Source organism: Kitasatospora sp. GP82 (assembly GCF_029892105.1).
Classification (GTDB): Bacteria; Actinomycetota; Actinomycetes; order Streptomycetales; family Streptomycetaceae; genus Kitasatospora.
Genome location: NZ_JARZAJ010000030.1, coordinates 1 through 57,671 on the forward strand (window position 1 = coordinate 1; position 57,671 = coordinate 57,671).

39 protein-coding genes and 4 pseudogenes (1 of these 43 running past the window's edge) are annotated in these 57,671 nt (G+C 69.8%); 20 read left to right on the forward strand and 23 right to left on the reverse strand.

The genetic code is table 11. The features are described from left to right. Positions 1 to 280: 280 nt before the first annotated feature. The 3 genes and pseudogenes from P3T39_RS26615 to P3T39_RS26625 form a co-directional block, all read right to left on the reverse strand. Complete coding sequence (locus P3T39_RS26615; protein ID WP_280701489.1) at positions 281 to 1,657, reverse strand: IS1380 family transposase; 1,377 nt, start codon at positions 1,655 to 1,657, stop codon at positions 281 to 283. A gap of 174 nt (positions 1,658 to 1,831) precedes the next feature. After that, positions 1,832 to 2,581 carry a transposase gene (locus P3T39_RS26620; RefSeq protein WP_280701490.1) on the reverse strand — a complete coding sequence of 250 codons (750 nt, stop codon included), beginning with the start codon at positions 2,579 to 2,581 and terminating at the stop codon, positions 1,832 to 1,834. 628 nt (positions 2,582 to 3,209) lie between these two features. After that, positions 3,210 to 3,524: pseudogene (locus tag P3T39_RS26625) on the reverse strand (transposase); the annotation flags it as partial. A gap of 120 nt (positions 3,525 to 3,644) precedes the next feature. On the opposite strand from P3T39_RS26625, the pseudogene P3T39_RS26630 reads away from it, so the two are divergent. Further along, positions 3,645 to 4,051 (forward strand): annotated as a pseudogene (locus tag P3T39_RS26630) (tyrosine-type recombinase/integrase); the annotation flags it as partial. A 160-nt stretch (positions 4,052 to 4,211) separates the two neighbouring features. Here the strand turns inward: P3T39_RS26630 and P3T39_RS26635 are convergent. The 4 genes from P3T39_RS26635 to P3T39_RS26650 all read right to left on the reverse strand — a co-directional run bounded on the left by P3T39_RS26635 (position 4,212) and on the right by P3T39_RS26650 (position 5,780). Next, positions 4,212 to 4,604, reverse strand: a complete 393-nt coding sequence (locus tag P3T39_RS26635; protein ID WP_280701491.1) for a hypothetical protein — start codon at positions 4,602 to 4,604, stop codon at positions 4,212 to 4,214. Continuing rightward, complete coding sequence (locus tag P3T39_RS26640; protein ID WP_280701492.1) at positions 4,604 to 4,978, reverse strand: hypothetical protein; 375 nt, start codon at positions 4,976 to 4,978, stop codon at positions 4,604 to 4,606. The genes P3T39_RS26635 and P3T39_RS26640 overlap by 1 nt, the downstream gene beginning before the upstream one ends. A gap of 168 nt (positions 4,979 to 5,146) precedes the next feature. Next, a complete protein-coding gene (locus P3T39_RS26645; protein ID WP_097238191.1) occupies positions 5,147 to 5,398 on the reverse strand; it encodes a hypothetical protein in 252 nt (83 codons plus the stop codon). 76 nt (positions 5,399 to 5,474) lie between these two features. Beyond that, positions 5,475 to 5,780, reverse strand: a complete 306-nt coding sequence (locus P3T39_RS26650) for a hypothetical protein (protein ID WP_348534386.1) — start codon at positions 5,778 to 5,780, stop codon at positions 5,475 to 5,477. 181 nt (positions 5,781 to 5,961) lie between these two features. On the opposite strand from P3T39_RS26650, the gene P3T39_RS26655 reads away from it, so the two are divergent. Beyond that, complete coding sequence (locus tag P3T39_RS26655) at positions 5,962 to 7,164, forward strand: helix-turn-helix transcriptional regulator (RefSeq protein WP_280701494.1); 1,203 nt, start codon at positions 5,962 to 5,964, stop codon at positions 7,162 to 7,164. A gap of 522 nt (positions 7,165 to 7,686) precedes the next feature. Here the strand turns inward: P3T39_RS26655 and P3T39_RS26660 are convergent. Next, positions 7,687 to 8,067, reverse strand: a complete 381-nt coding sequence (locus P3T39_RS26660; protein ID WP_280701495.1) for a winged helix-turn-helix domain-containing protein — start codon at positions 8,065 to 8,067, stop codon at positions 7,687 to 7,689. Between the two features lie 445 nt (positions 8,068 to 8,512). Between P3T39_RS26660 and P3T39_RS26665 the strand changes: the two genes are divergently transcribed. From P3T39_RS26665 to P3T39_RS26675, 3 genes are read left to right on the forward strand one after another with little or no spacing between them, the layout of a single operon-like run. Next, positions 8,513 to 10,150 (forward strand): replication initiator, encoded by a 1,638-nt coding sequence (locus P3T39_RS26665; RefSeq protein ID WP_280701545.1) that lies wholly within the window; start codon positions 8,513 to 8,515, stop codon positions 10,148 to 10,150. After that, positions 10,147 to 10,332, forward strand: coding sequence for a helix-turn-helix domain-containing protein (locus P3T39_RS26670; RefSeq protein WP_280701496.1), 186 nt, complete (start codon positions 10,147 to 10,149; stop codon positions 10,330 to 10,332). The genes P3T39_RS26665 and P3T39_RS26670 overlap by 4 nt, the downstream gene beginning before the upstream one ends. Further along, a complete protein-coding gene (locus P3T39_RS26675; RefSeq protein WP_280701497.1) occupies positions 10,332 to 11,642 on the forward strand; it encodes a site-specific integrase in 1,311 nt (436 codons plus the stop codon). Before P3T39_RS26670 ends, P3T39_RS26675 begins: the two co-directional genes overlap by 1 nt. Before the next feature lie 634 nt (positions 11,643 to 12,276). On the opposite strand, the gene P3T39_RS26680 is transcribed toward P3T39_RS26675, so the two are convergent. Then, positions 12,277 to 18,810, reverse strand: coding sequence for an RHS repeat-associated core domain-containing protein (locus P3T39_RS26680; RefSeq protein ID WP_280701498.1), 6,534 nt, complete (start codon positions 18,808 to 18,810; stop codon positions 12,277 to 12,279). Positions 18,811 to 19,837: 1,027 nt separating this feature from the next. Here P3T39_RS26680 and P3T39_RS26685 point away from each other — a divergent pair. Then, positions 19,838 to 23,704 carry a LamG-like jellyroll fold domain-containing protein gene (locus tag P3T39_RS26685; protein WP_280701499.1) on the forward strand — a complete coding sequence of 1,289 codons (3,867 nt, stop codon included), beginning with the start codon at positions 19,838 to 19,840 and terminating at the stop codon, positions 23,702 to 23,704. A gap of 241 nt (positions 23,705 to 23,945) precedes the next feature. Here the strand turns inward: P3T39_RS26685 and P3T39_RS26690 are convergent. Beyond that, positions 23,946 to 24,542, reverse strand: a pseudogene (locus tag P3T39_RS26690) (SWIM zinc finger family protein); the annotation flags it as partial. Positions 24,543 to 24,670: 128 nt separating this feature from the next. Between P3T39_RS26690 and P3T39_RS26695 the strand changes: the two are divergent. Together P3T39_RS26695 and P3T39_RS26700 are read left to right on the forward strand one after the other, a co-directional pair. Beyond that, positions 24,671 to 25,564 carry an acyl-CoA thioesterase II gene (locus P3T39_RS26695; protein WP_280701546.1) on the forward strand — a complete coding sequence of 298 codons (894 nt, stop codon included), beginning with the start codon at positions 24,671 to 24,673 and terminating at the stop codon, positions 25,562 to 25,564. A gap of 190 nt (positions 25,565 to 25,754) precedes the next feature. Beyond that, positions 25,755 to 26,372 (forward strand): TetR/AcrR family transcriptional regulator, encoded by a 618-nt coding sequence (locus P3T39_RS26700; protein ID WP_280701500.1) that lies wholly within the window; start codon positions 25,755 to 25,757, stop codon positions 26,370 to 26,372. A 142-nt stretch (positions 26,373 to 26,514) separates the two neighbouring features. Here the strand turns inward: P3T39_RS26700 and P3T39_RS26705 are convergent, their stop codons facing one another. Together P3T39_RS26705 and P3T39_RS26710 are read right to left on the reverse strand one after the other, a co-directional pair. After that, on the reverse strand, positions 26,515 to 30,477 hold the full coding sequence (locus P3T39_RS26705; protein WP_280701547.1) for a Pls/PosA family non-ribosomal peptide synthetase: 3,963 nt from the start codon (positions 30,475 to 30,477) through the stop codon (positions 26,515 to 26,517). 301 nt (positions 30,478 to 30,778) lie between these two features. After that, positions 30,779 to 32,077, reverse strand: a complete 1,299-nt coding sequence (locus P3T39_RS26710; RefSeq protein ID WP_280701501.1) for a sulfite oxidase — start codon at positions 32,075 to 32,077, stop codon at positions 30,779 to 30,781. A 316-nt stretch (positions 32,078 to 32,393) separates the two neighbouring features. Between P3T39_RS26710 and P3T39_RS26715 the strand changes: the two genes are divergently transcribed. From P3T39_RS26715 to P3T39_RS26730, 4 genes and pseudogenes are all read left to right on the forward strand, one after another. Beyond that, positions 32,394 to 32,522 (forward strand): hypothetical protein, encoded by a 129-nt coding sequence (locus P3T39_RS26715; protein WP_280701502.1) that lies wholly within the window; start codon positions 32,394 to 32,396, stop codon positions 32,520 to 32,522. 95 nt (positions 32,523 to 32,617) lie between these two features. Further along, positions 32,618 to 32,821 (forward strand): annotated as a pseudogene (locus P3T39_RS26720) (BCCT family transporter); the annotation flags it as partial. A gap of 226 nt (positions 32,822 to 33,047) precedes the next feature. Continuing rightward, positions 33,048 to 34,364: a hypothetical protein gene (locus P3T39_RS26725; RefSeq protein ID WP_280701503.1), complete on the forward strand. Its 1,317-nt coding sequence runs from the start codon at positions 33,048 to 33,050 to the stop codon at positions 34,362 to 34,364. Positions 34,365 to 34,399: 35 nt separating this feature from the next. After that, a complete protein-coding gene (locus P3T39_RS26730; protein ID WP_280701504.1) occupies positions 34,400 to 34,585 on the forward strand; it encodes a hypothetical protein in 186 nt (61 codons plus the stop codon). A 62-nt stretch (positions 34,586 to 34,647) separates the two neighbouring features. Here P3T39_RS26730 and P3T39_RS26735 read toward each other — a convergent pair whose 3' ends face one another. Next, entirely contained in the window at positions 34,648 to 36,135 is a 1,488-nt protein-coding gene (locus P3T39_RS26735; protein ID WP_280701505.1) for a DUF2398 family protein, read from the reverse strand. Positions 36,136 to 36,306: 171 nt separating this feature from the next. Here P3T39_RS26735 and P3T39_RS26740 point away from each other — a divergent pair, with 171 nt between their 5' ends. Beyond that, on the forward strand, positions 36,307 to 37,167 hold the full coding sequence (locus tag P3T39_RS26740) for a sterol desaturase family protein (RefSeq protein WP_280701506.1): 861 nt from the start codon (positions 36,307 to 36,309) through the stop codon (positions 37,165 to 37,167). Beyond that, on the forward strand, positions 37,164 to 37,901 hold the full coding sequence (locus P3T39_RS26745) for a lysoplasmalogenase (RefSeq protein ID WP_280701507.1): 738 nt from the start codon (positions 37,164 to 37,166) through the stop codon (positions 37,899 to 37,901). The genes P3T39_RS26740 and P3T39_RS26745 overlap by 4 nt, the downstream gene beginning before the upstream one ends. Before the next feature lie 24 nt (positions 37,902 to 37,925). Here the strand turns inward: P3T39_RS26745 and P3T39_RS26750 are convergent, their stop codons facing one another. The 7 genes from P3T39_RS26750 to P3T39_RS26780 all read right to left on the reverse strand — a co-directional run bounded on the left by P3T39_RS26750 (position 37,926) and on the right by P3T39_RS26780 (position 46,038). Continuing rightward, entirely contained in the window at positions 37,926 to 38,849 is a 924-nt protein-coding gene (locus P3T39_RS26750; RefSeq protein ID WP_280701508.1) for a hypothetical protein, read from the reverse strand. Positions 38,850 to 39,016: 167 nt separating this feature from the next. Next, on the reverse strand, positions 39,017 to 39,820 hold the full coding sequence (locus tag P3T39_RS26755) for an exodeoxyribonuclease III (RefSeq protein ID WP_280701509.1): 804 nt from the start codon (positions 39,818 to 39,820) through the stop codon (positions 39,017 to 39,019). A 156-nt stretch (positions 39,821 to 39,976) separates the two neighbouring features. Beyond that, positions 39,977 to 41,767 carry a gamma-glutamyltransferase gene (ggt, locus tag P3T39_RS26760; protein ID WP_280701510.1) on the reverse strand — a complete coding sequence of 597 codons (1,791 nt, stop codon included), beginning with the start codon at positions 41,765 to 41,767 and terminating at the stop codon, positions 39,977 to 39,979. 362 nt (positions 41,768 to 42,129) lie between these two features. Beyond that, positions 42,130 to 43,245, reverse strand: a complete 1,116-nt coding sequence (locus P3T39_RS26765; protein ID WP_280701511.1) for an ROK family glucokinase — start codon at positions 43,243 to 43,245, stop codon at positions 42,130 to 42,132. Further along, positions 43,242 to 44,021: an ATP-binding cassette domain-containing protein gene (locus tag P3T39_RS26770; RefSeq protein ID WP_280701512.1), complete on the reverse strand. Its 780-nt coding sequence runs from the start codon at positions 44,019 to 44,021 to the stop codon at positions 43,242 to 43,244. The genes P3T39_RS26765 and P3T39_RS26770 overlap by 4 nt, the downstream gene beginning before the upstream one ends. After that, positions 44,018 to 45,052, reverse strand: coding sequence for an ABC transporter permease (locus P3T39_RS26775; RefSeq protein ID WP_280701513.1), 1,035 nt, complete (start codon positions 45,050 to 45,052; stop codon positions 44,018 to 44,020). Before P3T39_RS26775 ends, P3T39_RS26770 begins: the two co-directional genes overlap by 4 nt. Beyond that, positions 45,049 to 46,038, reverse strand: a complete 990-nt coding sequence (locus P3T39_RS26780; RefSeq protein ID WP_280701514.1) for a substrate-binding domain-containing protein — start codon at positions 46,036 to 46,038, stop codon at positions 45,049 to 45,051. The genes P3T39_RS26775 and P3T39_RS26780 overlap by 4 nt, the downstream gene beginning before the upstream one ends. A gap of 317 nt (positions 46,039 to 46,355) precedes the next feature. On the opposite strand from P3T39_RS26780, the gene P3T39_RS26785 reads away from it, so the two are divergent. Next, a complete protein-coding gene (locus tag P3T39_RS26785; protein ID WP_280701515.1) occupies positions 46,356 to 47,477 on the forward strand; it encodes an alpha/beta hydrolase-fold protein in 1,122 nt (373 codons plus the stop codon). A gap of 107 nt (positions 47,478 to 47,584) precedes the next feature. On the opposite strand, the gene P3T39_RS26790 is transcribed toward P3T39_RS26785, so the two are convergent. Continuing rightward, on the reverse strand, positions 47,585 to 48,418 hold the full coding sequence (locus P3T39_RS26790; protein ID WP_280701516.1) for an acyltransferase family protein: 834 nt from the start codon (positions 48,416 to 48,418) through the stop codon (positions 47,585 to 47,587). Positions 48,419 to 48,700: 282 nt separating this feature from the next. After that, positions 48,701 to 50,293: a PucR family transcriptional regulator gene (locus P3T39_RS26795; protein WP_280701517.1), complete on the reverse strand. Its 1,593-nt coding sequence runs from the start codon at positions 50,291 to 50,293 to the stop codon at positions 48,701 to 48,703. 399 nt (positions 50,294 to 50,692) lie between these two features. Between P3T39_RS26795 and P3T39_RS26800 the strand changes: the two genes are divergently transcribed. From P3T39_RS26800 to P3T39_RS26820, 5 genes are all read left to right on the forward strand, one after another. Further along, complete coding sequence (locus P3T39_RS26800) at positions 50,693 to 51,580, forward strand: FAD binding domain-containing protein (RefSeq protein ID WP_280701518.1); 888 nt, start codon at positions 50,693 to 50,695, stop codon at positions 51,578 to 51,580. Beyond that, complete coding sequence (locus P3T39_RS26805; RefSeq protein WP_280701519.1) at positions 51,577 to 52,062, forward strand: 2Fe-2S iron-sulfur cluster-binding protein; 486 nt, start codon at positions 51,577 to 51,579, stop codon at positions 52,060 to 52,062. Before P3T39_RS26800 ends, P3T39_RS26805 begins: the two co-directional genes overlap by 4 nt. Continuing rightward, positions 52,059 to 54,419 carry a xanthine dehydrogenase subunit D gene (gene pucD, locus P3T39_RS26810; RefSeq protein ID WP_280701520.1) on the forward strand — a complete coding sequence of 787 codons (2,361 nt, stop codon included), beginning with the start codon at positions 52,059 to 52,061 and terminating at the stop codon, positions 54,417 to 54,419. Before P3T39_RS26805 ends, pucD begins: the two co-directional genes overlap by 4 nt. A 254-nt stretch (positions 54,420 to 54,673) precedes the next feature. Continuing rightward, the gene (locus tag P3T39_RS26815; RefSeq protein WP_280701521.1) at positions 54,674 to 56,179 is read left to right on the forward strand and encodes an NCS2 family permease; all 1,506 of its coding nucleotides are present in this window, start codon (positions 54,674 to 54,676) and stop codon (positions 56,177 to 56,179) included. An 83-nt stretch (positions 56,180 to 56,262) separates the two neighbouring features. Continuing rightward, positions 56,263 to 57,447, forward strand: a complete 1,185-nt coding sequence (locus P3T39_RS26820; protein WP_280701522.1) for an XdhC family protein — start codon at positions 56,263 to 56,265, stop codon at positions 57,445 to 57,447. Positions 57,448 to 57,532: 85 nt separating this feature from the next. On the opposite strand, the gene P3T39_RS26825 is transcribed toward P3T39_RS26820, so the two are convergent. After that, positions 57,533 to 57,671, reverse strand: partial view of an SDR family oxidoreductase gene (locus tag P3T39_RS26825; protein ID WP_280701523.1) — the 3' end only. The gene runs 1,658 nt beyond the window's last position; 139 of the gene's 1,797 nt are visible here — the last part of the coding sequence; its start codon lies beyond the right edge, outside the window; it ends in the stop codon at positions 57,533 to 57,535.

Below are 57,671 nucleotides of genomic sequence, written 5' to 3' on the forward strand. Positions count from 1 at the left end.
CGAAGCAGTCACCATCGCGCCACACCACAAGACCGCCCCGATCAACCCACCCGTCACGGTCAGGCGAGCCCGGGACTACTAAGTCACTGGTATTGCGGCTAGCCTCGTTGTTTCACAGCGGCTGGCGGGTTGAGTGTGTGCCCGTGATGTCGCTTTCGCCGGTTCCCGGGGGCGGTGTCGGGTAGGGCTGCGCGTCGGCTGTCGTGCCGGGGACGCCGGGTTCCACGGGCCCGGGGACTGCCGGGTCCTCCTCTCGGTGCTCGGCGGGGTGGTTTGCAGGTCAAGTAGGCCTGGGCAGGGCCTGGATCCGCTGAAAGGCCTGGACGATGGCGTCGGCCCAGGGCCAGGAATGAGGGATCTTCAGGCGTCGACGGCGCTGACCGCGCACCAGCCGGGCCGGGACGTGCAGGATGCGGTAGCGCAGGGTCTTGGGGGTGGCTTTGGCCAGGTCGCCGTCAAGGGCGAGCAGTTGGAGCCAGGCGCGTAGGTCGCAGGCGATCGCGGTGGCGGTCAGCCAGGCGGCGTTGACCGGCATCTCGCGTGAGGGCAGCAGCCGCATCCCGGAGGCCTTCTGGTCGCGGATCTTCGGCTCCACCCGGGCGTGCTTGCGGTGCCGGGCGTCCAGGAACTGCGCTTGTCCGCGGCGGGTGTTGGTGGCGAACGTCTGGTAGCGCATCCCCTTGGCGATCTCGTAGGACGAGGCGTCCTTGGTGTAGCGCGGGTGCAGCGGCTCCTTACGGGCGATCACCTTATGGTTCGCGGGCCGGGCGGACAGGTCGCCGAGCAGGCCGGTCAGGTCGGCGACGAAGGCGTCCTCGCATGCCTGACCGTCCGCGTCGGTAGCCGGCTGCCACAGACCCAGCCGGTCCGCCTTGGCCACGGCGGCCTGCTCGCGGGCGGTGAACGCCCAGCCGATCGAGTACTCCCAGCGGAACGTGGGGCTGCGGCGCCCGCCGGCCGAGGCGATCCACTGCAGCAGCTCGCGCGAGAACCCGGCCCCGTCCACCCGGATCAGGACCTTCTGCCTTCGCCACCAAGGAAGTTGGGCCACCGCCCGCACGAGCAGATCGATGTTGACGCCGGTGTCGTTGGCGGTGACGTTCCCCGGGTGCAGCAGCTGCGCGAGTTCCTCACCGGTGTTGTCGCACACCGCCACGAACACATGGTGGCCGAAGGAGCCCTTGTATGTGCCGCACGCGCCGTCCTTGTCCGAGGGCGCGAGGATCAGGGAGCCGTCGGTGTCGATGACCGTCCATCCGGTCAGCTCCACCCCGTCCACGGCCACTTCAGGGAAGCCTTCGGGCCGGTCGGCCAGGATCCGCCACACGTGGCGGCGCACCGCGGCGCGGGCCCGCTCGATCCTGCGCAGCCCGGTCTCGTCGACCTCTTTGAGGGCCCGCCACGCCGTGGGGAACGAGGCGACCGGCCCGATCACCGCCCGCTGGTGCTCCAACAGGTGGATGTCGCGGATGCACGTCGCCCTCAGGGTGATGGCCACGGCCAGGTCGACCGGCACCTGGCCCCGGTCGTGCAGCGGATGAAAGCCCCGCCGCCTCAGCGCGCCCGACAACGTGCCGGTCAACCCGGTCCGCTCGGCCAGCAGTCGCAGATGCACCCCGCCGACGTGCCCGACCTGACCCCTGCCGTCGGCGGACATGGCAAGACCCCGACCCCACTCGCTATCCTGCACGTGAAAGGTGCCTTCCGCCCCGCCCCGATACGACCCTCAGCAAGTCGCATCCAAGCAGGTCAGAAGGCACCTCTTCTTCTTGTCTCACACTCCGTCAACAACGCCTCCTTGACTCTGTCGGGGATCTTGGTCGCTGCGGCGTCAGCTGACGGCTCGCCAGGAACGTAGGCGCTTGATGCCTTGCTGGTCGAGGTGGTCCTGGAAGGCAGTCGGTGGTCGTGGGGGCGTGCTCTCACCCGGAGACTGCCGACTGAGGCGTTCGATGTTGACGGCGATGGCGGTGAGCACGTGCTGCAGGTGGGCCTTGGCCTGCCCGCGGTATCGGCAACGGCGCATGCCGTGGCCGTGGGCAAACTCGCAGATCGTGCCCTCGATGCCGGACCGCACCGCGTAGCGCTTGTGCCAGGCCGGTTCCTGCTGCTCGGCACGGTTGCGTATCTGCAGTTCGTGCAGCTCGCGCGGAGGGAAGCCCACATTGCGGGCGCCGTCGCGGGAGGTGGTGCACTTGGCCCGGACCGGGCAGGGCTGGCACTGGCTCTTGGTGAAGCGGGCCACGATCAGCGGGGCGGCGGTCGGCGAGGATGTCGGGTAGGGGCCGTGCCAGCCTTTGCTGACCTGGCCCTGCGGGCAGGTGACCTCCTGGCGGTCGAAGTCGATGCGGAAGTCGTCACGGGCGAGGCCCTCGCCCCGGCGGTGTTGGTGGGTGGGGTTGCCCGGCAGCGGTCCGACGACGGTGATCCGGTGCTCGCGCTCGGCCTGCTCCAGGTGGACCAGGGAGGTGTAGCCGCCGTCGACCAGGTGCTGGTCGGGCCGCAGTCCCCGGTGTTCCAGCCGGGTGTGGATGCCGGGCAGGACTTCGGTGTCGGCGCTGGTGGCCGGTATGGTGGCCACGTCCGTGATCACACGCGCCGTCGTTGGAGCAGGTCTCGGTCACGTGCGCGAGGAATCCCGTCCAGCGGGTGACCTGCCCCCGGCGGGCGTATCGGGCTGTCGGATCATAGGGCGAGACGATCCGGTGTGCGGAGGGCGGCAGGCCGCTGTCGGCGTCATCCTCGCGCCAGCGCAGGCGGCCGACGGTGTCCCAGTAGTAGTTCTGAACAAGGATCTGCCGCAGGGCCCGCGCCTGGGGGCCGTCCAGCAGGCCGGGATGGTTCCGGGCCAGGTGTTCGAGCAGTCGGCGGGCGTCCGCGCCGGTGGTGTTGATCCTGGTCTTGGGCCGGGTGGGATTCTTACCCAGGCGCACCGGCCGACCATAGCGGCGGCCCCAGTCCTCCTCGACCAGGCCGGCCAGCGCATGGCCGGCGGTGCGGGCGAGTTCCTCCAGGGCCGCCCGCATGGCTTCGGTGACCAGCTCCAGGCGGGTTAGGTTGCGCACGGCGGCCAGGACGTGGGTGGAGTCGGTGCGCTGGGTGGTGCGCTCGCGGACCAGTCCGGCGTCTTTCAGACGGGCCAGGGCGAGGTCGAGGAGACGATCCGCCCGGCCGTCCTCCAGCAGGCGGTCGCGGAAGTCGGTGAGCACGCTGTGATGGAAACCGGGGTCGTCGAGGTCGAGGCCGAGCGCGTACTTGAGGTCGATGCGGCAGCGCACGGCCTCGGCGGCGTCGCGGTCGGAGAGCCCGAGCAGGAACTGCAGCACGCTCACCGTGGCCAGCTGGGCGGGCGACAGCCCAGGACGCCCATCACGCGGGTACCAGTCGGCGAAGTCCTCGTCGCTCCACAGGCCGTCGAGGCGGTCCCGCACCCACATCGCCGTCGTGCCACCAGGGTTGCTGGCACGCGCCATCCTCGCGGTCAGCGCCGGTACCTCGGCGCCCGGACGGGGACGTACCGACATCTCTCACTCCTCGCCAGTCTCACGGGCCTCGTACACCCGCAGACTGACGCACCACCATGATCCCAGGAAGCCGAATACCAAGATCCCCGACAGAGTCAAGCCCTCGTGAAACACTGAGGCCACCGCGAGCAGCAGGCCGAGGAGCGGGAGAAGGCCGCCGAGAACTGGAAGGAGAGCGGTCACGTCTTCACCCGGCCCGACGGCCACCCGATCGAACCCGCCACCCTCACCCGGCACTTCAAGGCACTCCTGCGCCGCGCCTACCTCCGTCAGATCCGCTTCCACGACCTCCGCCACTCGACCGCGACTCTCCTCCTTGAACAGGGCGTCGAACTCGTCGTCATCAAAAGGAACTCCTCGGACACGCCCACGTCGGCGTCACCGCGACGGTGTATGCCCACGTCCGGCTCCGCCTCCAACGCGACGCTATAGACCTCCTCGGCCACGCCCTCCGCGATCCCGCCGAGACCACCGGCCTGCCCGATGACGGCGACGACGCGCCACTTTGTGCAGCACCCGTCCGCTGACGTTGCCGTCAACTACTGCCGTCAAGATGTACGAGGGGCCTCACCAGCAACGAATCTGGTGAGGCCCCTCGCCATTTCTAGCTGCACCCAAATTGAGTTCTCACAGCCCGAATATCTACTTGTCAGCCTCGAAGCCCTGACACATCAATCAGGCGCTACGCTACCGGCCCGCAGGGGGCGTTGGAGGAGAATCTTGTCCACGAAGCATATCGATGGCCAAGGCACCGCCAGGCACAACGGTTCCATAGTTGGTATCCACGAGCACTTCGAACCGTCCAGTCAGAGATTCGACAATCCCAAGGACGATATCTGGATCTCGATAGTCAAGACTGAACGCCGCCACCGGAGAGACCGGACAAAGCGTGGTCGGCCACTCATCGAACAGCCCTTCAGCCTCTGGATCAGAGACGGAAACCAGATAGCCTCGCGAGCCGCTGATAGATACCGAAACTAGGTTTTCTTCGCTGGCCACCGCCCCCAGATGCGCAAGTAGCTCCGCAATCCGGCCTAGAGTCACAGTTGAATCCTGAAACACAAGGACCACTGTCTCCATTACTGTCTCCCTACCCAAGCAGCCACATCATCCATCGTCCGAAATACTGGCACCCCGAGCTCCTCGATCCTTGCGGCAGGCCCAGGTCGAAGGTTTGGACCATAGACCGCTAGCGGCTTACCGCCCGTATTGGGGAGAAGTCGATCCTGCACCTGCCCGACCTTGCCTCCACCCTTACCACAGGTGACCTCGCAGATGAAATTGTCGCCGAAGACATCGTGATCAGTCGCAACCTTGCCATCTGGACCATAAATGAGCTTCCCCTGCCCAATGGTTTTTCCGGGGAATGCCTTCTGCAGGAAGGACTGCATTTCCTTCTCAGCAGTAGCCGGATCGTAGTTGTGTACCAGCACCGGCGTGGCCCCCGCCAGCACATAGTACGTGTGCTACGCGACCCCTCTCCACCTGCCTTTTCGCAGGTCAACGGTGGTTTGACGGTCCGTTGATGTCCGTGGATGTGCGCCGAAGTCCGTGGCTGTTGCCGTCGCTACTGCCGTCAGAGGTGTAGACCAGTTGTACTGTCATCGGCTGCGCGCGTGATCCTACTGCCACGCTCCGGGCTCGGCACGGACGATGGTGTGGGTGGTCTGCCGATAGGACTGGTGGCCGGTCTGCGCGCAGTGTCCGGCGATCCAGCGCGTCAGGTCATCGGGGGTGTGCATCTCGCCGGACGCGGCAGCGCAGTCCTGTTCTTCGCCGGTGACGCAGAGCGCCTCGAAGGTCGGCAGCGCCAAGGGGTCCGGGTCGGTGGTCACGTTGTACTCGCGGAACCGGTAGCGGGTGGTCGTCCCCATCAGTGTGGTCCTTTGCCTCTGTCGCGTCATCGGGTCTCGAAGGTCTACCGCCGTGGTGGTGTCGCGGACTTGGCCGTCAGTTGTGCTCGTCAGGTCGGGCATCCTCGGTCGCCTCCTGCGGGGCGGGGATGCGCTGCCCGCGTGAGTCCGCGATTCTGAGGGCATCCGACAGGGCCTCGGTCAGCCGACAGGCCAGCCAGCGGTATTCGACGGCTGGCCGCGCGAGCGTTCCAGGTGCCAGGAAGCCTCGGGCGTACTCCAACAGTTCCTCGCCCATGCCGATCTGCACCGTTTCGATGTCGTCGGCGAGGGTCGAGAGGTAGCCCCTGCCATCGGTGCTCAGGTAGCAGGGGTTCCCGTCCGGGGTGGTCCAAGGGAGCAACCGAGGCCCCTCCCCTGCGGACTCCGCACTCCGATGAGGCAGGCGTTCCGCTTGGCTGCTGTTCTGGTTCATCGTGCCCGCCCGTGGTCGGCTCCGCTGTGGCTGTTGATCAGGGTCCCCTTTGGCGCGAACCTTGCGGAGTAGCCAGCGTGTCTGCCTCCGTGTCTGCCAAGCTGGCTTGGTGCGGGAGACGGTCGGGGAACTGGTCAGGCGGCTGCGCCTGGCGCGCGGTTGGAGTCAGCGGCGGCTGGCCGAGGCGCTGGCCGATGCTGCTCCTGAGCGCGTTCCTCCGACGCGCAACGACGTGTCCCGCTGGGAGATCGGCACGCGGTCCCCGCGCGAGTGGCTGCCCTTCCTCGCCCTGGTGCTGGAGGTGCCGCGCGAGCTGCTGGAAGCGGCGAAGGCAGTCCAGCCCCCCGAGTCCGCGCCGCGTGTGCTGACCGTGGCCGACTTCCTGCCCGAGGGCGACCCGCTGTCCCTGCTGAGCGCCCGTATGGGCCGTCGGATCGGGGCTGGGCAGGTGGCCGACTTGGCTCAGCGGGTGCACGGCCTGCGGCTGGCCGACGACGTGGTGTACGGCAAGGACCTGATCGGCCCGGCCCTGCGGGAACTGCGGGCGGCGGTCACGCTCTACCGCGAGGGCACCCACACCGAGCAGGTGGGGCGCGAACTGCTACGGACGATTGGCGAGTTGGCGCAGATCGCCGGTTGGGTCGCCTCCGATGCGGGCGAACATGCCGAGGCGGAGCGGATCTACCGGCTCGGGATCAGTGCCGCCCGTGCTGCCGGGGACGGGGTGTTGTCGGGGAACGTGGCGGGCTCGCTGGCCTACCAGTGGAGCAACACCGGACGCCCCCTCGACGCCGTCGACCTGGCTACCGCCGCCGTCGTGGAGGCCGGTCCGAACGCTCCGGCGAAGGCCCGCGCGCTGTACCTGGATCGGGTGGCCTGGGCGCACACCCGCGCCGGCCAGGACCGCCCTGCGATGAATGCCCTCGGGGAAGCCAGCGAAGCCCTGGCCCAGGACTCGGCCGGCACCGAGTCACCGTCTTACCTGTACTGGATGGACGCCGGGGAACTCCAGATCATGGAGGCCCGCGTCTATACCGAGCTGCACCGGCCGCTTCGCGCGGTGCCGCTACTGACGGATGTGCTGGGGCGGTACGACGCCAGTCACGCGAGGGAGTTGGCACTGTACCTGTCCTGGCTGGCCGTCGCCTACGCCGACGCGAACGAGCCCGAGGCCGCAGCCGGGACCGCTGGCCGGATGCTCTCCCTGGGGCAGAGCGGCAGCGAACGCACCACCGAGCGCGCACGGATCGTGCTGGGCCGGTTGCGAGCGTTCCGCGACGTCCCCGAAGTCGCCGAGCTGCTGGCGTCCTGATCGTGCGGGGGCGAGTTCGGACTGCTACCTGCAGGCGTCCCAGCACTCGGCGGGCTTGCGCACGGTCTGGTCGCTCGGCACAGGAGCGGTCGGCGGGTCGGCGGGGAGCCTGCGCTGCTGAGCCGGGGCGGCGTCGGACACCGCCCACGGCGAGCCCGGCGATGGAAACGGAGGGTCGGACCCCTGGCCGACCCTGTGCCCGCGATCCGACCGTAGGACGGTCGCAGGCGACAACTTGCTCCGCAAGGCGCAAGGAGTCCTTACCCCATAACTTGCTCCGCCCCTGGGCGGTGCTCGGGTAAGCAGCGCTTACCCCACAACTTGCTCCCACCGGGCACCGGTCGCCCTCCGCTCATGACCTGGTGGACCACTGATCGACGACACCCGTGAAGACCTCGGGGCCGGTCAGCCCTGGGTCGGTCGGCGACGTCGGCCAGCTCCAACGGGCGGAGCCCGCCTTGAACCTCGTAGAGAAAATCTGGACGCACAGCTCCAGCCCCTGGCCGTCCAGCGGCCGACTGGTCAGCAACCTTGCTCGGTGCCGCCCGCTTCAAGGGCTTCGACGCGGGCACGCAGGGCGGTGAGCTGATCAAGCGTCTCGGCCAGTGCCAGCTCCAGCGCCCCGACGCGCGCCGCCGTCCCGCCGACGGGCATGTTCCCCGCCTCCCCGTCACCTGAGTCACCGTCGGCGTCGGGGTGGGCGACGAAGGCTCCCTTGCCGGGGCGGGAGATCGCGTAGCCGTCCTGCTTCAGCAGGGCCATGGCCTTCTGCACGGACAGGCTGGAGGCCCCGTACTCCGCCATCAACACGGCCTGCGTCGGCAGCGCGTCCCCGGGCTTCAGCTCCCCGGAGCGGATCCGCTCCCGCAGGGCCTCGGCGATGACCTCGAACGTCAGCAGCACCGTGCCGCCCGCCGGTCTACGTCCCCGCCGCCCCACCGTCACTGCAGGTCACCCCGCTTTCTCTGCGCCTCTACCACCGAAATCCGGCCCGTCCAAAACGGAAGACCGGGGCCACAGTACTCGCGTCCCCACCGGCCACCGAAACAGATGAGGAGGGATGCACTTGAATGCGCGCTTGAAGCGATGCTACCTTCACGCACCGCTGGTGAACACCGCCGCTGACCAGGCCAGACGTCCCCGGCCCACCATCCGCGCCCGCCGTCACGCGCACCGTGCCCACGTGCGCCGATCACCCGGGTCGCCCCTCAATCGCCTCTCCTCTTCTCCCGACTCCTGCCGGAGGTCTGTCCCCATGCCCACGCAGCTCCAAATCCCCGCCCCCGCAACCACCTCCACTCCCGCGAACGGGCCGTTCGCCGCGTCCACGCACGCCGGGAAGGCCGACATGTCCGCGCACAGGGGCTCAGCGCTGGAACGCCGGGCGCGGCTGACGGCCAGGCTGGCCAAGCTCGCCGCCGCCGGATACCTCGCGCCCCTGGCCCGGCAGATCGGCTCCCTGGGCGGCTGCGCCCGCCCGATCCGCATGACCGGACACCGCACCCGCCTGGACACCGCCACCGGCCAGATCCTCGACCACCTCGACACCCGCCACCTGCCCGCCGGCGAACTCCTGGTGCGGTGCGGCAACCGCCGCGCCACCCGCTGCCCCGCCTGCTCCACTCTCTACCGCTACGACACCTACCAGCTCATCGCCGCCGGACTACGCGGCGGCAAGACCGTCCCCACCAGCGTCGCCACCCACCCCCGCGTCTTCGCCACCCTCACCGCCCCCGGCTTCGGCCCCGTCCACAACCAACCCGGCACCGCCCCCTGCACCTGCGGCACCCGGCACGCCGACGGCGACCCCCTCCTCGGCACCCCGCTGAACCCGCAGCGGTACGACTACACCGGCGCGGTGCTGTGGAACGCCCACGCCCCCGCCCTGTGGGCCCGCTTCACCACCCACCTGCGCCGCGAGATCGCCAAGGCCGCAGGACTGACCCAGCGCACCCTGCGCCACCACGCCACGCTCTCCTACGCCAAGGTCGCCGAATACCAAAAGCGCGGCCAGATCCACTTCCACACCGTCATCCGCATCGACGGACCCACCGGCCCCGCCAGCACCCCGCCTGCCTGGGCCACCATCGGGCTCCTCGACCACGCCGTCCGCGCCGCCGCCAACCGCACTCGCGTCCAGCACCAACACCCCTCCCGGGCCGGGGAGGCCGACCCGGCACAGTCGGCGGGGCCCACGGCGTTCCGGTTCGGGCGGCAGATCGACGTCCGCGCGATACGCAGCACCGACTTCACCGGCGACGGCCCCGTCACCGACCGGCACGTCGCCGCCTACATCGCCAAGTACGCCACCAAGGGCGCCGAAACCACCACCGGCACCCTCGACCGCCGACTCCGCTTCCTCGCCGAACTCGCCCAACACGACCTCACCGACCACGCCCGCCGCATGATCCACACTGCCTGGCACCTCGGAGCTCAGCACCAGCACACCCACCTCCGCCTGCGCCAGTGGGCCCACATGCTCGGCTTCCGAGGCCACTTCTCCACCCGCACCCGCCACTACTCCACCACCCTCACCCACCTCCGAGCCGAACGCACCACCTGGCGCGGCCGCCAAGATGACGCCACCTCTGCCTCGACGCCGCTCGACCCGGCCACTGTTGGCCTACACGCCGGTCAGGAACCGACCAGTGAGGGCCAGCCGCTCACTGACCGGCACAGTGACCGCGAGGACCGCGCTGACCTGACCGCCGGTCACACCGACCCCGGCCCCGGTCACCGCGCAGGTCACCGCGCGAAGGATGGGCGATCTGGCGGCGCGGACACGACTCTAGTGATCTCGCACTGGCAGTACGCGGGAACCGGCCTCCTGCCCGAACTCGCCCACCTCGCTGAACTCCTGTCCACCAAACCGCGCCCCCGGACCGAGCAACCGAGCCGTCCCCGGCAGGCGCGGCGCGCCGGTGACCCGGCCGGTCACACCACCGACCCGCTGACCGCCGCCGTCCAGACGGGGGCGATCGCGTGACCGCCGAGGCCGAACTCCTCACCGTTCCCGAGGTCATGGCACGCCTAAAGATCAGCCGCTCCACCGTCTACGACCTCATCCGCACCCGGCGACTGGCCTCGATCACCATCGGCCGCGCCCGCCGCATCCCCGCCCACGCTCTGACCACCCTCGTCCACCACCAACTCGCAGAGGCAGCCTGATGACCAGCTCCGAAACCAACCCCAGCACCAGCACCAGTTCTCGCAGGGTCCGCGCCAACGGTGACGGCACCGTCTACCAGCGCAAGGACGGCCGCTGGGAAGCCGCTGGATACGTCCTGGCCATCGGCGACACCCGCAAGCGCGTCCGCGTCTACGGCACGACCCGCAAGGAGGCATTGGCCCAGCTGACCGAGAAGATCGCCGCCAGCAACCGTGGCATACCCGCCCCCACCGCCCAGGGCACCGTTGGTGCGTTCCTCACCTACTGGCTGGAGACCGTCGCCGTCCACCGGCTCCGCGAGAACACCCACACCCGCTACACCGCCTGCACCCGCCTCTATCTCATCCCCGGCCTCGGCAAGAAGAAGCTCTCCAAGCTCACCGCTAAGGACGTCCGCACCTGGCTCGACCAACTCCGTACCACCTGCCAGTGCTGCGCACGCGGCCTCGACACCGCCCGCGACCAGCCCCAGTGCTGTGCCATCGGAAAGTGCTGCGGCAAGCGGCTCTCCCCACTCACGCTCGCCTACGTCCACTCCGTGCTCAAGTCCGCCCTGGAGCATGCCGTCCGCGAAGAGGAGATCCCCCGCAACGTCGCCCGCAACGTCCGGATGGGCACACCCCGACCCCGCCGCTTCGAACCCCTCACCACCCAGGAAGCCCGCGCATTCCTCGCCGCCACCCACGGCCACCGGGTGCACGCACTGTTTGAACTCGCCCTCCGCACCGGACTCCGCAAGGGCGAACTCCTCGGCCTGCGCTGGGAAGACCTCGACCTGGCCGGCGGAACCGCCAGCATCCGCCGCACCCTCCAGCGCACCAACACCGGCGGCCTGACCGCCCTGCCAACCAAGACCCAGAGTTCCGAGCGCCGCATTGCCCTGCCCACTCCATGCCTGCGCTCCCTCGAACAGCACCGCGACCGGCAGCGCCAGGAACGCCAAGCGGCGGGGGCGACCTGGAAGGACAGCGGCTACGTCTTCACTCGGCCCAACGGCGCCCCGATCGAGGGAGCCACGCTCACCCGGCACTTCACCGCCCTGCTCCGCCAGGCCAGGCTCCGCCGCATCCGCTTCCACGACCTCCGGCACTCGGCGGCGACCCTCCTCCTGGAACAGGGCGTCGAACTCGTCGTCATCAAGGAACTGTTGGGCCATGCCCACATCGGGGTGACCGCGACGGTGTACGCCCACGTCCGACTCCGCCTCCAGCGCCAAGCCATCGACACGCTCGGCAACGCCCTCCGCGACCCCGCCACCCAGCCCGACGACGGCGACGAACCGCCACTTTGTGCAGCATCCGTCCGCTGACGTTGCCGTCAACTACTGCCGTCAAGACTGCCAGAGGCCCCGCTGAGGTCGCATTCAGCGGGGCTTTTCGCTCAGCAAGAACCAACTGACGAAAATCGCCGGGTGAGCGTTATTCCAGCCGCCACTAAGCACACCCTCGATCCCCTGCATCACGTCGCAAAGCTACTGCGATGCAGCAGGGGGCACCCAGGGCATACCGGCCGAATCGAGGCTCTCAAGAATCCACTTCCGCCCCCTCGCATCAGCTACTGCCCATGCATGGGAGAACGGTCGTTCACCGCGAGCCACCCCGCCACCACGCACAGGGTAGCCAGGCATGGTGTGACAAAGATCGGCCAGCCATGCAATGCAGGCGACGTAGTCGTCATCCGGCCAATCCCTGAGGGGCTTCTTCCTTCGCGCCATAGCTCTGATTTCGAGCAGCGCAATCGATTTGAGATAGGAACCCACATCACGGTCATCGGTAGTTTTTAGCGACCGCCCGAAGCCCATTCCTTTTTCTCCTCTCCAGGTGAATCACGATTCGGAGGATCCAGTATCCACCCAAGAACAGGGGGCGACCCAGTGGCACGGGTCGCCCCCTTCGTGTCAGTTGACGGCCAGATTATCCCCGCGCAGGAAAATCAGCCCCACCTCACCTAGGCCAGAGGTGAATGTAAATCGGTGTATCGTAGGTGATATTTTTATTGTTCGGATCGGCGGCTCGACTGAGAAGCTCCGCCATTCGATGATTACCCTCGATCATATAGTTGTCTTCCGCGTGATAGCGAAGCAGGTCCATGTCGTTGGTGTTAGGGCGTGTTGTGCTTCTCACTAGCTGCCCATCGTCCAAGCTCCGAGCAACTCCAGCCTTGAATGGATCAGACCTCCAATTGCCGTTCTCGTCAACATTGTCATGGCCGATTCCCCGAAGGTCCCCAACTGTTGCATTTGGCTCGTACGTGACCGGTTCGGACTTGCCGCTCTTCCCGAAGAGCTTCGAGAGGAATCCGCCCCCACTTGGGCAGTTGTGCACAAGCACTGGGGTCGTGCCAGCCAGCACATAGTACGTGTGAAGGTCCGCCACAGTCAGGTTGAACGTGACAGCGTCTCGGTGGTAGTTGCGGATGCCTACGAGGACGACCGCACTTCCGTCTGTCCGTCGAAGGTGATCCCCGGGATGCAGATCCGATGCATCGGTCCATCGCCCAGTCGTCTCGTCCCAGAACGGGTGGTGCCAGGTCGCGGTGATGGTTTCAGTGGAGTTGTTACCGGCTTCCGGCGAACCACTCTCGTCAGCCTGGGCCTTTACGGTCAGGTCCGTAAAATCCCTGTCGGCAGGCGTGGTGATGACGGCGACCACTGGCTCCGAGGCGGTCTTGCCGTCGACAGGCGCAGTGGCGGTGACGCGATCTCCGACTGCCATCTGGTCGATGGGCTTTGCCTGACCGTCTGCGAGGAGAACCTGGGTGCCGGCCGGAAAACTGTTGCACGGCATCCCTCCTTCAGGACGGCCCGGCCGGGCCGCATAGGCATCGCCGATCGCAACGGGGAGGAAGGTTCCGGACGCAAAATTCGCTGTCCCCGGATCAACGCCTTTACTCTCGACCCAACCCATATAGGACTGCAACGGATACGACGAAGGCCGACTGGTGTCGCCCCAGTGAAGCAATCTTTCGTAGGCATCATCAATCGCTACCAGTGACGCACCGAGTCCCGCAAGGAAGTCCGCATTATTACCCTCATTGCCGTGATATCCCACAGCACAGTGGCCATCGCCGCACGCTTCGGTATATGCCCGAGAGTGCCCCCTGCTAGCCCTTTGCCAGTCGCCCGAGGACTCCCCTTCTACCTGCTGCTTGACCATATTCTGGGAGACGATATTGTCATAGTTATCCCCCTTTTCAATCGGATCAATTCCCCCCTGGCACTTGTACATCCCGTTGCTGCATTCCTCGAAGTGGAGACCTGAGGGATCCGCAAGGTCGACAGGGTTGCTGTTGCTGTAGGCGTAGCCGTTCCACTGCTGGGGGCTGGCCGGATCGAGGATGGGGTCAGGATTGAGGAAGCGTCCGGTGGTGGGTTGGTACTCGCGGGCACCGAGGTTGGTGAGACCGGTGACGTCGTCCTTGGTGCCACCGACGAAGCCGTGGTCGCCTGCCCAGGTGGAGGATTGGGCGCTGCGCGGGTTGCCGAAGGGGTCGGTGGGTCGGCGGCTGGTGGTGAGGGTTGAGAGGTCGATGGCCAGGCCGGCGGTGCCGTGGTGGTCGGCGATCTGGGTGACCAGGCCGTTGGTGCCGACGCGGACGGTCGTCATGCCGTTGGGCATGGGGTAGTAGCGGGTGCCGGTGAGCGTCTTGCTGGTGGTGTCGTAAGTGAGCTCGTCGGCGCCGAGGTTGATGGTTGTCTTACCGGGATCTCGGCGGATGAGCTGATTGCCGTCGGCGTCGTAGAGGTAGGTGGTACTGCCGGACTGGCCGGTGGTGGCCGTGGAGGCGAGCTTGTCCTCGCTGTTCCAGGTGAGCGTGGTGGTGCCGGAGGTATCGGTGACGGCGGTGGTGTTGCCGACCGCGTCGTACTGGTAGGCGGTGCTCTTGGTGCCGGTGGCGGATGTCGTGGCCGAGGCCAGGAGGCCGTGGGGTCCGCCGGTGCCGCCGCCGGTGTTGGGTGCGGTGGTCGGGGTGTTGACGGCCTGCGGGGCGCCGAAGGTCTGGGTGGTGCTGATGTCCTTGGCGGTGCCCCCTGCGGTGTTGTGCTGGATGAGCCTGGTGCGGTTGCCGGTCAGGTCGTAGCTGTAGTCCTGCCAGTACGGGTTGCCGCCACCGACGGTGGTCCTGGCTGGGGCGGTGGCGCCGCTCGTCGGAGTGCTGTTGGTGCAGCTGCCCTGGGAGAGGACCTTGTGCTGGCTCGGATCAGGGGTGGTGATGGTGCCGGTGTCGGTCCAGGCGGTGGCCAGACGGCCGAGGCTGTCGTAGGTGAAGCACTGGCGGTCCGTCAGGGACGGGGTGTTGTCCGGGGTGTCGCTGATCGAGGTGATCTGTCCGACGGGGTTGTAGGTGTAGTTGGTGATCTGGGTCTGACCTGTGGTCGAGGTCTGCTTGTCGACGTACTGAGAGAGAACCTGGCCGGTGGACTGGTCGTAGCTGGTGGTGGTGACGACCTGGCTGCCGTACGGGTTCACGGTCGTCCGCTGGGGGCGGCCATAGGCGTCGTACGAAGTGTTGAGGTCGTAGGTAACCGCGCCGGCGTAGTCGCTCAGCAGACCGTAGGAGCCGTAGGTATAGGCGAGGGACTCGTTCGGGAGGCCGCCGTTGGCAGGCAGCGAGGCAAGCAGCAGGTTGCCGGTGATCTGGTCGTAGGTGCTCGTCGTCCGGTAGGTGAACGGAGTGGTGGCCCCGATCTCGGCACCGGGGATGGTGACGGTGCTTCCGGTGGCGCGGTAGCCGTTGTCGTAGCCGGCGACAGTAGCGGTGTAGGCGGAGCCGCTCGTACCGCCGACGTAGCGAGTGGAAGAAGCGGGTCGGCCCTTGGCCACGGTGTCGTAGGTCCAGCCTGCGAGCTGGTTGGCCGGTGTGACATTGCCCTGGTAGAGGCCGGTCTTTCGGCCGATCAGGTCGTAGGTGTAGCTCAGAGCGGTGTTGCGGGCGTCGGTGGTGGATGCCAGATGCCCGGCGTCGTCCCAGGTCTGGGTTGTTGTACCGCTGTCGGGGTCGGTGGCCGTGGTCTGGCGGCCACGCTGGTCGTAGCCGTACGTCCAAGTGTTGCCCGCAGCGTCCTTGCGGGTGAGCGGCTTTCCGTCCGTGGTGTACGAGTAGTGGGTGATTGTGGCGTCGCTGGACCTACCCGTGGGGGTACTGGTCTGGTACTGCCACAACTCTGCGGTGCGGCCTGCACCGTCGGTGACAGCGGTGGTGGGCCAGGAACCCGTGGGCGGGGTGACATCGGTCCGGTCGACGCCCGGATAGGCGGTGGTCGTGGACCACTGGTCGACGCCGAGGGCGACGAAGGTGGAGCTGACGGTGCGGCCCTGGCCGTCGAAGGTGAGCCGGGTCTGGGAGGGGATGCGGTTGTCGGCGGCGTCCGGCGTGGTGGCCGGGACGACAAGGGTGCCGTTGGGTGCCGCATCAGCGTTGTACCAGGGCGAGTTCGTCTTGTAGGCGCGGCCGTGGGAGTCGTAGAAGGTGTCGGAGATCAGGCGGCCCGTATAACTGGCCGTCGAGGGGCTCGTCTGAGACTGCCGGACTCGTCCGAGAGCATCCATGATCTGGATGCTCGTGGTGTAGATCCCGCTGCCGTCCTTCGTCAGCGTGTGCGCGGCGACATACGGCGCCGCGGCACGGTTGGAGTCGATCGCGTACTCGAAGGTCTTGTTGGCCTTCTGAGCCGTGGTGCGCCCGGGTAGCCAGACGGAGGCGAGACGGCCAAGAGCATCATAGGACTCCGTGCCGGTCTTCCCGTTCAGGTCCGTGACGGTCAGCGGGAGAGAGCGGCGTGCATCCAAGGTCGTGGTGGTGTCCCAGGTGCCGGTGGCACCGGGAACCGGGCTGGAGACCTTGATGCTGGTGGGCAGCTCGCCTGTCGCAGCGGCCGTGTAGGTGGTGGTTGTGGTGGTCTGGCCCTTGGCGTGCTTGGCGTCGGTGCTCGTCAGGTCGGTGACCGAGAGAGAGCGCCCGTAGGAGTCGAAGGTACTGGCGGCCGTGCTGAGGTAGACCGCGTTCCCGCTGCCGTCGAAGGAGCTCAGGACCTGTGTGCCGGTGGCATCGGAGGTGGAGTTGGCCTGACCGAACGCGAGGCCGTCATAGAGCACACGGTGACCCGAGACGGTGTTGGACGAATTCGGCGCTGCGGCGCAGGAGCTGGACCCGCTGATCACAAGCGTCTCGGCCACCAGGTTGGTGCGCTGGGGATCGGGCGCGGTGGCATAACCGGTACGGGTGCAGACATCGGGCAGCCCGTCGGCCTTGACGAGGGATGTGAGGGGGCGGTTGTTGTGAGCGGGATCGGTGGTCGTAGTGGTGCTGCTGGTTCGTTTGGTCTGGTCGGTCTTCAGCGCCTGGGTGGTGCTGATGGCTGTGGTGCCGTCGTAGCGGGCGATGAGGGGAACATCGAGCGTGGTTGTGCCGGTCTTGGCATGAGTGGCGGTGGTGACGGGATTGGTCGTGCGGTTGACGGTGACGCCGACAGGCGTCGTGTCCCCGGCGTTGGCGAAGGTCTCGGTCTGCAGGACCTGTCCGGCCAGCCAGTTGTCGTCGGTGACACTCTCGCCGAGCGCGTCCGGGATGGTCACCGAGCGCGGGGATCCGGAGGTCTTGTCTCCGTCCATGCCCTGCAGGTAGGTCGTACGAGTCTGGGACTTGGGCGAGTCGCTGCCACCGGTCGTGGTGGTGACCGTGGCGAAACCGCGGAAGTCGTCCCAGGTACGCGCCTTGGGATCGGTGTACTCATGGTCGTCGCGGTGCCAGGCAGCCGGACCATAGCTGTAGGAGGTCTGGAGCTTGGTGGCGCCGGTGGCGGGATCGCTGGTACTCAGAGACGCGACGGTGTAGTGGTTGAACCAGTCGAGGATCGGGTCGGAATCCGTGAGGGAACCGGGCGGAGTCCACTTCACGGGGAAGCACGCCATGGTGTTGCTGTCCTCGCCGGGCGGCATGACCTTCTTCAGGCGCGAACAGCCGGGGAGGTTGTAGTCGACATTGACGACGGCGCCCGTCTCGCTGCGGACCTGCTGGATGCGGGGCCGGTTGATGTCGGGGAAGGTCGCGCCGTTGGCCGAGGAGGCGACGCCGTCGACGCGGTTCGGGAGCATCACCGGCGTGAAACTGACCGGAGGAAGCGTGATCGGCGACGTGGTGACGGGTGTTGTGGTGGTGGCCTTTCCACTGCGCTGAATCGAGTCCAGCCACAGCGCCCGCTGGCTGGAGCCGTCGGCGGGGTCGGGGAACGTGTGGGTGAGGGTGTACGAGTCGACGTCCTGCCAGGTGTTGTTGGAACGGACCTGGGTGAGGATGCCGGTCAGACGACGGGTGGTGAAGAAGGTGGGACTGTAGTTGGTGCAGGTGTCGCTGTTCTTGCACTCCTGGTCGACCGGGACGTCCGGCCAGCGGTAGGAGTTGGCGCTGGTGCGCTGGGCAGGGTCGCAGGTGAAGGAGGCGTCGGGCAGGCAGCGCTCACTGGTGCTGAACGTGATCTGCGCAGCGGGCTTGAGACCTCCGGCGGCGCCGAGCTGCTCGCTCAGCCGCTGACCGTAGGCGATCTGGTGGAGGAGGTTGGCGCGGGTGTAGGCGGTGAGAGTTCCGTTGCCGCTGTTCTGGCCGCCGCCACGTGAGTACCAGTTGGTCTCGGGTGTGTAGGTGTAGGTGGTGAGGTTGCCGTGGGCATCCACCGCGTAGTCCAAGGACCAGCGCTGTGCCATCTGGCACCAGGAGTTCTTTCCCTGTGCCGAGTCGTAGCACGGGTCGCCGCCATTGGCCGAGTAGACCGGCGCGGTGGAGACAGAGTTGGAGGTCGCTCCGGTGCCCGTGAGGCTGTTGCCGTCGGCGGCCGGGAGATGGTTGGCGCCGAAGTAGTAGGTGTCGCCGGAGTTGTCGGTGAGCTTGATGTACTCGCCGTTCTTGGCACCGTTGTCGGCGCCGGTCTTTACCTCGACCTTGGTGCCGTCGTCGTTCTGCAGCCGCCACGCACTGCTGCTGTCGTCACGAACCAGCGGGCCGGAGCGCGAGCCGAACGAGAGGGTGAGGTTGTCACCCGCCCAGCAGAGGTCACCCGAGTTGTCGATGCCCGCCTTGTTGCACGGCTTGTATGCCCGCTCGATGAAGCCAGGGTTGTAGTCCCAGCCGTCACCGATCCAGGACGCCTGAGTGTTCGTGGCCGAAGTCTTTCCGTCCACGGATGAGGAGTCGTATCCCAGTGAGACGCCAGGGGTGGTTCCACCGAGTGCGGGTGGGACCGTGATCGCGTAGCTGTACGTGAAGGCACCGTTGGAGCCTCCGGCCGCCCAACCTGCAGAGGAGTTGAGGCTGGATGCCCTGTAGTCTCCGCCTCCGCCGATGGGAGCGGCAGACTGGGCAAGCAGCATTGCACCGGACGCCTGCTGGGCGTTCGGCACCTGTAGCGACGTCCGGGAGGAGGTCGGCCTACCGGGCAGGCTGACGTCGACGATGACCTTCCTGGCGGCTGCGTCGTATCGCATGGCAACCGGCGTGGTCTTACGGCAAGCCGGGACGGTGGGAGTGGTGAGCGCACACTCGGGGAGAGTCACAAGGCGCCCGCGCCGTGAGAAGTCACCCCCGCTTGCCGCGTCCAGAGCCTTGACGTCGATCCCTACCTGGATCCGCCCGGAGGTCTCACTGTCCTTCGGAGCCAGTTTGACCATCAAGCCGTCGACGCCAACTGCGGACGCGGCCTTGCTGTCGATCTGAGTGACCGACAGAGTTCCTTCATCGACCGGCTTCTGAGGGCTCGGGCCGGTGGAGGGAGACAGCCAGACAGGGAGGTTCCCGGCCTGGAGCGGACCGGCTGCGAGAGACTTCGACAGGTCGACGTTCGCTGTCACCCGGGACAACTGTTGATGACTCGGAGCCGTTCCAGCACTGGGCACCGGGTAGTGCGGCTTCTCCCCAGCCCCAGGTTCCGCAGCTTTGACAGCTATGGACTCGGTTGCGGGAAGCGGAGTACCCGGTGGCCCCCAGAGCCTGTCGTCATCCGTTGTCGCAGCCGCGATGCCCGACGGCCCAAGCATGCCGGCGAGTACCGAGAACACGCAGGCAGCGACCAGCGGCCGCAGGCGTGCTCTGCGGCCGCCGCCGCGTGGACCAGAGATACCAAAGCGGTCAGTATGCACTGACACCGCAAACCCCCCAGTTGACGGTGCGCCAGAAAGGGCCACCAAGTCACAGTCAGAAGACAGACGGGGGCTGACTTTAGGGAATTCCCATCGCCCGTGCGAGACAAAAAGGATAAAAGCCGAACGTGATTCACATCACTCTCAGAACGAAACGGTCATTCGCTCACGAGTCACCCCGAGCAGAGCCAACTCCCCTTCCCTCCATGCCATTCGATGCAAGAGGATGGGTACGACCTGTATCTTCCTCCGACCGCGCGTGTGCGGTCGACTTCTTGCGGGGGCCCCTTTCTTGCTGTCGATGAATCGCTGTCGAAGTACCCGAAAAGTCGGTTCTGCCCTTCTCATGCTCTGTGCGCTCGCAGCACCTCTGACCTTGCCCGCCAGCGCCGCGGACGGCTCACCCGACGAACCGAGCACGAGTCAGATTGCCGCACTCGACAGGACCCATCTGGGTAACCTGCCGGGCACCGAGGTCGAGGCCGCGCTGGAGAAGGCCAAGGCCACCGGTGGGCGAGTGATCATCGACTCCCGGACGAGCGAGTTCAGCGAGACCGCTGCGACGCCTGATGGACACCTCTCGCAGACGATCCACCCTGATCAGCAGCGAACGAAGAAGAACGGCACCTGGGCCGATCTGGACGCCACGCTGGCAGTGAACCCCGACGGGTCGTACTCCCCGAAGACCGTGCCCGGTGGAGTCACTCTCTCCCCGGGCGGCAGCCAACAGCTCGCTACTCTCGCCAGTCCGAGCGGTGAGGAGCTGTCCCTCACTTCGCCCTTCGTGCTCTCATCGGCCACCGTCAGTGGTGACTCACTGCTCTATGACGTCGCTCCGGACACAACGCTGAAGGTCAGCGCCGACAAGTTCGGTGGTGTCTCCACGGTCCTGATCCTCAAGACCGCCCAGGCCGCCGCGAACCCAGCACTGAAAACCCTCCATTTCGGCATCGGCACCAAGGGCCTGACCATTGCCGCGGATGCCGACAGCCTCTCGGTGAAGGCCGCCGACGGAACCGTCCGATGGCACGCTCCGACCCCACGTATGTGGGACAGCAGTACCGGAACCACGATGGCTCCGCGCCTTGCAGGCGCTGCCAGGCGACCAGCCGCCTCCGCCGCCACCGCCCCCACCGCGTCGAGTGCGAACGGTCCTGGGCCAGGCGCTCGCGTCGCCGAGATGCCCGTCAAGGCCGGCGGCAACGGGATCGACCTCAGCACCGACCAGGACATTCTCACGAACGGCACCGGCCCCTGGTACATAGATCCGAGCTGGATACCGACATCTCCCGGTGCCGATCTGTGGAACTGGGTCCAGTCCGCGAACCCCTCGCTGAACAACGACAACCGCACCGGCAGCGCCGACAGCGATCACCCTGGCGTCGGTGAGTGCGGCACCTACCCCTACGGTGGCAGCTGCATTCCCTCGTCGATCAATCGCACCTACTATCGGTTCGATCTGTCAGGGCTCGGTGGTGCCACCGTCAACAGCGCTCAGCTGAACCTGGCGGAGTACACTTCGGCGGACTGGTCCTGCACCAAGACATACGACGTCGACGTCTACCGCACCGACTGGCTCACACCTGGTACCACCTGGAACAGCCAACCGACCTGGCGCGAAGGCCAGGGCACACAGTCGGTCGGCGGCTCCGGCAGTGACGGCTGCTACTCCAATGTGCCGTTCACGTACAACGTCACCTCGGCGGTCGCGTCTCAGGCCGGAGGATCCGTCAGCTTCGTGGTGACGGCCGCAGACGAGTCCGACGCCAATGCCTTCAAGCGCCTGACCTACCAGCCGAACCTCACGATCCAGTACGACAGATACCCGGACACTCCGCAGAACCCCCAGACCGGCCCGATCCACCCCCGTACGGTCGTTCCCAACGTCACGGACTACGAGGCTTGTGCGGATGTGCCGCTGTCGACCTACGGCTGGATCACCAGCAGTGGTCTCCAGCTGAACTCCACCGTCTCATCACCGGCTCAGGGGCAGCTCGGTGAATGGATCGACATCTGGGACAACGCCGACGGTAGCAAGATCGTCGGAGATGGCAGAAGCGCTCTGGTCTCCAGTGGTTCCACGGCCAGCTACCAACTGCCCACCGGAACCCTCAAGGACGGACACTTCTACGGCTGGCTGACGTATGCCGACGACACCCTGCTGCGTAGCCAGCACCCCAGCACCGTCTGCCACTTCCGAGTCGACCTCACTCCGCCGGTACTGCAACTGCCGCCCAGCACGAAGCAGCTCACCGACACCGAACTCAACACACAGTTCCCACCCTCCGGCAACGGTCAGACCACCCGGTTGAAGGTCGGTCAGACCGGCTACGTCCCGTTCAGCGCAACCGATCCCAACCCCTCGGGCTTGCAGTCGTCCGGGCTGGCCGCAGTTCACTGGAGCTTCGACCCGCAGATGGCCTCCGGCGTCCAGCACGCCTACGCTCCCAACCTGCCAAGCCAACTCGCCGTGACGCCCACCCACTGGGGCACGAACATCGTCTACGTCCAGGCCGAGGACAACGCGGGAAACAGGAGCCCCGTCGTCTCCTACTCCTTCTACGTCCCTTGGGCCGCTACTCCGCTGGCCTACGGCGACGTCTCCGGCGACGGCCGGAGCGACGTCCTCAATCCCGACCCCAGGACCGGTGATCTCCTCGACTACGGTCAGGCCATCACCTTCACGGCTCCCAGCACAGTGCCAGGGGTGAACGGCGCGCCTTCCGCCCCGCGCATCGCTGCCACCGCGGCCCAAGCGCCTGGTGCCAACGGCTGGAAGAACCTCCGGGTCAGTCATCGAGGTACCAAGAACGCCGCTGGAGCCGTAGACGCTCTGTTCGTTCACCAGGACCCCTCGAACGCAGCACGGGACAATGGGGGAAGCGACCTGTTCTACTTCCCCAACAACCTTCAGGCGAACGGCACCTTCAACGCCGACTTCAGCACCATCGGCCGCCCCGACTGCGTCACCGGGCTTGGCACCAGCTGTGCCGACTACGGAAACGTCGCGAGTTGGGCCACCGTCAGTCAGATCACCCCGATCGGCTCCGCCAACGCCAAGCTCACGCCGACCGACAAGCTGACCGAAGGCACAGGCGTTCTGGTCATCGAGAAGGGCAACCTCTGGTACTACCCTGCCGGCAGCGCGGGGACCGTCAACTCTGCCGGTCAGATCACCTACTTCGGCAAGCCCATCGAGCTGACCACCGGCGGCACTTGGGCCGGCAATGACCTCATGATCCCCGGTGACACCCTCGGCAAGGGCAAGCCTGCCCTGTGGGTCCGTGCCCGCGACACCGTCGGCGGCTTCACCGCCGGCGACATCCTGCAGTACGAACTCACCTTCGCGAGCGCCACCGATTCCAACGGCCAGAGCTACACGATGATCTCCGGTCTCGCCACCACCTCTCCAGCACGCATCGGCTGGGGTCTTACCAGCACCGAGTTCCCCACCGTCGGTGCCGTCGGCGATCTCACCGGCGACGACATTCCCGATCTTTGGGCGGCCGGCCCCACCGGACGCATCGAGGTCTGGCCGGGCGCAACCTCGGACGGCACCAGGAACAGCCCGGTTGTCGTGACACTCCGGCGTAGCAGGCAGTGGCCTCTCAGTCCCACTGTCAAGGGCGAGGACGTCTCGGGCGGCACCCTCGGCGACCCCGCCGCACCCACCAACGTCACCTGGAGCACCGACAAGCCGACCAACTCGGGACTGGACGGTTCCGCGCACTTCGACGGCACCGGCTATCTCGTCAGCAACGCCAACCCCGTGCTCACCACCGGAAGCTACAGCGTCAGCGCCTGGGTAAAGCTCGACAAGAGCGACAACTGGTACTCGGTCATGTCCCAGACCAACCAGGGCCGTAGTCCCTACTACCTCATGTACTCCAAGACGGCGAAGACCTGGGAGTTCGACGGCACCAGCACCGACAGCCCCAGCACCACCGACTACTACACCGCCCGGTCGTCCACCCCCGCCCAACTCGGCGTCTGGACCCACCTCGTCGGCACCTACGACTCCACCACTCATGCCATGACGCTCTACGTCAACGGCGCGTACGCCGGCTCCGCCACCAATCCTGCCGCCTGGACCTCCAACGGCAGGCTCAGTATCGGCGCCAACACCTACCCCGACCCCAAGGCCGCACCTGACAGTCAGTTCGCCGGCAGTATCGCCGATGCGCGCATCTACTCGTACGCCCTCGGTGCAGACCAGGTAGCCACCATCTACAACAACTCCTGACCTTCGCCGACGATCCAGGGCTCTCACCGCTGTCGTAGCCGTGAGAGCCCTGAGTCGTCGGGCGGCCCCATCCGGGCTCACGCCCCCGTCAGGACGCTCCGCAGGGCCTTCGCCTCCTTCACCAGGCGCGACGAGCCGCCCCTTGCGGCCAGTTCCGTCAGCTCGGCGATCTCGCCCCGGGCGCCGCTGCGCCGGGCGCAGTCGGCCGCCAACGCGAGGAGGTCGGCGCCGCCCTGGACGGTCGGACCGCCTCGGCGGCCGGCACCTGTGCCCGCAGGTCGAACCCGGCGGTGAGGACCTGGGTCTCGGCGAAGCCGCGCAGCCAGCGGTCGGGCAGCGGGACCTTCTTCTCGACCAGCGGACCGTCGAGGGTGGTGACCTCCAGCGCCTGTGGGCCGACGGCCAGGTGCAGCGGGTCGGCGCCGCCGATCCGGCCCAGGGCGTCGCGCAGCGGACTGTTGACGTCGACGTTGGTGGTGCCGTGGCCGATGTCGTCGCCGTCGAGCCCGTCGGAGAGCACATCGAGGCGGGCGTAGACACCGCAGCAGCCGGAGAAGGACTCGAAGCGCAACCGATCGCCGTTGGCGGTGACCACCGGGTCGAGCGAGGCGCGCAGTCGGGGCTGGTAGTAACGGGCGGCGGCCACGTCGGCGACCGCGAGCAGCGCGGCGGCAGCCGGGGCCGGGGCGGTCAGGAAGCCGCTGAAGAAGCGGGGGTTGGCCACCGCTCCCATCGGCGTGGCCCCGCCGGAGGTCTCCAGGGCGAGGCTGCGACCGGCGGCGCTCTCGCGCACGGCCGAGGGCCGGAGATAAGCGTACGTCTGTACGGCTTGCGTCATGGCGAGGACGCTAGGGCCCGGCACTGACACTGCCGGGTTTCTGCAACTCGTTCCACCAGGCTCACGGGTAACCCAGGTCACACCGCTGATCGGGCTTCATCTGCCACTATGGGCTGGTGACCGACGCCATGAGACAGGGAACTCCGGACGACAGCACCGAGGGTTCGTTCGCCGAGCTGCTCCGGATCGAGGAGCTGGACAAGAACCTGTTCCGTGGCTGCTGCCACGCCGGGGCACCCATGCGGACCTTCGGCGGACAGGTAGCGGCGCAGGCGCTCACGGCGGCCGGGCGGACGGTGAGCCCGGACCGTCTGGTGCACTCGCTGCACAGCTACTTCCTGCGGCCGGGCGATCCGCAGCGCCCGATCGAGTACGAAGTGGACCGGGTCCGCGACGGCTTCTCCTACGCCACCCGGCGGGTGACGGCCGTTCAGCACGGCGAGGCGATCTTCACCCTCTCCGCCTCCTTCAAGCGGCCCGAGGAGGCCGGCACCCGGCAGCGCACCATGCCGCCGGTGCCCGGCCCCGAGGAACTGCCCAATCCGATTCCGCTGTGGGCGGAGAGCGACCCCGAGGGCTACGCCAACGGCGGCGGATTCCGCGCGCTCGACATGCGTTTCGTTCCGGCGGACTCGCCCGGTATGCCACCCGAACTGCCGGGCGTTCCCCAACAGTTCGTCTGGCTGCGGACGGGCACTTCGCTCCCGGCCGACGACCCGCTGCTCCAGGTCTGCGCGCTCACCTACCTCTCCGACCTGACGCTGGCCCCGACGGCCGCGCTGCACATCCAGCCGCACCGGATGCAGCGCTCCGGTCCGCCCCTGGTCATGCTGGCCTCGCTCGACCATGCGATGTGGTTCCACCGGCCGTTCCGCGCGGACGACTGGCTGCTGTTCGCGCAGCGCAGCCCGTCCGCCGCGGACGGGCGCGGACTGGCCATCGGCGAGTTCTACAACCGGGACGGCGAGCTGGTCGCCTCGGCCGTCCAGGAGGCACTGCTGAGGGAGCAGCGACGTCCCTGATCCCCCACGCACCGGGGGGCCGTGCGCCGAGGCAGCGGGCCGGTCGCACACGCAGTCGTTCGAGCGGGGCCCCGCATCCCTTGGAAGGCGCCCTGTTTCCGGCTGGAAGCCGCCCTTTCCCCGCCCGTGCGGGCCCCGTGCTGATGAGGCGTCGTTCGCTCCCGGGCGGCCGCCCCGTAGAATAACGCGGGTGACCAAGGTTGACCTGTCACCGAGGCCGATCGAGGCGATGTCGCCCCGCCAGCTCGAACGCCGCCGGAATCTGATCGCGGCTGCCCTCGCGCTGGTGAACGAAACCGGCGTCGAGCGACTCCAGATGAAACAGGTCTCCGAGCGCTCGGGGGTCGCGCTCGGCACCGCTTACCGGTACTTCTCCTCCAAGGACCACCTGTTGGCCGCCGCGATCGCCGACTGGCACCGCCTGCTGCTGGCCGACCTGGTGGCGGAGCTGCGCGGCCCGCGCGCCGGACTCACCGGCACCGACCGGGCGGTGCGGTTCGTCCGCCACGGGATGCGGGCCTACCAGCGGCAGCCGCAACTCGCCCGGTTGCGGGTGTCCGTGGCGGCCTCCACCGACCCGTTCGCCAGTGAGGCCCTGCAGGGCCTGGTCCGGGCCGACGACGCTGCGCTGAACACAGTCATGGCCCAAGTCCCCTCCGGGGCGGGCGACTTGGTCAGGAACATCGTCGGCCACGCCTGGCAGGGCGAGCTGACGGCCTGGGTGACCGGCCGCACCACGCTGGACGACGCCCGGCGCCGCCTCGAGGACGTGGTCCGGCTGGTCCTCACCCCGTACGAAGCCGTCTAGAGTCAGCTGCTTCCTCACGGCTGCGGGCAGCTGCTCGGTCGACTGTGTGCGCGGGCAGCCGTGCGCTGCCACCGGGCCCGTCCGGCCCGAGAGCGACGGCGGGCGGGGCTCACGCCCCGCCCGCCGTCGGTGTCCGGCGTCGTCAGACGCCCGTGCCCACGTGCTGACGCCGGCTCGCGTCCCTCGGCGGCCGGGACACCGGGCGGTGCCGGCCGGGGGCTCCCCTGAACGCGCGGGGCGCGGTGGCCGGCGCCACCTGCGCTGGCCAGGCCGCGACCGGGTTGCCGAGCCAGCGGGTGCCGGCGGGCATCCGCTCGCCGCTCATCACCAGCGACGCCGCGCCCACCGACGCACCGTCACCCACGGACGATCCCGGCAGCGCGATGGAGTGCGGTCCCATGGTGGCGCCCGCGCCGATGTGCACGGTCTCCAGGCGCATCACCCGGTCGTGGAACAGATGGGTCTGCACCACGGTGCCGCGGTTGATGCTGGCACCGTCCTCGATGGTGATCAGGTCGGTCTCGGGCAGCCAGTGCGACTCGCACCACACCCCGCGCCCGATCTTCGCACCGAGGGAGCGCAGCCAGATGTTGAGGAACGGCGTGCCGATGATCGCCTGGCCGAGCCAGGGCATCGCGAGCTCCTCGACGAAGGTGTCGTACAGCTCGTTGCGCCACACGAAGTCGGACCAGAGCGGGTGTTCGCCCGCCCGGAACCGGCCGACCAGCAGCCACTTCGCCAGCGTCGTGGCGAGCAGCGCCGCCAGCCCGGCCCCTATCAGGACCAGTCCGCCGGACGCGGCGGCGACGGCCAGACCGTCCTGGTCCACCACCTCCTGGAGCGCGCCGAAGGCCAGATCACCGAGCAGGGCCACCAGCACCACCGGCAGGAACCTGCACAGCTCCACGGCCGCGCGGGCCAGCACCAGCCGCCGCGTCGGCTCGTAGGTACGGCTGGAGTCGCCGGTGCGGGCCACCCGGGGCAGTGAGATACCGGGCCGTCCGAGCCAGGAGGAGCCGGGCTCGGCGTGCGGCGGAGCGTCGGAGAGCACCCCGACCAGCGCGTTGTCGGGCAGCGTACGGCCCGGACCGACGATGCCGGAGTTACCGACGAAGGCCCGCCGGCCCACGTGCGCGTACCCGACCCGCAGCCAGCCGCCACGCATCTCGAACGGCGCCACGAGCGTGTCGTCGGCAAGGAACGCCCCGTCGTCGACCCGCATCAGGCCGGGCAGCGCGAGCACCGTGGAGGCCTCCACCCGCCGGCCGACCTTCGCCCCGAGCAGCCGGAGCCAGACGGGGGTGAACAGGCTGGCGTAGAACGGGAAGAGCGACCTGCGGGCGGTGTCCATCAGCCGGGAGACGACCCAGACGCACCAGGCCACCTTGCCGTGGGCGGGGTAGTGGCCCGGCTTGATGGGCCGGCTGCACAACCGGACGACGCCGGCCAGCAGCAGCGCGTAGCAGGCCAGCGAGAGCACCACCGCCGGCGGTGTGGCGAGCACCAGCTGGACCATCACGGTGCCGAGCGTGCGGTCCTGGTCGACCAGCAGCAGCAGCATGCAGAGCGTGGGCAGTGCGGCGACCAGCGGCAGCAGCCCGAGCCCGACCAGTCCGGCCGCGTACGCCGCGTCCCAGAGCCGCGAGCGGTGGTGACGGGGCATCGGCCAACCGCTGTCGGCTGGCTCCGCGTCAGCCGTCGGGCGGGCCGGGGAGCCGTGCCAGCGCTGCCCGGCGCTCACGTCGTCGAGGACGCAGCTGCCCGGGGCGACGTCCGCCCAGGCCCCCACCCTGGCACCCGGCATCAGCGTGCTACGGGTACCGACCCGCGCACCCGCACCGACCTCGACGCTGCCCAGGTGCAGCACGTCGCCGTCCAGCCACCAGCCGGCCAGGTCGACCTCCGACTCGATGGAGCAGCCCGCGCCGAAGCGCGCGAGGCCGGTCACCGGCGGCATGGCGTGCAGGTCCGCGTCGCGGCCGACCCGGCAGCCCAGGATCCGCGCATAGCGCCGGGCCCATGGGGTTCCGAGCACGGCGGCGACGTTGAAGGACGCCACCGCGCGTTCGGCCGCCCACAGCCGCAGATGGACCGATCCGCCTCTCGGGTAGCTGCCGGGCCGGATGCCTGCGGTCAGCAGCCGGGCCAGTCCCGCACCGATCGCGAGCCGCCCGGCAGCGCTGAACAGCACCAGCCAGGCGACCAGGATCATCCACCACGGCGTGTCAGGGGCCCATGGCAGCGAACGCCCGGTCAGGGCGTCGGTCGCGCTGTCGAGCGCGGCCAGACCCACCACCCAGCGCAGCCCGCTGATGGTGAACAGCATGGTGAGGACGAGCAGTTGCACCACGCCCGCGCGGCGCGGGGTGGGCCGCACCCGGCGTTCCGCGCTCGGCGGGCCGCCGAGCTGGTCGAGCCTGGCCGCCTGTTCGAGCAGCGTGGGGTTGGCGTAGACGTCGGCGACGGACACGCTCGGGTGACGGGTGCGCAGCACCGAGACCAGCTTGGCCGCGGCGATGCTGGTGCCGCCGAGGGAGAAGAAGTCGCTGTCGCCGGCCACCGGCAGGCCCAACAGGTCCTGCCACTTCCCGGCCAGCCAGCCGGCCGTACCGGTCAGGGCCGCACCGGACGCTGATGCCGCGCCACTCTCGGCTCCCGGCAGCGGCCAGGGCAGCGCGTTGCGGTCGACCTTGCCCGACGTCTTGGTCGGCAGGTCGTCCACCACGGCCAGCACCGGGACAAGCGACTGGGGCAGCCGGTCCAGCAGCGCCGTTCGTGCGGCGGCGGTGTCGAAGGGTGCCCCCGCGCCGGCGCTCGGCACCAGGTACCCGACGAGAACCTGCCCACCGGCAGGGGTGTTGCGTACGGCGGCTGCGGCGGCACGCACCCCGGGCAGCGCCTGGAGGGCGGCGTCGACCTCGCCGAGCTCGATCCGGCGTCCGGCCAGCTTGACCTGCTCGTCGGCCCTGCCGACGAAGACCAGGCCCTCGGGGTCGGCCCGGACCAGGTCGCCACTGCGGTAGACGCGCGGGCTGTGCAGATACGGGCTGGTGACGAACTTCTCGGCGTCCTTGGCCCGGTCCAGGTAGCGGGCGGTGCCGACGCCACCGATCAGCAGTTCGCCGGTCTCGTTCCAGGCGACGGGTTTGCCCTGCTCGTCGACGACCGCGAGCTCCCACCCGTCCAGCGGGGCGCCGATGCGTACCGGCTCGCCCGGGGTGAGCAGCGCGGCGCAGGCGACCACCGTGGTCTCGGTGGGGCCGTAGGTGTTCCACAACTCGCGGTGCGGGGCGGCCAGTCGGCCGACCAGGTCCTCGGGGCAGGCCTCGCCGCCGAGGATCAGCAGGCGGACCCGCTCCAGGTACTCGGTCGGCCACAGGGCGACCAGTGTGGGCACGGTGGAGACGACGGTGATCTGACGCTCGACCAGCCACGGTCCGAGGTCCGCACCGGCTCGCACCAGCGAGCGCGGGGCGGGGACCAGGCAGGCGCCGTGCCGCCAGGCCAGCCACATCTCCTCGCAGGAGGCGTCGAAGGCCACCGAGAGTCCGGCGAGCACCCGGTCGCCGGGGCCGAGCGGGCGTCCCTGGAGGAACAGCCGGGCCTCGGCGTCGACGAACGCGGCCGCCGAACGGTGGCTGACCGCAACTCCCTTGGGGCGTCCGGTGGTGCCCGAGGTGAAGATGATCCAGGCGTCGTCCTCCGGCATCGGGTGTGCCGGACAGCCTCCGGGCCGTCTTTGAGGGTTGGTCATGACGGCGAGTTCCGCGCCCAGCACCGCGCAGACCCCGGCGTCGGCCCAGACCATCTCGGCCCGCTCGTCCGGGTCGTCGGCGTCAACGGGTACGTAGGCCGCGCCGATGCGCAGCGTTGCCAGAATCGCGATGTAGAGCTCGGCCGTCCCGGACGGGACGCGCACGCCGACCCGGTCGCCTCGGCCGACACCGAGCGCCGCGAGGCGTCCGGCGAACTCGTCGACCTGATTCAGCAGCGTCCGGTAGTCGAGCACCGCCGCGCCCGCGTCCAGCGCGGGGGCGTTCGGGTACGCCTCGGCGGCGGCCTCGATCACCTCCAGCAGAGTCCGCACGGGGGCGGCCGGGGCCACCGGCCACAGTGCCCCGCCCGCCGTTCCCGGTGTGGTCCGGTACAGCGGCAAGCTCAAGTCCGCTACTTCACGTGGTTCCATCAACCTGCTCTTCGGTCTCGTGGACTGCGGATTCCGAAGGCCGAACGGACCGTGTACAGTCCATGCCTCCGGTGCCGAGGCTAGACGCACAGTTGTGCCAAACCGCTCGGTAAACCCGTCTGTTCATCAAAGTCTCATGGATGTTAAAGGCGCCTCACAGGCTGCACGTAGTGAACTGGGCTGATCGACCGTTGGTAACGGCCTGCTCACCACGGTTGGTCTAGACAACGATCACCGGATGCACCACCGTCGCGCCGAAGAGGTACCCCTCACGGTTGAACACCGCCTGCGGTGGCTGAATGTTTCCCTCCTGGTCACTGGCACGCGCCAGCAGTTCGTACGGGCCCGGCCGCTGCGGCCGCCAGTCGAAAGTCCAGCGGGTCCAGGTACTGGCATGCGACAGGTCGCGCAGCCGGGCGCAACTCCAGTGGGCGCCACCGTCCGTGCTCACCTCGACCTCGCGGATCGCCGCCGCGCCGGACCAGGAGCGGCCGTGCAGCCGGTGGCACCGCCCACGGGCCAGGACCGCGTCATGGGCCAGCTCGAAGACGCTCTTGACCACCTGTTCGGCGAGCTCCGCGCCCCCGTCCGGCGGGTAGTCGGGGCCGAACATCCGGTAGAAGTCGGTGTTCCAGGGCGAGTAGAGCGGTTCGGCGGCGACCTCGATGGTGCCGATCCACTTGATCGAGGCGATCCCGACCCAGCCGGGCACCACCAGCCGGACGGGCGCGCCGTGGTCGGCCGCCAGCGGCGCGCCGTTCATCTCGTACGCCAGCAGCACGTCGTCCAGGGCCTTGCCGATCGGCAGCGGGCGGCGGACGTGGCCCAGGTTCTGACCGTCCGTGGTGACGTACTCGGGGTCGAGCCCGATCGGCATCACGTCCACCGCCTCGGGGCGCAGCCCGGCGCGGCGCAGCACCTCGGCGAGCCGGACGCCGCGCCAGCGGGCGACGCCGATACCGCCGAGCGTCCAGGGGGTGCCGGGAACGTTCTGCTGCTGCTGGCTCTCGAAGTAGCTGCGCCCGTTGCCCGCGCACTCGACGGCGGAGCTGAGCCCGGTGGCGGGCAGCCGCCTGAGCCCGGCGAGGTCGAAGTCGACGGCCGGACCGCGCAGCCCGCTGCCGGTGACGGTCAGTCGCCAGGCGTCGGGGTCGATCACCGGAGTGCTGGTGTGGTTGCGGATGAAGAAGCGCTCGGTGGGGATGTGGAAGCCGGTACAGCTGTCGCGCAGGGTGTCCCAGCGCATCTCGGCGTTGGTGCCGCGCGGGATGAACCACTCGGGCGGCAGTGGCTTGACGATCCCGGGCACCGGCGTGGCCGACGTCCCCGCCTGCTCGGGCTCGGGCGTGCCCTCGGCCGGAACCCGTCCGGTCGGGGCGAGTTCGTCCTCGGAGAGCACTCCGCCGGCGGCGAGCATCCGCAGCAGCGTCCGGTGCTCGACCCCCTCGGCTCGCGCCTCGCCGGCCAGCCACTGCTGTCGGCGCTTGCGGTCGTACTCGAACTCGTTCATCGGGCGCATCCATTCCGGTTGATGGGACGGGATGAGGTGCACGCCCGGCGCACGGAGGGGGCTTCGCGCCCTCCGATGGCGGTGGGCGTACGACAACCGGTCAGCGAGAACCGTACCCGAGGGGCGCGGACGGGCCGTCGTACCGGCCCCGTCTGCGGCTTCGCCGCCCTGTCATAACCCGGAGCATAGGACGGAATCCGGGCCTCCGTCAGAGCCTCGCTTGACCTTCACACCCATGTGAACGTCTAGCGTCCTCGACGACGGCACAACGCACCGACTCGGCCGAACCGAGGGCCGACTGACGTACCAAAGGAGCAGAGACCATGTGATCAGCCCCACCGAGGCCACCCTGGCCGCCCCCGCCCAGCACCGTGCCTTCGCCGAGGGCATCCCGGGCGCCCAGCTGCTCGAACTCGCCGCCGGCCGCCCGGCCGCCGCCCCGTACGCGGCCTGAGCTGCCCGCAGGGGCGCCGGCCGCAGTTCCCGCCAGGGGCCGCACCTCCCACGAGGTGCGGCCCCTTCGGCGTGCCGGGGCGGATGGAGGGTCACGAGTTCTCCACCCTGGCCTGGATCGCCATGATGTTCAGCACGGGCATGGGCATCGGCCTGATGTTCTACGGAGGCGGGGAGCCGCTCCAGCTGTACGCCGCCCCCGCGTTCGTCCCACTGATCGGGGAGTGCGGCGCCAACGGCTGGGCCGGGAGGGCCATCGACCTGCTGGCGGTCTTCACCACCGGGCCGCGGTCGGCGACGCGATGGCCGAGCAGCAGAGCGGGCGCCGTCCTCCGTCCGGGTGAAATCCGAACGCCCGGCCGCGACCGGCCGCACACCACAACTCCCGTGCCCCGCCCGGCCCGAGCGGCCTGAGGGGCACCGCACGGCGCGGTGACCCAACGCAACCCAGCATTACAGACAGTCAGATCAGTGCCATGCTGACGGACGCACCACCCGTCTGAGCTGTCCAGAAGGCCCGCACCGAATGTCCTCACGAGCGTCCGTACTGCCGCGCTCGACCCGTCCGACGGGCCCCACGCACGCAGCCGACCACCGACCCGAGCCCGCCCTGGGCCATCCGGCCGCCTCCACCGACCGGGCGGTCCGCGCCCACCTGGCCATCGCCACCGTCGCGGCCTGCGCGCTCGGCTGCGCCCTCCCGGGAGCCGCCTGCCTGATCCGCCACTGCCATCCCGTGCCCGGGGTCAACCCGCCGATACTGATGCTGCTCGCCGCGATGTTCATCGGCGGCTTCGAAGTCCGCGCGGCGGACGTCGCCCGAGCGCTGCTGCGGCCCGGACTGCTGCTCGCCGGGCTCGGGGTGGCGCTGGTGCTGCGCATGATCGTCCTGCTCGGCGCCGAGCGGGCGGCCGGCTGCTGGCCCGACCGGCACGAAGCGCTCTGGCTGGTGGTCGGGCTCTCCCTGACGGCCACCATGCCCGTCGCCGGGGCCGCCCAGACCTGGGGCGCCAAGGCCCAGGCCAACGCGCCGCTCGGCCTCGGCCTGGTCCTGGCCACCACACTCCTCAGCCCGCTCACCGTCCCGCTCGGACTCGTCCTCGCCGAGGAGCCCGAGGCCGGCGGCCCGCGCCAGGTGCTGGACTCGCTCGCCCGGGCCGACTCCACCTGTGTGTTCATGGCGCTCTGGGTCACCATGCCGTGTCTGGCCGGGCTGGCCGCGCGCCGCCTCACCCGGCGGCTGGCGGGCGGCCGGTTCCGTGCCGCCGTCCTGCCGTGGCTGCGGCTGTTCGGACTGCTCAACGCGCTCGGGCTGACCTACCTCAACGCCGCCGGTGTGTTCGGCGAGATCGGACGGCGTCCCGAGCCCCGGCTGGTCGGACTCGCCGTGCTCGCCGGGGCCGTGGTCTGCGCGGTCCCGTTCCTGACCGGCTGGCTCACCGCCCGCCAGGCCCATACCGGACGGGACACCACCGCCGCCCTCACCCTGGCCACCGGGATGAACAACACCAGCGCGGCGGCCGCCCTCGCGGGCAGCCAGTTCAGCGGGCACCCGGCCGTACTGCTGCCGATCTTCTTCTACGGCATGACACAGCAGCTGCTGGCCGCCTGCCTGCCCCGGCTGCTGCGCCTGCGGACATCGCGCGCGGCGCGCGGCCCGTACGACCTCCGCAGTCCTCGTGGCCGGCACCGGGCGCGCAGCCTTCACCGCCCGAACGGACGGCGGCTTCCGGACGGCCCGCGCCGCCGGCGCCGCACCCGACCCCCACAGACCCCTTACACCCCCGCTACCTGTGCAGATGTCCCGACGCCGAGCCCCCGCTCAGACTTCACCCGCACGTAGTCGTCGTTTAACACCACCCTGGAATGCTCTCTGACATGAACGCTCAACCGACCTCGGCCCCGCAGGCCCTTCCTCCGGACCGCTTCCCACTCCCCCAGCGGCATCGCCGCGTCCTCGCCTGCGCCGCCGTCGCCGCCTCGATCGCCCTGGGCGGTCTCGGGGTCGCCGCCACGGTCGAGACCGTCCGACAGGACACCGTCGCCGTCGGTGCCGCCCGCTGAGGCCAGGCTGTCCGGGGCCGCGAGGCCCTGCCTGATCGACTGCCCGGAGGGCTCCCCGCCCGTCAGGCCATCAGCGGTGCCGCGGTGACCGGACCCGGCCGGGAGTGCCGTCCGGAGCCCTGCGCCGGGTGGAGTTCCAGCGGCGGCGCATAGCGGGCGGCGGGAGCCCGTAGCAGCCAGGCGCGGCCCGCCGGGGCGATCAGCTGCATCCGGTGGAGCAGGTCCAGTGCATCCCGGCGGAAGCCGGCCAGATCGGCAAGGTAGTCGCGGTGCCACCCCGCCGCCAGACCGTACTCGTCGGTGATGTCACCGAGCGCACCGTCGATCAGCGCGTCGGGTATCAACACCGCCGGAGGCGCCGACTCCTCAGGCAGCGGACGCAGGTCCTCCACCAGCCGTTCGACCAGCAGCAGCGCGGCCTGGGCGAGAGCACCCGTCCCTGGCAGGGCGAGGTCGGTGAGCTCGTCGGCCGGGTCGAGCAGGGCGACGCCCTCGGCCCGGATCTCCGCCTCGAGGCCGAGGAAGTCGGCGAACAGCTCGGCCTCGGCCTGCTGATGCTCCAGCAGCCAGCTCCGTTCCTCCGCACCGAGCTCGTCCAGCAGCACCACCGGCGTCTCGGCGAGCCGCCGCCGTACGGCGAGGGCAGGTCCGTCGGCGGGCGGGGCGGCGAGCGGGCCGAGGGCGCGGGCGAGTTCCCGGTCCACGACCGGACGGCCGTCCTCACCGCAGGTCAGGACCTGCCAGTCGTCGAGCAGCTGACGGACCGCCGGCTCGCCCGCTGCGGCCGGCTGCCCGTCCGCCAGTGCGGCCAGCGCCCTTACCAGGCAGGCGTACCCGGCCGGCCCGAAGCCGGGCAGACCGCGCCCCGGCAGCCCCGCCTTGTGCAGCCGGGCGTACGAGTGGCCGATAGTGAGCGGGTAGCCGAGCACCGCGAGAAATCGTTCCGCCAGCCAGTCCGCGTGACGGTGGATCAGCGGGAAGCCGGCTCCGTGCGGCCCGGCGGCCGTCACCAGCGGGTGCGCCACCAGCAGCCGGGCGGCGGTACGCCGTTCGACGGCGATCTCGTGCGGGGTGCTCCCGGGCGAGCGCTCCGGCTTGCGGTGCCTGCCCCGGGTCGAGGAGCGCGCGGGCGGCAGCGCGGCGGCGGCGATCCGCCGAGCCCGGCGCTGCCCTCGGACGGGCCACCCCTCGCGGGACCTGAGCGAGGCCGGGTGCTGCACGCTCGGCCCGTGCCACCAGCTGGTCCCGGCGGACGCGGCCTGCTCGGCGTCCAGCACACCGCCGAAGTGCCGCGCCCCGTAGAGACCGAAGGCCGCCGCGAAGAGATCGTGCGCCACGCCGGCTTCGGCGGCCGCCAGTTGCTCGGCGAGCCGCTCCGTCCGCGGGTCGGCGGCGACACCGGCCCGAGCCCCGGTGGCCGGCACAGCGGCTGTGGCGGCAGGTACGTCGGCACCCGCGTCGGCGGTGAGCTGCCCCGCTCCCACCCCGCGCCCGCCTGCCCCGCCACCGGGCACCTCCCCGGCGCCGGTCGCGTACTCGTGCTGCTCCATGTCGCACACCAGAGTAGACGGTGGGTGAGCTGGGCCGTGGCATCATCCGACTCAGCCGACGATTTCACGTCGGTCGGAGACCGACACACCGGAGCCGGTCTCCGATCCAATTCCTACGCACCGGTAACAACCTCTTCCGCAGGCCGCCCGGTCTCGCCTATCGTCCTGGGCATGCCGAACCTGCCCAACGTGGTGCTGTGGTCGATACCCGCCTTCGTGCTGCTCACCGTCCTGGAGATCGTCTCCTACCGGTTCCATCCGGACGACGAAGAGCAGGGCTACGCCGCGAAGGACACCGCGACCAGCCTCAGCATGGGCATCGGCAGCATTCTCTTCGACGCCGGATGGAAGATCCCGATCGTGGCGATCTACTCCGCGCTCTACGAACTGACACCCCTGCGGGTGCCGGTGCTCTGGTGGACCGTGCCGCTGATGCTGCTGGCCCAGGACTTCTTCTACTACTGGTCGCACCGGGGCCACCACGTCATCCGGCTCCTGTGGGCCTGCCATGTGGTGCACCACTCCAGCAAGCACTACAACTTCTCCACCGCCCTTCGCCAGCCCTGGACCAGCGCCACGGTCTGGCCCTTCTACGTCCCGATGATCCTGGCGGGCGTCCACCCGGCCGCGCTGGCCTTCTGCTCCTCGGCCAACCTGGTCTACCAGTTCTGGATCCACACCGAGCGGATCGACCACCTGCCCCGACCGATCGAGTACGTCTTCAACACGCCGTCCCACCACCGGGTGCACCACGCCTCCCAGGGCGGCTACCTGGACCGCAACTTCGGCGGCATCCTGATCGTCTTCGACCGGATGTTCGGCAGCTTCACCCCGGAGACCAGCAGGCCCGTCTTCGGCCTGACGAAGAATCTGGACACCTTCAACCCGCTCCGGGTGGCCACCCACGAGTACGCCTCGATCGCCCGGGACATCGCCAGGGCCGACAACTGGGGCGACCGCATCCGTCACCTCACCAAGGGCCCCGGCTGGCGTCCGGGCCCGACCGACCGCCCGGAGGGCCGCACCGCATGACCATCACCCGACGCCTGCGCACCGCCCGCGGCCTGCTGACCGGGCTCGCCGCCACCTCGGCCGCCCACCTCGGTGCCATCGCCGCCGGCGCGAGCGCCCTGCAACTCGCCACCAAGCCCGCGCTGATGCCACTGCTCGCCGCGCACACCCTGGCCAGGGCCGAGCGAGTGCCCAAGCTGCTCACCTCGGCGCTGGCCGCGAGCACCGGCGGCGACGTCCTGCTCCAGGTCGGCGGCGACACCGCCTTTCTGGCCGGGATGGGCTCCTTCGCGGCGGCACACGTCTGCTATGTGACGATGTTCGTCAAGCGCGGCGCCCTGGACGACCGGCGGCGTACCGCCCTGGTGGCAGCGGCCTACGCGGCGGCCTGGGCGACGATGATCAGTCAGCTCTGGCCCGGCCTGGGGGACCTGAAGATCCCGGTGGCGGCCTACAGCCTGCTGCTGGCCTCCACAGCCGTGACCTCCTCCGGCCTCGGCTGGCGGACGGGCCTGGGCGGGGCGCTGTTCCTGCTCTCGGACACCCTGATCGCCACTCAGCTGGCGGGCTGGCGTGAGCTTCCCGGCCACGAGTTCTGGATCATGGCGACGTACATCACGGCCCAGTACCTGCTGGCCGTCGGCACCCTGCGCGGGCAGGCCGCGGACGAGGCGGCGGCCGTGGCGGGCATGGCGAGCGGGACCGAGGATGCCCGGACGCGGCTCAGCGCCCCGGTGCACTCCACGGGGCGCTGAGCCGTCCGAACGCAGGCAGGCCGCTCAGCGCTGTGCCCCGTCCGCACCACTGCCGCCGCGGCGGCGCAGCAGCCAGAAACCGGCGATCCCGGCCGCGACCAGGGCGCCACCGGTGGCCAGCTGCCCCGAGTCGGTCGTGACCGAGCCGCCCAGGCCGGTGCCCATACTGCCGTGCGGCACCAGGCCGGGGTGCTCGGAGCCGCCGCCCTGGTAACCCGAGCCGCCCTCATGGCCCGAGCCACTCCCGTGGCCTGCTGTGCCCTCATGACCTGCAGTGCCCTCATGACCTGCAGTGCCCTCATGGCCCGAGCCGCTCTCGTGCCCGGATCCACCCTGGTTGGCCGACCCGCCCTGGTTCGCCGACCCGCCCTGGTTGGCCTGGCCGCCTTCGTGGCCCGTGCCTCCCTTTTGACCGGTCCCGCTCTCGTGTCCCGAGCCGCCCGCACCGTTCTCGTGGCCCGTACCGTTCTCGTGCCCCGAGGTGCCGTTCTTCTCCCCGAAGCCGCTGCCCGCACCCGAATCCGAACCCCCGCTGGCCAGGGCTACCCCGACGGCCCCGGCGAAGCTGTCGCCGTTGGGGCACTTACCGTCCATGCCCCAGTTGTTGTCCCCCTTGCCCGACTTGCTCGGACCGATCTTCGCCAGCTCCTCCTTGGAGGCCAGTCTGGCGATGCCGCTGAACTTCCCGTCCGGACCCGCATTGAGGGTGGTCGAGCCGGTGGAGAACGCCTGCGAGTTGACGGTGACGGACTTCGCCGAACCGGCCTCGCAGGGGACGCTGACCGTGACCGACTGTCCGGGCCCCGCCTCGGCCGGGGTGACCAAGGCGGCGAGTTGGGTGTTCTTGGCTGGCGTCTCGGGTGCCGCAGAACCGAGTGCGGCGGGGACCGTGACTCCGAGCAGAGCCGAGGCTCCCAGCGCGGCGGCGGCCGTACGCGTGATGCGCATGCCCGTACCTCCAGGTTCTCGGGCGCAGCCGGGGACTTGGCCGTCCGCGTGTTCGAACGACTACGCCCTGTTGCCCAAGACGCTAGGCAGCGCCGACGGGCCCGGCCACCGCACGGGCCCGTTCGGGTGCGGAACGGGCCCCGTGTTGCAGACTGCTGCCCGATGGCCTACAGGGCGAGGTCGACCACCACGGGGGCGTGGTCCGAGGTGCCCTTGCCCTTGCGGGCCTCCCGGTCGACATAGCTGTCGGTGACGGCCTCGACGAAGGGCTCGTTGCCGTAGGTGAGGTCGATCCGCATTCCGAGGTTCTTCGGGAAGCCCAGTGCCCGGTAGTCCCAGAAGGTGTACGGGCGGTCGTACTTGAGCGCGCGTGGCATGACCTCCTGCAGACCGGCCGTCTGGAGCGCGGCCAGGGCGGCCCGCTCGGGCTCGGTGACATGGGTCTGGCCCTCGAAGACGGCGCGGTCGTAGACGTCCTCATCGGTCGGCGCCACGTTGAAGTCGCCGAGCACCGCGAAGGGGCGGGTACCGGCCGCGTCCTCCAGAACGGAGCGGCGCAGCGTCTCCAGCCACTCCAGCTTGTAGCGATAGTGCGCGTGGCCGACCTCGCGGCCGTTGGGCACATAGACGGACCAGACCCGGACGGGCCCGCAGGTCGCCGCGATGGCCCGGGGCTCCACCTCGGGCAGCAGCGCGTCGTCGGCCAGGAAGCCGGGCTGCTCGGGCAGGCCGCGGACGACGTCTTCCAGGCCGACCTTGGACAGGATGGCGACGCCGTTCCAGCGTCCGGTGCCGTGTGCGGCGGTCTCGTAGCCGAGCTCGCTCACAGCCTCGAACGGGAAGTTGTCCGCGGCGCACTTGAGCTCCTGAAGGCAGAGCACGTCGGGCTTGGCGCTGCCGAGCCACTCCAGCAGCTTTGGCAGCCGGGCGGTGACGGAGTTGATGTTCCAGGTGGCGATACGGACGGTCACGGGCGGCCTTCCCGGGCGGACGGAGCTGGTGTGGGCAAGGAACGGACAAGGGGTGGGAGCCTCGGGAGGCTCCCACCCCGAACATACCGTCCACCACCGACACTCCACGGACTCCCGGAGAACGGAGCCCGCGCCCCCTGGTGGTGCCACTGCGGTTCAGCGGCTGGGCCGGACCACCGCCGCCGAGCCGCCGCCGCGCCGGACGGGTTCGGCCGCCGCGATCCAGCGGCCGTCGGGCAGCCGCTCGACGCCGGTCGCCGCGCCGATCTCGCCGCCGTCGCCGAAACGCTGGCCGAGCGCCTCCAGAGCGGCCCGCTCGGGCAGGGCCAGGAAGCCCGGCTCGGCGGCCGTCGTGGTCGCGTTGCGCTGGCTCGCGCGGGGCGCGGCGATGGCCTGCTCCAGGCTCAGCCCGCGGTCGATCCGCCCGAGAAGTACCTGAAGCACGGTGGTGATGATGGTCGCGCCGCCCGGCGACCCGGTGGCGAAGAAGGGCTTGCCGTCGTGCAGCACGATGGTCGGCGAGATGGACGAACGCGGCCGCTTCGAGGGGCCGGGCAGGTTGGGGTCGGGCACACCGGGGGTGTTGGGGACGAAGGAGAAGTCCGTCAGCTCGTTGTTGAGCAGGAAGCCGCGCCCGGGAACCGTGATGCCGCTGCCGCCGGTCTGCTCGATCGTCAGGGTGTAGGACACGACGTTGCCCCAGCGGTCGGCGACCGTCAGGTGGGAGGTGCTCTGTCCCTCGTACGTCTCGGTGACGGCCGGGCCGCTGCTCCCGCAGGCGGCCGGGTGGTACGGGTCGCCGGGCGCGAGTGGGCTGGTCAGCGTGTGGTCGGGGCTGATCAGGCAGGCCCGGGAGGCGGCGAAGGCGGGCGAGAGCAGCTGACGGGTCGGCACCTGGGAGAAGCGCGGGTCGCCGACCCAGCGGTTGCGGTCGGCGAAGGCGATCCGGCTGGCCTCCAGGAAACGGTGGTAGTACTGGGTGCTGCTCTGCGCGGCCAGGTCGCTGTGCGACAGGATGCCCAGTGCCTCACCGACCGTCGTGCCGCCCGAGGAGGACGGCGCGATGCTGTAGACGTCGTAGCCCCGGTAGTCCGTATGGGTGGGCTGCTGCTGGTGGACCCGATAGGCCGCCAGGTCGGACTGGTCCACCTTGCCGGGGCGGGCGACCCGGCCGGAGGCCGGGTCCACCGGCGGGTGCTGGAGGGTGCGGACGATGTCGGCACCGAGGTCGCCCTGGTAGAGCGCGTCGACGCCCTTGCTGCCCAGTTCCCGGTAGGTGGCGGCGAGGTCGGGGTTGCGGAGCCTGCTGCCGATGACGGGCAGTCCGCCGCCGGGCAGGAAGAGCCGGCGGGTGGCCGGGAAGTCCTTGAACCTGGCCTGGTTGAGCGCGGTCTGGTCCTGGAAGGTCTGGTCGACCACGAAGCCCCGGTCGGCTATCTTCTCGGCGGGCCGCAGCACCTCGCCGAGCGAGCGGCTGCCCCAGAGGTCGAGGGCGCGCTGCCAGGTCGCGGCGGTACCGGGTACGCCGACCGAGAGCCCGCTGGTGACGGCGTCGGCGAAGGCCAGCGGCTTGCCGTTCTCCAGGAAGAGCGAGGAGTCGGCGCGGCGGGAGGCGGTCTCCCGGCCGTCGATGGTGGAGACCCTGCCGGTACGGGCGTTGTAGTAGACGAAGTAGCCGCCACCGCCGATCCCGGAGGAGTACGGCTCGGTGACCCCCAGGGCGGCGGCCGTGGCGACCGCCGCGTCCACCGCGTTGCCGCCCCGGCGCAGCACCTCGATCCCGGCCGCCGTGGCGTCCGCGTCCACGCTGGCGACCGCTCCGCCGTAGCCGACCGCCTCGGGCACCTTGGGCGGTGCGGCTGCGGCCGCCCGGGCGGGGGCGACGGCCGAACAGATCAGGGCCGTACTCAGCGCGAGCGTTGGGACGAATCGGACCAGAGCTCTCATGCGGACCTCCCGAGACGGCGTCAGGCCCCTGTTCTTTCACACGGACACCCCCGGCCACAACGCCGCCCGCAGGCGCATTCCCGCCACTACCCGACGGTAGTTCCGCCGTCGCCCCGCAAGCAGTCGACGGCGTCTGCCCGGCAGTCCGGCCGGACAGTTCGTCAGACTGCCGCCGATGGTGTCCGTCCCGCTTCTCCCCCGCCCGGCCACGGCAGTCCGGCCGGCCCCAGGCGTACGACAGCGCGCAGCGCGTACGCGGAGCCGTGCGGGTGCGCCTGCTCCCGACCGCCGAACCGTCCCCGGTCTTCGCCCATCGAGGTGAAGCGGGCCTCCTGCCCCCGGAGGCCCGCGTGGGGTGGCTCTCAGGCCAGGTGGGCCCGCTCGGAGCGGCGGCGTTTGATGGTGCGGAAGCGGCGTGCGACCTGCCGGGCCAGGTCGGCGGCGCCGACCAGGCCGGCCTCGTTGCCGAGGGCCGCGTGGACGATCTGCGCCTCGGGGCGGAAGCCCCGGCCGGTGAGGGCGTGGCGGAACGCCTCCTGGGCCGGGGCGAGCAGCATTTCGCCCGCGTCGGAGACGCCGCCGCCGATGACGAAGCGTCCGGGGTCGAGGGCGGCCGCCAGGTTGGCGATGCCGACGCCGAGCCAGTGGCCGATGTCGTAGAGCAGTTCGGTGGCGACCGCGTCGCCCGCCCGCGCCGCCTCGGTGACCAGTGGTCCGGTGATCCCTGCCGGGGTGCCGCCCGCGCGGGCGAGCAGCGGTTCGACGACCGGTGACTCCTCCGCCACGAGTGAGCGGGCCTCCCGCACCAGGGCGTTGCCGGAGGAGTACTGCTCCCAGCAGCCCCGGTTGCCGCAGGGGCAGCGGTGTCCACCGGGCACCACCTGCATATGGCCGAACTCGCCGGCGAGACCGTACTTGCCCCGGTCCACGAACCCGTCCCGGACGACCGCGCCGCCGATCCCCGTACCCAGGGTGATCATGACCATATGGTCCTCGCCCCGGCCCGCCCCGAAGCGCCACTCGGCCCAGGCCGCCGCGTTGGCGTCGTTCTCCACGATCACCGGGAAGCGGAGCCGCTCGCTGAGCGCCTCCTGGAGGGGCTCGTTGCGCCAGTTCAGGTGCGGGGCGAAGAGGACCCGCGAGCGGTCCGCGTCCACCCAGCCGGCCGCTCCGACGCCCACCGCGTGGACGTCGTGCCGGTCGGCCAGTTCAAGCACCAGCTCGACGATGACGTCCTCGACCACCTTGGCGCTCTTGCTCTTGTGCGGGGTCTCGGTGCGCAGCCGGTCGATGACCTTGCCCTCGCCGTCCACGACCCCGGCGACCACCTTGGTGCCGCCGATGTCCACGCCGATGGTGGGCAGGCGCAGCACGCTCGGGGGGAGGGCGCGGCGGCGCCGGTCGGCGTTGCGTGGGCCGAGGCCGAAGAGGGTGGGCAGGACGGGCGGCCTGGCGCTGCCACTCGGGATCACGGTCACGTCGGCGGACGCTCCTTCGGGTCGCTGCGGCCGAGCTCGTGGGAGAGTTCGGCCAGGTCGGAACCGCCCGCCATCTCGGTGGTGAGCTGCTCGAGACTGATCCCGGAGCGCGGGTGGCTACCCGCCATCCTGCCTCGTTTCAGCAGGGTGAAGTGGTCGCCGACCAGATAGGCGTGGTGGGGGTTGTGGGTGATCAGCACCACGCCGAGCCCGGCGTCCCGGGCGGCGGCCACGTACTTGAGCACCACGCCCGACTGCTTGACGCCGAGCGCGGCCGTCGGCTCGTCCAGGACAAGGGCCCTGGCGCCGAAGTGGACGGCCCGGGCGATCGCCACGCACTGGCGCTGTCCGCCGGAGAGGGTACCGATCGGCCGGTCGACGTCGCGCAGCTCGATGCCCATCCGGGCCAGGGCCTCGCGGGCGATGCTCCGCATCCGCGGGATGTCGAGGCGGAAGCTGCCGAGTTCCGCGCCGAGGAAGAAGTTCCGCCAGACCGGCATCAGCGGCACCACGGCGAGGTCCTGGTAGACCGTGGCGATCCCCCGGTCCAGGGCCTGCCTGGGCGAGCCGAGGCGGACTTCGTCGCCCGCGATGAGGTAGCGGCCCTCGTCGTGCTGGTGCAGCCCCGCGATGATCTTGATCAGGGTGGACTTCCCGGCGCCGTTGTCCCCCAGCACGCAGCTGATCCGGCCCTCGGCCACCTCCAGCGAGACACCCTCCAGCGCGCGGACCGCCCCGTAGGACTTGCCCACCTCGGTCAGTTCGAGCAGTGTCATCGGCCCGGCCCCCGTTCCGCCCTGCGCTTGACGTAGGAGTTCAGCAGCGCGGCCAGCAGCAGCATCGCGCCGAGGAAGAACTTGAACCAGTCCGGGTTCCACTGGGCGTAGACGATGCCCTTGCTGGTCATACCGAAGATCAGCGCCCCGAGGGCCGAGCCGACGACCGAGCCGTAGCCGCCGGTGATCAGACAGCCGCCGATCACCGCCGCCACGATGTAGATCAGCTCATTGCCCACGCCCTCCCCCGACTGCACGGTGTCGAAGGAGAACAGCAGGTGCTGTCCGAGCACCCAGGCGCAGAAGCCCACGCCCAGGTACAGACAGGTCTTGGTACGGGCCACCGGTACCCCGACGGCCCGGGCGGCCGCCGCGTCGCCGCCGACCGCGAAGATCCAGTTGCCGAAGCGGGTCCGCAGCAGGATCCAGCTGCCCAGGACGACCAGGCCGAGCCACCACCACACCGTCGCCTTCAGGGTCAGCCCGCCCACCGTGAACTGGGAGGCGAACAGCCAGTGGCAGGAGGCGAAGCCCTGCATGTCGCCGATCGGCTTGGTGGAGACCGTGCCGGAGACCAGTTTGGTGACGCCCAGGTTGGCGCCGGTCAGCATCAGGAAGGTGCCCAGCGTGACGATGAAGCTCGGCAGTCCGGTGCGGGCCAGCAGCCAGCCGTTGAGGGAGCCGATCCCGAGTGCCACCGCCAGCGAGACCAGGACGCCGACCCAGGTGATGGCGGTCAACTGGTACGAGATCATCGAGGAGGTCAGCGCGGTGGTGGTCACCGCGACCCCGGCGGAGAGGTCGAACTCGCCGCCGATCATCAGCAGCGCGACCGGCACCGCCATGATCCCGATGGTCGAGGCGGCGTAGAGGACGGTGCCGATCGAGGCGGGCCGCAGGAAGCTCTCCGCCACCACGGAGAAGAAGAGGAAGACCGCGACGGCCGCCAGCAGCGCCCCGAGCTCCGGACGCGAATGGTGCCGGTGGCGCACCGGCCCGGTGTCGGTGAGCACATCCTGCGGCGCGCTCACCGGGTGCCCCGGGCGACGTACTGGGCCAGGGCGGCGGCGTCGTCCTTGGTGAGCACCTGCGGACCGGTGAGCACCGGTTTGCCGCCGCCGAGGGCGTCCAGGTTGTAGCGGTAGAGCCAGAGCAGGTCCACGCCCTCGTACCCCTGGAGGTAGGGCTGCTGGTCGACGGCGAAGCCGACCGTCCCCGCCTGGAGGCCGGCCACCACCTGGGTGCCGAGGTCGAAGGTGTCCAGCTCGACGCTGCGCCGGGCGTCCTGGACGGCCTGGAGGCCGGTGGCGGCGAGCGGTGCGCTGAGGGTGAGGACGGTGTCCAGGGCCGGGTCGGCCTGGAGCTTGGCCGCGATCGAGGCCCTGGCGTCGGGCAGGTTGACCCCGTCCACGTAGAGGGTCTGGAGCTGCCCGGAGAAGGCTGCCCTGGCGCCGGCGCAGCGCTGTTCCTGGCCGATGTTCCCCTGTTCGTGGATCACGCACAGTACGTCCTTGCGGCCACGGGCGGCGAGGGTCGTACCCGCCGCCTGACCGGCCGTCGTCTCGTCCTGGCCGATATGGGTGAGCGCGCCGAAGCGGGCGGAGAACTCCTGGCCCGAGTTGATGCTGATCACCGGAATGCCCGCCGCCTTCGCCCTGGCCAGCGGCGCGGCCAGCGCCTCGCCCTTGGCGAGTGAGACCAGCAGGCCGTCGACCTTCTGGTCGACGGCCGCGTCGACCAGCTGGACCTGGCCCTGGGTCTGCGCGTCGTTGGAGTAGAGGAAGGTGATGTTGTCCTTGGCGGCGGCCTGCTCGGCGCCCTTGCGGACGGTGTCCCAGAAGGCGTCGCCCGCCCCGGCGTGAGTGACCATGGCCACCTTCCACCGCGGGGTGTCCACCGCCCCGCCCGCGCTGCTCACCGCCCGGCTGCGGGCCTGTTCGGCGCGCAGTCCGCCGGTGCTGCTGCACCCGGCCGCCAGCAGGGTCAGGGCGAGGAGCAGCGATACGGTACGTGGCATGCCTCCCAGTGTCAGCTGACGGTGCCGTACCGTCACGTATGCACCGCCGCCGCGCCGCCGCGCGGGTGACGGGGGTTGACGGCACGGCAGGTCCCCGCTCGGTGCGGCAGGGCCGGGCCCATCAGACGGACCTACCCGCACGGGTGGCACACTTATCCCCGCACAAGCCGGTTCCCAGCAACATGTGATGTTCCTCTCAGCTTCCTTTCAGCGTGATGAGCAACTGATCTTCCGTTCGAAACCGTCTGATCCCATCGGAGTGCGTGCCGGGCCAGCGTGCCCGGCCGGTCGGCCAGCAACCCGGATACGAGAACTAGATGCAACTGACAGGTAAGCCCTTTCTGATCCTCACGATCATCCTCGTGCCGATCGCCATGGCGGCCGCGCTACTGCTGTGGGGCAAGGTGCGCGGGCCCAAGCCGCTGCAGTTCCTGTCCAGGCTGATCATGATCCTCTTCTGCCAGATCACCGCCGTGCTCCTGGTCTTCGTCCTGGTGAACAACGCCAACCTGCTCTACGGCAACTGGGACGACCTGCTCGGCACCGGCAGCCACATCCGGTCCGTTCCCGTGGTGGCCAAGGAGGACCCGAACGCCGGTCCGGGCAACGACGCCAAGAACAAGCCCAAGGTGCTGCAGAAGTTCACCCCGGTCGACGACCCGAAGGTGCCCAAGGACGTCCAGACCACCGATCTGAAGGGCCAGCTCTCCGGCGTGGACGGCGAGGTCGTCGTCTGGCTGCCGCCGCAGTACAACGACCCGGCGTACAAGGACAAGAAGTTCCCGGTCGTCGAGCTGCTCCCGGGCTTCCCCGGCTCGTCCTCGACCTGGTTCGGCACCCTCAAGGTCTCCGAGAAGCTCAAGCCGCTGATGCAGAACGGGCAGGTCACCCCGTTCATCCTGGTCTCCCCCCGCACCCAGCTGCTCGGCCGCATCGACACCGGCTGTGCCGACGTCCCCGGCAAGGTCAACGCGGACACCTGGATCTCCCGGGACGTCCCGCAGATGATCACGGACAACTTCCGGGTGGACGAGTCGCCCGAGCGCTGGGCCATCGCCGGGTACTCGGCCGGCGCCCACTGCGCCACCAGGCTGAGCGTGGAGCACCCCAACCGCTACCGCGCGGGCGTCAGCCTCTCCGGTTACAACGACCCGGCCCAGGAGCCGGACTCGCTGACCGCGAAGGACCCGCACCTGAAGGAGCTCTCCAACCCGCTGAACATGCTCAAGAGCGCCCCTCAGCCGCCGAAGATCTCGCTCTTCATGACCGGGAACAAGGGCGACGGCTACGAGGCCGCCGTCGCGATGAAGGCCGCCGCCAAGGCGCCGACCGCGGTCACCGTCCAGGAGACCACCGGACCGCACACCACGGACACCTGGAGCCCGCTGCTCCCGGAGATATTCCGCTGGCTCTCGGGCATCATCCCGGCGCAGCACTGACGCCGACCGCAGGAAGGGCCCGCCGGAACGTTCCGGCGGGCCCTTCCGCTTGTCCCGGCGGTGCCCGGGTCCGCTCGGATTCCGGATCCGGCGATCCCGGCCGCCGCTCAGCCGACCTCGACCGCCCGGCGCCTGCCGCGCCGGCGGCGGGGCCAGGGGAAGAGTCTGAGTGAACGTTTCGCCGCCAGGTCCTCCATCCACCCGAAGCAGAGGACGAACAGCGCGATCAGCGGCAGGGCGATCATCAGCGGGAACCAGTGACTGCGCAGCAGCCACTGGCCGTGCTGGAACATGAAGTCGATGTCCCACAGCTTGTCGATGATCGGGATCGACAGGACCAGCGCGGTGTTGTGCCACAGGTACACGCTGACCGCTCGGGCGTTGAGCAGGCTGATCAGACCGTTCCAGCGCTCCAGGGGCCTGGGCCAGCGCTCCCAGGACGGGCTGAGGTGGAGCAGCAGCAGGACGTAGCCGAAGGACCAGACCGCCTGGGCGATCGGGACGCTGCCCAGGTCGCCCTGCATCGTCGGGTCCTCGACCGGCCTGCTGAACAGCCACCACATTCCCGCCACCATGATCAGTGGCGCCAGGGACGGCGCCAGGGACGGCGGCAGCTTGCGCAGCAGCCCCTCCAGGTGCGCCATACCGAGGATCCAGCAGGAGCCGAAGGTGGTGAAGTCGGTGACGGTCTCCCAGATCCGCCCCTGCTGGTCGAACAGCCCGGAGTTGATGAGGATCGACAGCGCGGGCGGGGTGAACACCGTGATCCAGGGCTGCCTGCGCAGCGCCTTGAGCATCAGCGGCGAGAACAGCACGTACCGGAGGTAGGCGCGCAGGTACCAGAGCGGCACGGCGATCTGCGTGCACAGGATGAACGCCTTGCCCGCCCAGAGCTGGTAGCCGTGCACCGGGACCATGGTGTCGGAGGCCCCGAGCGCCACTGGCTCCCCGCCCCCAGTGGGCAGTTCAACGTGATCCTGCGGATGTACTGGCCCAAGCCGAGTGTGCTGGACGGTGGTTGGAAGCCGCCGGCGATCATCCAAGCCCCGTAGGGCCGCTCCTGAGCACGGCACCGGCCATGCACTGTCCAGGGGCATGGGGCTCCTCTTGACCAACTGCGTGCGCGGCCAGCCATGCAACTTCGCAGTGGGCTGGTCACGCACGCGGTTGGTCAAGAGGAGCCAGCGCCCCCAGGACAGTGCAACTGGCTGCCCGGGGTTCGCTCACGCCAGTTCGAGGGCCAGGTAGAAGTCGACCCGGTCCTCCAGGCGGGAGAGGTCACGGCCGGTCAGCTCCTCGATCCGGCCGATCCGGTAGCGCAAGGTGTTGACGTGGACGTGCAGGCCGGCGGCGCAGCGGGTCCAGGAGCCGTCCGAGCGCAGGAACGCCTCCAGGGTGCGGACCAGGTCCGCCTGGTGCTCGATGTCGTAGGCGATCACCCGGTCGAGCAGTCGGCTGCGGAAGGCTCGCCGGACCTCGTCGGGCACGGCTGCCAACAGCAGGACGTGCGAGGCCAGTTCCTCCGGTCCGGCCACGCAGACCCGGCCGACCCGGGCGGCGGCGATCCGCCGGGCGTGCCGGGCCTCCTCCAGCGCACCGCGCAGACCGCCGGCCTCCGAGGCGGGGGCGGAGACACCGAGGGTGATCCGGCCCTCCGAGCCGAGTCCGGCCTCCAGCGGGGCGAGCAGCTCGCGCAGTGCGTCGGCGGGGACGGCGGAGTCGACGGCGGGGAGCACCACCACGGCACCGGTGCCCGCCCCGGCCACCAGGGCCCGGTCGGTGGCCTCGGTCAGAGCTTCCTCCAGGATTGAACGCACCGCTCCCTCGGGTAGACCTGTTCCTTCGGCGCTCAGCACCAGCCAGTTGCCCTCCGAGGCGACGGGCTGCTGCTCGGTGCCCTCGTAGCGGGCGGCCATCGCCGAGGAAGCGTACAGCGTCTTGCTGATCTCGGACGGGTCGGCGTCACGCTGAAGGAGCGTCAGCACCTCGTCGGCGAGCCGGCGGCGCAGCCGGCGGCTCTCGTCCCTGCGGGTGCGCTCGGCGGCGACCAGGCGGGCCAGGTTGTCGGCGAGCTGCTGGCGTTTGGTGGTCCACTCGGTGACGTCCCCGGCCACCGCGAGCACCCAGTCGGCGAGCGGTGACTCGGTCTCGGGAGTGGTGGAGGCGGGCAGCAGCGAGTAGGCGCCGGTGGCCAGCCGGGCCCGGTGCGGGGGGCGGCGGCGCTGGCGCTGGGCGGCGAGATGGGTGCGGACCAGCTGGTCGCGGTCCGCGGCGGAGAGCCGGTCGACGGGGCCCGCGATCACCCGTCCGGTGGGCGTGAGCACCCAGCAGTCCAGGTCCAGGTCGCCGCCGAGCAGGTCGAGCACGGCATCCAGGCCGCCGCCGCCCGCGGCGGAGACCAGCATCCGGTGCCGGTCGACCAGGGCGGCGAGATCGGCGGCCCGGTCGGCGGAGACCTGGCGGCCGATGAACTCGGTCACGGTACCGAAGGCGATGTCGTCGGGGACGGCGAGCAGGGGCATCCGGTGGCGGCGGCACGCCTCCACCAGGTCCTCGGGTACCGGGCCGACCTCGGCCTCGCCGGCGGCCAGGGCGACGGCGCCGCCGGCCACGATGGTGCGGACGAACCGCTCGGAGTCCTCGGGCCCGGTCCGCCAGAGCATGCCGGTGAGCACCAGCTCACCGCCGTGCAGATAGCGGCCGGGGTCGTGCAGGTCCGTGGTCATGACACCGCTGACCTGCCGGTCGAGCTCGTCCTCGGCAGCGAGCAATCGCAGCCGCGGGGCGCCGGGGGCGAGCAGGTCACGGACGCGCATCCGCAGACTCCTTCGTATGAATGGGGGGTGAGGGGCTCACAGTGTGCCCGAGATCCGACAGTGGGTGTTACGTATCAACGGGCTCCCGGGTCACGGGCTCGTAGCTTCGGAATCACGGCCGGATTACGGTCGTAGATAGCAGTGGACAGACCGCTGTACAGGGCAATTGTCCGCCTTAGAGGAACGTACAGGATGTCCAGCAGGAGCAGGGCAAGGGCTTCATGCCATCGGTGACTGCCAGTGGGCCCCGTCACAGCGGTTCACTGGCCACACGCCGCCGGACACATCCCGGTGACCAGGACGTGGCGCCGAGGCAACGAAGCGCTAGGACGGTCCGAACACCGGGTTCCGGGCACTGTGCCCACGGTCTGGCTGGCAACGACTTGAGGAGACACCCGCATGGAGTTCCTTCGGCCCGCCACCTGGGACGAGGCTCTCGCGGTGAAGGCTGAGTACCCGACCGCGCTGCCCATCTCGGGCGGTACGGACGTGATGGTCGAGATGAACTTCGACGTGCACCGGCCATCCGCGATTCTCGACCTGAACCGCATCACCGAGCTGTCTCAGTGGGAGATCACTGGGGATGTGGTGAAGCTCGGCGCCTCGGTGCCCTACTCCCGGATCATCGACGAGCTGTCCGGGCCCCTCCCCGGGCTCGCGCTGGCGGCGCACACCGTCGGCTCCCCGCAGATCCGCAACCGTGGCGGTGTCGGCGGCAACCTCGGTGCGGCCTCGCCCGCCGGCGACTCGCACCCCGCGCTGCTCGCCGCCGGACGTGACGTCTTCGTCGAGGTCGCCTCGGTCCGTGGCACCCGGATGATCGCCATCGACGACTTCTACGTCGGCGTGAAGCGCAACTCGATGGAGCAGGACGAGCTGATCCGTGCGGTGCACATCCCGGTCGCGGACGGCCCGCAGCAGTTCTCGAAGATCGGCACCCGCAATGCGATGGTCATCGCGGTCTGCGCCTTCGGTTTCGCGCTGCACCCCAAGAACGGCACGGTCGGCACCGGGATCGGCTCGGCCGCTCCCACGCCGCGCCGCGCCGTCGAGGCCGAGGAGTACCTGCAGGGCGTACTCGCCGAACGCGGTCTGTGGGAGTCGGGCGACCTGCTCGGCACCGAGGTGATCCAGAAGTTCGGCGAGCTGGTCAAGGCCGCCGCCTCCCCGATCGACGACGTCCGGGGCACCGCCGACTACCGGCGCCACGCGCTGGCCGTGATGGCCCGCCGCACCCTCACCTGGACGTGGAACGACTACAGCAAGCAGATCAGGAGCGCGGCATGAGGGTCACTTTCACCGCCAACGGCAAGCCGGTAGAGGCGGACGACGTCTGGGAGGGCGAGAGCCTCCTGTACGTGCTGCGCGAGCGGGTCGGCCTGCCGGGCTCGAAGAACGCCTGCGAGCAGGGCGAGTGCGGCTCCTGCACGGTCTACCTGGACGGCACCCCCGTGTGTTCGTGTCTGGTCGCGGCCGGCCAGGTGCAGGGCCGCGAGGTCCGCACCGTCGAGGGCCTGACCGACGAGAACGGCGAGCTGGGCCTGGTCCAGCAGGCGTTCATCGACGCCGGCGCCGTGCAGTGCGGCTTCTGCACCCCCGGGCTGCTGGTGCAGACCGACGCGCTGCTGGAGCAGGACGCCCAGCCGAGCGACTCCGACATCCGCGAGGCGCTGTCGGGCAACCTGTGCCGCTGCACCGGTTACGAGAAGATCATGGACGCGGTGCGGCTCGCCTCCGCCCGCAAGTGCGCGAAGGAGACCAGCGCATGAGCACTCGCACCATCCAGGGTCAGAAGAACCTCCAGGACATCCGCCAGGCGAGCAAGGACGGCATCGGCGGCTCACCGCTGCGCCCGGACGGCACGCTGAAGGTCAGGGGCGAGTTCGCGTACTCGTCCGACATGTGGCACGAGGACATGCTCTGGGGCATGGCCCTGCGCTCGCCGCATCCGAGGGCCGACATCCTCTCGGTGGACATCTCCGAGGCCCTCAAGGTGCCCGGCGTCTACGCGGTCCTCACGCACAACGACATCCCGGGCTCCAAGTACTACGGCCTGGAGATCCAGGACCAGCCGGCCCTGGCCATCGACAAGGTCCGCTACCACGGTGAGGCGATCGCCCTCGTCGCGGCCGACCACCCGGAGACGGCCCGCCGCGCGGTGAAGAAGATCAAGGTCGAGTACGAGGTGCTCGCCCCGATCGTCACCGAGGAGCAGTGCCTCAACCCCGAGGTGTACGGCTACGTCCACGAGCCGCACGAGTACAAGTCGCACGGCTCCGGCAACATCGTGCACTCGCAGAAGCTGGTCTCCGGCGGCGGTGTCACCGACGAGATCCGCGCCCTGGCCGACGTGATCGTCAAGGGCGACTACGAGGTCGGCATGCAGGACCAGGCCTTCCTCGGCCCCGAGTCCGGACTGGCCGTGCCCGCCGAGGACGGTGGCATCGACCTCTACGTCGCCACCCAGTGGCTGCACGTGGACCGCCAGCAGATGGCCCCCGTGCTCGCCCTGCCCGAGGAGAAGGTCCGCCTGACCCTCGCCGGCGTCGGCGGCGCCTTCGGCGGCCGCGAGGACCTGTCGATGCAGATCCACGCCTGCCTGCTGGCCCAGCACACCGGCAAGCCCGTCAAGATCGTCTACTCCCGCGACGAGTCCTTCTTCGGCCATGTGCACCGCCACCCGGCGAAGATGACCTACGAGCACGGTGCCACCCGCGACGGCAAGCTGGTCTTCGCCGACGCCCGGATCGTGCTGGACGGCGGTGCGTACGCCTCCGCCTCGCCCGCCGTCGTCGGCAACGCGGCCTCGCTGGGCCACGGCCCGTACGTCATCCCGAACGTACGGATGGAGGCCATCGCCCTCTACAGCAACAACCCGTCCTGCGGCGCCATGCGCGGCTTCGGTGCGGTGCAGGCGGCGTTCGCCTACGAGTCGCAGATGGACAAGCTGGCCGCCGAGCTGGGCATGGACCCGGTCGAGCTGCGCCAGCTGAACGCGATGGCCGAGGGCGACTACATGCCCACCGGACAGCAGATCGACTCCCCGGCCCCGGTCGCCGAACTGCTCCAGCGGGTCAAGGACATGCCGCTCCCGCCGCCGCTGGACCTCGACAACCTCGACATCCGGCAGATCCCCGGTGCGCTGTCCAACACCTCCCACGGTGAGGGCATCGTCCGCGGCATCGGCTACTCGGTCGGGATCAAGAACGTCGGCTTCTCCGAGGGCTTCGACGACTACTCCACCGCCCGGGTGCGGATCGAGGTCATCGGCGGCGAGCCGGTCGCCATGGTGCACACCGCGATGGCCGAGGTCGGCCAGGGCGGCGTCACCGTGCACGCCCAGATCGTGCGGACCGAGCTCGGTGTCGAGCAGGTCACCATCCACCCGGCCAACACCGAGGTCGGCTCGGCAGGTTCGACCTCCGCCTCGCGTCAGACGTACATGACCGGTGGCGCGGTAAAGCTGGCCGCCGAGGCGGTCAAGCAGGCCGTCATCGACAAGGGCCGCCGCCGCTACGGCTGGACCCAGAACGACCTGACGCTGGCCGGCGGCAAGGTGGTCTCCGAGTCCCAGGGCTCGCTGATCTCCATCGTCGACCTGCTGGGCGACGAGGCGATCGACCTCACCCGTGAGCACCACCACCGTCCGACCGTCCCGTTCGACAAGGAGACCGGACAGGGCTTCGGCCACGTCCAGTACACCTTCTGCGCCAACCGCGCGGTGGTCGACGTGGACGTCGAGCTCGGCCTGGTCAAGGTGGTCGAGCTGACCGCCGCCCAGGACGTCGGCAAGGCGCTCAACCCGCTCTCGGTGGTCGGCCAGATCCAGGGAGGCTGCACCCAGGCGCTCGGCCTGGCAGTGATGGAGGAGATCATCGTCAAGGACGGGAAGGTGCGCAACGCCTCCTTCACCGACTACCTGATCCCCACCATCCTGGACACCCCGCCGATCCCGGTGGACGTCCTGGAACTTCCGGACCCGCACGCCCCGTACGGGCTGCGCGGCGTCGGCGAGGCCCCCACCGTCTCCGCCACGCCGTCGATCGTCGCCGCGATCCGCGCCGCGACCGGTCTGGCGCTCAACCGGATTCCGGTCCGGCCCGAGCACCTCACCGGCACGCTCTGACAGACCTCCCCGGGGCAGCGACAGTCTTCCCCGCCGCCCCGGGGACGCACCACCCACACCAGGAACCCGCAATGCCTGCTCCACCCATCCGCTGCCTCTCCCACGCCGGGGTTCTGCAGCGGTGCGCACCACCACGCACCGCAGGCACTACTGAGTGCGTTCCAGTGAGTCGAACAGTCCCCCTGCGCCAACCCCTCAACTGGCCAACAGGTCGGCTCGCCCACCCCAACCCCCTTTGACACTTGGGAGTGGACATGACCAGGATCCCCACGGAGCCCGGTACCACTGAAGAAGACAGACCCGCCGTCGACGACTCCCTCACGCCGTCCCCGGCACCATCGTCGACACCGTCCTCGAAGAACGCGCTGGACGCCTACTTCAAGATCTCCGCCCGAGGCTCCACCTTCGGCAACGAGATCCGCGGCGGCCTCACCACGTTCATGGCGATGGCCTACATCCTGCTGCTCAACCCCGTCCTGCTGGGCGGCGCGGACAAGACCGGCGCCCACCTGGACCACGCCCAGCTGACCACCGCTACCGCTCTCGCCGCAGCGGTCACCACCATCCTGATGGGTGTGGTCGGCAACGTACCGCTGGCCGTCGCCGCGGGCCTCTCGGTGTCCGGCGCGCTCGCCAACATGGTCGCCCCCCACACCACCTGGGCACAGGCCATGGGCCTGTGCGTGGTCTACGGCCTCCTGATCATGCTGCTGGTCGTCTCCGGCCTGCGCGAGAAGATCATGAACGGCATCCCGCTGCCGATCAAGCACGCGATCACCATCGGCATCGGCCTGTTCGTCGCCCTGATCGGCCTGGTCAAGGCCGGGTTCGTGCACCACGGCCCGGACCCGTTCGGTCCGCCCGTCTCACTCGGCCCCAACAGCGAGCTCACCGGCTGGCCGGTACTGATTTTCTCGATCACCCTGCTGGCGATCTTCGTCCTGCTGGCCCGCAAGGTCCGCGGCGCCATTCTGGTCGGCATCGCCGGCGGCACCGTGCTCGCGTTCTTCGCCAACGCGACGGTCACCCTCAAGCCGCACACCTGGACCAGCTCCGTCCCGCAGTGGCCCGGCAGCCCGGTCTCCGCACCCGACTTCGGCCTCTTCGGCCACCTCGACCTCTTCGGCGCCTTCGGCAGCCAGGGCATGGGTGCGATCAGCGCGAGCATCGCCGTCTTCGGCCTGGTCCTGGCCGGCTTCTTCGACGCGATGGCGACCATCATCGGCGTCGGTACCGAGGCGGGTCTCGCCGACAAGCAGGGCCGGATGCCGGGTCTGTCCAAGGCCCTGTTCATCGACGGTGCGGGTGGCGCCATCGGCGGGGTCGCCGGTGCCTCGGGACAGACGGTCTTCGTCGAGTCCGCCACTGGTGTCGGTGACGGTGCCCGCACCGGCCTGGCCTCCGTGGTGACCGGATCGTTCTTCGCCCTGATGCTGTTCTTCTCCCCGCTGGCCGGCATCGTCCCGGTCGAGGTCGCCTCCGCCGCCCTCGTCGTGATCGGCTCGATGATGATGAGCCAGGCCCGGCACATCGACTGGTCGGACCGCGAGGTGGCCATCCCGGCTTTCCTGACCAGCGTGCTGATGCCCTTTACCTACAACATCACCGCCGGTGTGGCGGCCGGTGTGCTGTCATACACCGTGATCAAGGCGGGCACCGGCAAGTGGCGCGAGCCCGGTCCGCTGATGTGGATCCTGTCCGCCGTCTTCCTGGTGTACTTCGCGCTCAGCCCGATCAAGGGTCTGCTGGGTGTCCACTAGCACGACCCGCCGTGGTGCGGGGGCCGAGGCTCCCGCACCACGGCACCCCCCTTGTCCCCGACACATGTGAGGAGCCCCCCGAGATGCAGGACATCGCCGAGCAGCTGCAGAGCTGGCACGCGTCGGGGCGCTCCTTCGCCGTCGCCACCGTGGTCGGCGTCTCCGGAAGCGCGCCGCGCGACCCCGGCGCCGCCCTCGCCGTGGACGCCTCCGGCGAGGCGATCGGCTCCGTCTCCGGCGGCTGCGTCGAGGGCGCCGTGTACGAGCTCTGCCGGGAGGCCATCGCCTCCGGCGAACCCGTCCTCGAACGCTTCGGCTACAGCGACGAGGACGCCTTCGCGGTGGGTCTGACCTGCGGCGGAATCCTGGATGTCTTCGTCCAGCCGATCACCCCGGGCGCCGACGCCGCACTCGACGCCGGGATCACCTACATCGCCTCCGGCACCCCCGTCTCGCTCGCCCGCGTGATCGACGGCCCCGCCGGGCTGCTGGGCGCCACCGTCGCCGTCACTGCCGACAGCCACCACGGCACGCTCTCCCCCGCGCCGTCCACCACCGGAGCCCTGGAGCGCGCCGCCGTCGCCCAGACCCGGGCCATGCTGGACTCCGGCCGCACCGGCAGGGTCGTCCTCGGCCTGGACGGACGGCCCTGTGACGATGACGAGCAGGGCACCGTCACCTTCTTCGTGGAGTCCTACGTCCCCTCACCCCGGATGATCGTGTTCGGCGCGGTCGACTTCGCCGCGGCCGTCGTGCGGATCGGCAAGTTCCTCGGCTACCGGGTCACCGTCTGCGACGCCCGGCCGGTCTTCGCCACCGAGCGCCGCTTCCCGGACGCCGACGAGGTCGTGGTCGACTGGCCGCACCGCTACCTGGACTCCCAGCTGGAGAAGATCGACGGCCGCACCGTGCTGTGCGTACTCACCCACGACGCCAAGTTCGACATCCCGCTGCTGGAGCGCGCTCTGCGCCTGCCGGTCGGCTACGTCGGCGCGATGGGCTCGCGGCGCACCCACCGCGACCGCAACGCGCGCCTGCGCGAGGTCGGCCTCACCGACGCCGAGATCGCCAGGCTGCGCTCGCCGATCGGCCTGGACCTCGGCGCCCGTACCCCCGAGGAGACGGCCGTCTCGGTCGCCGCCGAGATCATCGCGCACCGCCGGGGCGGCAGCTGCCTCCCCCTCTCCGCCGGGAACGGACCGATCCACCACGACCTGACCCGCACCGCCGACCCCGACCAGGACAAGCCCCACCCCCACGCGGCCTGATCCTGGCCCAAGCCCCACCCTGGGCCCGCCCGCACCTCAGACACGCGCCGCGAGGCTTCAAGCGCTTCGAGGGAGGTGCGGGGCGTCAGCCCACGTCGAGGCGGGCGGCGCGGCGCAGCAGACCCGGGGAGAGACGGCCGAGCAGGCGGGCGGCCTTGGCCTCGAAGGTGACCGGGACGACGGGTTTTCCGGTGCGTACCGCGCGGAGGATCTCGGTGGCGACC

What these genes read in the sequence shown, in the direction of transcription:
- P3T39_RS26820 (WP_280701522.1), top strand. Translation starts at nt 56,263, where the DNA reads ATGCAGGACATCGCCGAGCAGCTGCAGAGCTGGCACGCGTCGGGGCGC.
- P3T39_RS26805 (WP_280701519.1), top strand. Translation starts at nt 51,577, where the DNA reads ATGAGGGTCACTTTCACCGCCAACGGCAAGCCGGTAGAGGCGGACGAC.
- P3T39_RS26675 (WP_280701497.1), top strand. Translation starts at nt 10,332, where the DNA reads ATGACCAGCTCCGAAACCAACCCCAGCACCAGCACCAGTTCTCGCAGG.
- P3T39_RS26745 (WP_280701507.1), top strand. Translation starts at nt 37,164, where the DNA reads ATGACCATCACCCGACGCCTGCGCACCGCCCGCGGCCTGCTGACCGGG.
- P3T39_RS26735 (WP_280701505.1), bottom strand. Translation starts at nt 36,135, where the DNA reads ATGGAGCAGCACGAGTACGCGACCGGCGCCGGGGAGGTGCCCGGTGGC.
- P3T39_RS26710 (WP_280701501.1), bottom strand. Translation starts at nt 32,077, where the DNA reads ATGCGCCCGATGAACGAGTTCGAGTACGACCGCAAGCGCCGACAGCAG.
- P3T39_RS26780 (WP_280701514.1), bottom strand. Translation starts at nt 46,038, where the DNA reads ATGCCACGTACCGTATCGCTGCTCCTCGCCCTGACCCTGCTGGCGGCC.
- P3T39_RS26665 (WP_280701545.1), top strand. Translation starts at nt 8,513, where the DNA reads ATGTCCGCGCACAGGGGCTCAGCGCTGGAACGCCGGGCGCGGCTGACG.
- P3T39_RS26635 (WP_280701491.1), bottom strand. Translation starts at nt 4,604, where the DNA reads ATGGAGACAGTGGTCCTTGTGTTTCAGGATTCAACTGTGACTCTAGGC.
- ggt (WP_280701510.1), bottom strand. Translation starts at nt 41,767, where the DNA reads ATGAGAGCTCTGGTCCGATTCGTCCCAACGCTCGCGCTGAGTACGGCC.
- pucD (WP_280701520.1), top strand. Translation starts at nt 52,059, where the DNA reads ATGAGCACTCGCACCATCCAGGGTCAGAAGAACCTCCAGGACATCCGC.
- P3T39_RS26800 (WP_280701518.1), top strand. Translation starts at nt 50,693, where the DNA reads ATGGAGTTCCTTCGGCCCGCCACCTGGGACGAGGCTCTCGCGGTGAAG.
- P3T39_RS26740 (WP_280701506.1), top strand. Translation starts at nt 36,307, where the DNA reads ATGCCGAACCTGCCCAACGTGGTGCTGTGGTCGATACCCGCCTTCGTG.
- P3T39_RS26645 (WP_097238191.1), bottom strand. Translation starts at nt 5,398, where the DNA reads ATGGGGACGACCACCCGCTACCGGTTCCGCGAGTACAACGTGACCACC.
- P3T39_RS26795 (WP_280701517.1), bottom strand. Translation starts at nt 50,293, where the DNA reads ATGCGCGTCCGTGACCTGCTCGCCCCCGGCGCCCCGCGGCTGCGATTG.
- P3T39_RS26750 (WP_280701508.1), bottom strand. Translation starts at nt 38,849, where the DNA reads ATGCGCATCACGCGTACGGCCGCCGCCGCGCTGGGAGCCTCGGCTCTG.
- P3T39_RS26785 (WP_280701515.1), top strand. Translation starts at nt 46,356, where the DNA reads ATGCAACTGACAGGTAAGCCCTTTCTGATCCTCACGATCATCCTCGTG.
- P3T39_RS26730 (WP_280701504.1), top strand. Translation starts at nt 34,400, where the DNA reads ATGAACGCTCAACCGACCTCGGCCCCGCAGGCCCTTCCTCCGGACCGC.
- P3T39_RS26695 (WP_280701546.1), top strand. Translation starts at nt 24,671, where the DNA reads ATGAGACAGGGAACTCCGGACGACAGCACCGAGGGTTCGTTCGCCGAG.
- P3T39_RS26770 (WP_280701512.1), bottom strand. Translation starts at nt 44,021, where the DNA reads ATGACACTGCTCGAACTGACCGAGGTGGGCAAGTCCTACGGGGCGGTC.
- P3T39_RS26680 (WP_280701498.1), bottom strand. Translation starts at nt 18,810, where the DNA reads ATGCGATACGACGCAGCCGCCAGGAAGGTCATCGTCGACGTCAGCCTG.
- P3T39_RS26815 (WP_280701521.1), top strand. Translation starts at nt 54,674, where the DNA reads ATGACCAGGATCCCCACGGAGCCCGGTACCACTGAAGAAGACAGACCC.
- P3T39_RS26725 (WP_280701503.1), top strand. Translation starts at nt 33,048, where the DNA reads ATGTCCTCACGAGCGTCCGTACTGCCGCGCTCGACCCGTCCGACGGGC.
- P3T39_RS26615 (WP_280701489.1), bottom strand. Translation starts at nt 1,657, where the DNA reads ATGTCCGCCGACGGCAGGGGTCAGGTCGGGCACGTCGGCGGGGTGCAT.